The sequence below is a fragment of the Massilia norwichensis genome, assembly GCF_024753245.1.
Classification (GTDB): domain Bacteria; phylum Pseudomonadota; class Gammaproteobacteria; order Burkholderiales; family Burkholderiaceae_D; genus Telluria; species Telluria norwichensis.
The window spans coordinates 112,195-168,300 of the sequence record NZ_JANUGX010000006.1; the positions used below are offsets into that span (position 1 = coordinate 112,195).

A 56,106-nucleotide genomic window follows, 5' to 3' on the forward strand; every position below is an offset into this window, starting at 1 on the left:
GTAGATGACGACGAAGTTGGCGAGCTGCTTGGCCTGGGTCGAGTTGAACACCTTGCCGTCCGCGCCCACCAGGCTGACGACGCCCGGCGTGTAATCCATCGGGCCGCTCAGCATGCGCGTGAACACCAGCTTGGCCTCGTGGTCGACTGGGTTCACCGGATTGCCCCAGGCGTTGTACTCGACGCCGCGCGCGCCTTCGCGCGAGACCCAGTTCGGATAGGTGCGGCGCAGGCCGGTGTCCTTCACCGGTTCGTGGGTGTCGACCGCGATCTTGTAGCGCGCGGCCTCGGTCACGGCTTTCACGAAATGGCGCACGCCTTCCTGCGAATCGTAGTGGCCGTAGTGAAGCTTGCCGTCCGCGCCCTTGAACTGCATGCTGCCTGCTTCGTGCACGTAGCCGGACTTGACGCTGTCCACGCCCAGCTTCGCATACAGCTTATAGGCGGCCGTCATCTGCTTTTCGTAGGCCGGCAGGTTGGCGCCGGTCTCGTGGTGGCCGATCAGGCGCACGCCCTTCTCTTTCGCGTAGGCCGCCAGGACCGGCAGGTCGAAGTCCGGGTACGACTTCGTGAAACTGAAGTCGGCGCCGCCGTGGCCCCAGTCGCTTTCCCAGCCCTGGTTCCAGCCTTCGACCAGCACGCCGCGGAAGCCGTTCTGGGCGGCGAAGTCGATGTACTTCTTGACGTTGGCCGTGTTGGCGCCGTGCTTCGGTCCCGCGTTCCAGCTGGTGTGCTGCAGGTGCATGCTCCACCAGACGCCGACGAACTTCGACGGATGCACCCAGCTCACATCGCCCAGCTTGTTCGGCTCGTTCAGGTTCAGTTCGAGGTCGGACATGTACAAGCCCGCCGCGTCGTCGGCAATGCGCAGCGTGCGCCATGGCGTGGTGAAGGCGCCATGCTTCACCACCGCCGGCCCGATCGACGATGGCGCCAGTTGCGCGCGCAGCTTCTGCCCTTCGACCTTGCGCACCCACATCGAGGCGTAATCGACCAGCGCCGCCTCGTGCAGGGCGACGTGGGTGCCATCCTCCAGGCGGAGGGTCAGCGGCGTATTGGCGGTACCGATTTCCTTCAGCGGTGCCTTCTGGACCAGCTCCTCCAGGCCAGGCAGCTCGCCGGCCGGAATCCACCAGGCGGTGGCCGGCTGGGCGACCGCGAATTCGGTCAGCTCGTCGAGGATGGCGGTGTCACGCAGCTGCGGCTGCGCCGGGAATTCGTAGCGGAAGCCGACGCCGTCGTCGTAGATGCGGAAGACGACGGTCAGCGCGCGACCATTCCGATTTTTCTGTTCGAGATCGACGCGCAGTTCGCGGTAGTGGTTGCGCACATAGCGGCGCTCGCCCCAGGGCTGCTCCCAGGTGTCGTCATGCTCGCTGACCTTCTGCGCGCGCAGGCTGAAACCGCCGTCCAGCTTGGGCGCGTTGGCGAGGTTGAAGCCGAGGCGCGACAGGCCGATGATCTTTTTGCCGCGGCGCTTGATGTCGTAGCCCAGCTTGCCGGCACCGTCGATCTGCAGCTCGACCTGGAGCACGTCCCCCGGCGATGCCGCGCTGGCCACCACGGCCTGCGCCCATGCGGCCTGGCCGGCCAGGCTGGTCGCGGCAATCAAGGCCGCGGCAAACAAACGGAAATCCGGCTTGAAACGGGGACGAACACGCATGCTGACACCTCCATGTAGAGATGTAATTTTACTACAGCTGAGTTCGATATCAGGCGACGTTCAGGCCCATCGCCCGCACCAGCTCCGCCGCCTGGCGCGGCGAGATCGTCGCCCCCGCAAACTGCTTCGCGTTCGACAGTTTGAGTCCGCCTACATCGGCCTCGCGCAGGTCGGCCTGTTCGAAGCGCGTGTCCTTGATGTGGGCGTCGCGCAGGCTGCCGCCTTCGAACACGGCTTCGCGGAAGTCGCAGCCGGCCAGGTCGGCATCGGCGAAGTCCAGGCCGACGAGTTTGGCCTTCCTGAACGACATGCGGCGCAGGTCGGCGCCGACCAGCAGGCAGTCCTCGAAGGACAGGCCGAGCTGGGACACTTCCTCGAAACTGGCGCCGGTCAGCTTGCAGCCGCGGAAGCTGCAGGAGGCCAGTTTGGTGCGGCGCCAGCTTGCGTTGTTCAGGTCGCAGGCTTCGAAGCGGGCGTCGACCAGGTCGGCGGCTTCGAAGTCGGCATGGCCGCCGCGGCAGCGCCGCCAGCGCGTGCGCGCCAGGTTGGCCGCGTAGAACGAGGCTTCGAGCACGGCGCAGTTGGCAAAGCTGCAGTCCTGCAGGTTCAGGCGCGACAGGTCGGCCTGCGTGAAATCGCATTCTTCGAAGGCCAGCAGCGCCTGTTCGGCGAGCAGTTCTTCGATGCGCTCCCGGGTAATGGTTTCGCCGGTGATGGTGATGACAGGTTTTGACATGGCCAACAGCATACCGGCCCGCGCCCAAAAATACAGCCCCGTTTGAAGCGGCCCTCCAATCCGGCGCCGCAGGAATACGCCAGCCTTCCGGAGTTTCAGGCAAGTCCGGCCCGGGCGGCAAACCTAAAATTTGTCTCGTTCCGCCGCAGCTCGTGGCGGCATTCGAGGAGAAAGCAAATGAGTCAGGTATGGTTCATCACCGGCGCCGGCCGCGGTATCGGCGCCCACATCGCCCGCGCTGCGCTGCAGGCCGGTCACCGGGTCGTCGCCACCGGCCGCAAGCTGGCGCCGCTGCGCGAAGCGTATGCCGACGTCGCGCCGGAGAGCATCGCGCTGGTCGAACTGGACGTCGCCAGCGAAGCCCAGGCCGAACAGGCCGTGCAAACGGCCGTCGAACGCTTCGGCCGCATCGACGTCCTGGTGAATAACGCGGGCTACGGCCAGCTCGGCTATTTCGAAGAGATCAGCGCAGACGCCATCGAGCGCCAGTTCGCCACCAATGTGTTCGGCCTGATGCACGTGCTGCGCGCCACCCTGCCCGTGATGCGGCGCCAGCGCGCAGGCCATGTCTTCAATCTGTCGTCGATCGGCGGCGCGCTCGGCTTCGAAGGGTCGTCGGTGTATTGCGCCAGCAAGTTCGCGGTCGAGGGTCTGTCCGCATCGGTCGCGCTGGAAGTCGCCCGCTTCGGCATCAAGGTCACCGTGGTCGAGCCGGGATTCTTCCGCACCGACTTCCTGGACAACAGCTCGATCCGCTACGGCGACCGCGCGCCCGACGGCTATGGCGACGCCGGCCCGTCCCGGGACATCTACGAAGGCTACAACCACCGCCAGGCCGGCGACCCGGCCAAACTGGGCGCCGCCCTGGTGCAGCTCGCGGGCATGGCAGCGCCGCCGAAGCAGTTCCTGGCCGGCAGCGATGCCCTCGCCATCGTCGGCGAAGCGCTGCAGGGGCGCCTGGACGAGATGCGAACCTTCGCCGACTTGTCCCGCTCGACGGACGGGGTGTTCTGAGGCGCGATGGCCAGGATTAGGCAAGGCGACCGGAATCCCGGTATGCTCGCTGCCATGAACGAGCAAGCCTCCCTTTCCACGCCGGTGGCGCCGGGCATCGCGCGCCTGGCCGGCCTGCTGGCCGCCCACACGCCCGGCGACGGCAGCTTTGCGCTGCCGGTGCCGGGCCTGTACGCGATCCGCGCGTCGCGCCCCAGCGCGGAACTGGTGCACGATCTGCAGAAGGCGTCGCTGTGTATCGTCGCCCAGGGTGCCAAGACGGTACTGCTGGGCAGCGAGGCCTACGACTACGACGCCTCGCGCATGCTGATCTTCTCGGTCGACCTGCCGGTGTCGGCCCAGGTCACGCAAGCCAGCCCGTCCTCCCCCTATCTGTGCTTCCGGCTCGACCTCGACCCGCAGCAGGTGGCGGCCCTGCTGATGAAGGTGTATCCGGATGGCGCGCCGCCGGTACGGGAAGGACGCGCGGTGTATCTTGCGCAGGCCGGCGAGGCGATCGTCGATGCCGCCGCGCGCTTGCTGGCGCTGGCCGCGGACCCCACCGACGCCAGCCTGCTGGCGCCGCTCGCGGTGGAAGAAATCCTGGTGCGCCTGCTGCGCAGCCCGGTCGGCGGCAGGGTCGCGCAGATCGGCCGGGTGGATTCGAACCTGCAGAGAATCGCCCGCGCACTGGCCTGGATGCGCGACAACTACGCGCAGCCGATGCGCGTGGAAGACCTGGCGGAGCGGGCCAGCATGAGCCCTTCGACCCTGCACCAGCATTTCAAGTCGCTGACCTCGATGAGCCCACTGCAGTTCCAGAAGGTGTTGCGGCTGCAGGAAGCGCGCCGCCTGATGGCCGGCGGCCTGGCCGCCAGCACCGCCGGCAACCGGGTCGGCTACGTGAGCGCTTCGCAGTTCAGCCGGGAATATGCGCGCCTGTTCGGCAAGGCGCCGAGCCGGGATGTCGGCACGCGCAAGGCCATGCCGCAGTAGCGATTCTTTATTGCGTCTCGACCCGCGCCGAGGGGTGCACCGTGCAGCCGCGGTGCACGTTCTCGAGGAAGCGGATCGCTTCGGCCAGGCGCGCGGTGGCCGGCAGCATGCGGCCCATCGATTCGTCTTCGTTCAACTGGTCGATGCCATAGGCGATGGCGCGCGACACCTCGCGCGCCTCGCGCCCCTCGCTGTTGTAGAGCGCATCGTAGACGCCGATTTCTTCCCACAGCGAGACATAGCCGGGGCCGATCGAGTCCTGGAACGCGACCGACGGCGCCGCATCCTCGTCCTGCGAGATCAAGCGAAACACGAAACTCATGGGCACCTCCGCCATTCGAAAAACATGGGGGGCGATGCTATCACGGCGTGCGTTTTGGCGTCGGACGCGGCGCGGCTTTGGACGGCGCGGGCGGGGCATCGTCGGCAATCATCGCCACCGATCCCAGCGCCTGCAGCTCGGCCTTCGGCGAGGCCGTGGTGGTCAGCATGAACTCCATCTTGCGGCGCGCACCGGGCGGCGCCCAGGTCGACGACACGGTGCGCATCCTGATCTTGTCCAGGCTGAGTTCCTCGCGCACCGGTCCGCGCCTGGCCACCATCGGCTTGGGCGCTTCGGACGTGATGTCGAGGAAGCCCTTCTCGACCGCGGCGGCGTTGGTCCGGTGCGCGTGCAGCAGGCACAGGTTTTTCCCTTCCGGCAGGGCCAGCACGAAGTTCCCCATCTTGCCCTTGTACGGCACCGGCCAGGCATCGCCCTCCATCCCGGACAGGAACAGCTTCGCATGCTCCGGCTTCAGCTTGGGCACCTTGTCGCGCAGCAGGCGCGCGCGGAAGTCGGCCAGGTCGCCGAAGTGGCGCACGCAGATTTCGACGTACAGGTTCAGGAAGCCTTCGACACGCTCGTCGGTGGCGGCCTTCTTCTGCACCTGTTTTGGGGCCGGCTTGTCCGCGGCGCCGGCCAGGCCGGCGGTGGACAAACCGAACGCGGCCAGCAATGCGATGACGCCGCGCCTCATCCGGCCGCCGTCCCGGCCAGGGCGCGGTCGATCAGTTCGATCCAGTGCGTGACAGGCGTCTTCGTTCCCGACTGCAGGTGGCTGATGCAGCCGATGTTGGCGGACACGATTTCCTTCGCGCCGGTCGCTTCGAGATTGCCCAGTTTCCGGTCGCGCAGTTCGTGCGCGATCTCCGGATGCAGCACCGAATAGGTGCCGGCCGAGCCGCAGCACAAATGGCTTTCCGCGGGCAGCACCACGTCGATGCCGGCCGCGCGCAGCACGCCCTCGACCTTGCCGCGGATCTGCTGGCCATGCTGCAGCGTGCATGGCGGGTGAAACGCGATGCGCTCCTTGATACGGCCGGCCATGCGTGCGCCGATCTCGCCTTCGAAGGCTTGCATGACTTCCGACAGGTCCTTGGTCAGCGCGCTGATCCGCTCGGCCTTGGCCGCGTACTGCGGGTCCTGCGCCAGCATGTGGCCGTAGTCCTTGACGGTGACGCCGCAGCCGGAGGCCGTCATCACCAGCGCCTCCACCTGCCCGCTTTCGATATACGGCCACCAGGCGTCGATGTTGCGGCGCATGTCGTCGCGGCCGCCTTCCTGGTCGTTCATGTGGAAGCGCACCGCGCCGCAGCAGCCGGCCTTCGGCGCTTCGAGCAGCTGCACGCCCATGGCATCCAGCACCCGCGCGGTGGCGGCGTTGATGTCGGGCGCCATCGCCGGCTGCACGCAACCGGCCAGCGCCAGCATCTTGCGCGCATGCTCGCGGCGCGGCCAGGGACCGGCCTGGCGCGCCGGTTGCAGCTTGTCGCGCAGTTCGTAGGGCAGCAGCGGACGCGCCAGCTGCCCCGCCTTGAAGGCCGGCTTGAACAGGCCGCCGCGCGGCAGGAATTCCTTCAGCGTGGTCCGCTTGACGCGGTCCTTGAAGGGACGCGGCACGCGCGCCTCGACCACCTTGCGGCCGATGTCGACCAGGCGCCCGTACTTCACGCCGGACGGACAGGTGGTTTCGCAGTTGCGGCAGGTGAGGCAGCGGTCCAGGTGCAGCTGGGTCTTGCGGGTCGGCTCGACGCCTTCCAGCACCTGCTTGATCAGGTAGATGCGGCCGCGCGGGCCATCGAGCTCGTCGCCGAGTACCTGGTAGGTCGGACAGGTGGCGGTGCAGAAGCCGCAGTGGACGCAGGCGCGCAGGATGGCATCGGCTTCTTGGCCTTCGGGCGTGCCCCTGATGAAATCGGCGAGGTTGGTTTGCATTTCGGTTTACTTTGCTCAGTACATCCGGCCGGGGTTGAAGATGTTCGACGGATCGAATCCGGCTTTCAGGCGTTCGTGGATTTTCATGAGCGCCGGCGCCAGCGGCTGGAAGACGCCGATGCTTTTATCGCCGCCGCGGAACAGGGTCGCGTGACCGCCGCAGCCGGCCACCGCGGCGCGGATGCGCTGGGCCGTGGCGGCATCGCCGTCCGCGCGCAGCCAGCGCTGCGCCCCGCCCCATTCGATCAGCTGCGGGCCCAGGTCGAGGGCACCGGCGGTCGAGGGCACCGACAGCCGCCACAAAGGCGCATCGCCGTTGAAGAAGGCATGGCGCTGCTCGCGCAGGTCCGCCCAGAAGCCGGCGCAGTCCGGTGTCAAGCTGCCGCCATGCGCCGTGCCCAGTGCGCGCACCGCGGCATCGACCGCCGCCTGCGCACCCGACAGGCGCAGCGCCAGCACGCCCTCAATCCAGCAACTGCCCGAGAGCGGCAGCGGCTGGCCGCCCCATTCGTTCAGCCTGCGGATGGCGTCGACCTCGTTCATGTCGAAGCGCAGCGTGGCTTCGCGGTAGGCCAGCGGCAGCACCTTGACCGACACTTCGAGCAGCATGCCCAGTGTGCCGAGCGAGCCTGCCAGCAGACGCGAGACGTCGTAGCCGGCCACGTTCTTCATCACCTGGCCGCCAAAGCTCAGGACCTCGCCCTTCCCGTCCAGCAGCTTGGCGCCGAGCACGAAGTCGCGCAGCGCACCGCTGTTGGCGCGGCGCGGGCCGGACAGGCCGGCGGCGATGGTGCCGCCGATGGTCGCGCTCTCACCAAAATGCGGCGGCTCGAAAGCCAGCATCTGTTTGCGCTCGGCCAGCACCGCTTCGATCTCGCTAAGGGGCGTGCCGCAGCGCGCGGTGATCACCAGTTCGGTCGGCTCGTAGTCGACGATGCCGCTGTAGGCGCGGGTGTCGAGGATCTCGCCGTCGAGGCGCTGGCCATACCAGTCCTTGGTGCCGCCGCCGCGGATGCGTAATGGACGCTGGTCCGCTGCGGCGCCGCGCACCTGGTCCTGCAATCGTTCAAGAATCTGCTGCATGTTGGTTCGATCTTTCAAAAACGCGGCAGGTCCGCGAAGGGCAGCGCACCGCCGCTCACCCGCATCCGGCCCATCTCGGCGCAGCGCTGCAGGGTCGGCACCGCCTTGTTCGGGTTCAGCAGCATGCCGGGGTCGAAGGCGCGTTTGACCGTGAAGAAGGCTTCGAGTTCCTTCGAACCGAATTGCACGCACATCGAATCGATCTTCTCGACGCCGACGCCATGCTCGCCGGTGATGGTGCCGCCGACTTCCACGCACAGGGCCAGGATGGCGGCGCCGAATTCTTCGGCGCGCTCCAGTTCGCCCGGCTTGTTGGCGTCGAACATGATCAGCGGGTGCATGTTGCCGTCGCCGGCGTGGAACACGTTCGCGCAGCGCAGGCCGTAGGTCGTCTCCATCTCCTCGATCCGTTGCAGCACGCGGGCCAGGTGCTTGCGCGGAATGGTGCCGTCCATGCAGTAATAGTCGGGCGAAATGCGACCGCAGGCCGGGAAGGCGTTCTTGCGGCCGGACCAGAAGCGCAGGCGCTCGGCCTCGTTCTGCGAGACCGCGATGGCGCTGGCGCCGGCCTGCTGCAGCACTTCCGTCATGCGTTCAATTTCTTCGGCCACCTCCAACGCGGTGCCGTCCGCTTCGCACAGCAGGATCGCGGCCGCATCGAGGTCGTAGCCGGCCTTCACGAAAGGCTCGACCATGCGCGAGGAAGTGCGGTCCATCATCTCCAGGCCGGCGGGGATGATGCCGGCGGCGATCACGCTGGCCACCGCATTGCCGCCGGTGACCACGTCATCGAAGGAAGCCATGATCACCTGCGCCAGCGCCGGTTTCGGCACCAGCCTGACGGTGACTTCGGTAACGATGCCGAGCATGCCTTCCGAGCCGATGAAGACGGCCAGCAGGTCCAGGCCCGGCGCGTCCAGCGACTCGCCGCCGAGTTCGATGACGTCGCCCTCGATCGTGCAGACCCGCACGCGCAGCACGTTGTGCACCGTGAGGCCGTATTTGAGACAGTGCACGCCGCCCGAGTTCTCGGCGACGTTGCCGCCGATGGTGCAGGCGATCTGCGAGGATGGGTCCGGCGCGTAGTACAAGCCGAACGGCGCTGCCGCTTCCGTGACCGCCAGGTTGCGCACGCCGGGCTGGACCACGGCGGTGCGGGCGTAGGGCTCGACGCGCAGGATGCGGTTCAGGCGCGCGGTCGATATCACCACGCCGTCCGCCAGCGGCTGGGCCCCACCCGACAGGCCGGTACCGGCACCGCGCGGCACGATCGGCACCTTCAGGTCGCGGCACACCTTCAGGATCGCCAGCACCTGCTCCTCGTTGTCGGGCAGCGTGACGATCATCGGCATCTGGCGGTAAGCGGCCAGGCCATCGCATTCATAGGGGCGGGTGTCTTCGGGATCGTGCAAGACGCAACGATCGGGGAGGACGGCGCGCAAGGCTGAGGCCACCTGGCGGCGGCGCTCGGGGTCGACGGGGATCGCGGGAATCATAATTCGATTGTAAGCACTATTGCACTTTTTTGGCGTATGCTCCGGCTATCTTTTTTTATAGGCAGGGCATAAGCATGGGCAATCGACTCTCGAAAATCGCAACCCGCACCGGCGACGACGGCAGCACCGGACTCGGCGATGGCAGCCGCACCGGTAAAGACAGCGCACGGATTGCGGCCCTGGGCGACGTCGACGAGCTGAACTCCTTTGTCGGCCTGCTATTGTGCGAGGACATGCCGGACGACCTGCGCGAAGAACTGGTCTCGATCCAGCACGATCTGTTCGACCTCGGCGGCGAGCTGTGCATTCCCGGCTACCAGATGATCAAGGACGAGCACGTCGCGCGCCTCGACGGCCTGCTCGAAAAATACAATGCCACCCTGCCGGTGCTGAAGGAATTCATCCTGCCGGCCGGCTCGCGCGCGGCCTCGCTGTCGCACGTGTGCCGCACCGTGTGCCGCCGTGCCGAGCGCAGCATCGTCGCGCTGTCGAAGGAAGACACGATCAACGCCCAGCCCCGTCAATACGTGAACCGCTTGTCGGACCTGATGTTCGTGCTGGCGCGCGTGCTGAACCGCCACGCCGGCGGCAGCGACGTGCTGTGGAACCACGAACGCAAGCGCGGCTGAGGATGGGCGTGGCGTTGCAGGAAGGCTTGCGGGACGTCGCCATCCGGTTCTACCGGGGCGGTGCGAACTGGCCCTACAATCCTTTCCACTTCCAGGGCGAAGGCCGGCTGACGATCGAGCCCGACTTCCTGATCCTGCGCGGCAGCAGCCACCGCAGCTTCCGCTTTCCGAAGCGCGAGCAGCAGCGCCTGCGCATGGCCGACATCGTCAACGTGCGCACCTCGGGCGAGGACGTGATCTTCGACCTGGCCGGCGTCGACGGCAAGCAGGAGGTCGGCTTTTCCACCGCCGGCCGCGAGGCCGCGGCGCAGATCGCCGCGCTGCTGCCGAGCCGCTGCACGCCCGATTTCGACCCCGCACCCCATGCCGAACGCGAGGTCTTCAACGACCGCATCGATTACTGGAGCCCGTCGACGCCGGTGATTCACACGCTGCTGGTGGCGAACGTCGCGATCTTCGTGCTGATGTGGCTGGAGCGCCAGGGCTTCAGTGCGGGATGGTTCAAGCCGCTGCCCGGCTGGAACTCGGTCGCCGCGCTGCAGGGGCATGTGCAGTTGTGGAAGCAGGGCTTGCTGAACGTGCTGGCGGCGCCGACATGGCAGCTGCCGCTGGCCTCCTTTACCGGTTGGGGCGCCGACGCCTTCCCTTCCCTGCTGCAGGCGCAGCTGGTGCGATGGGGCTCGAACGTGCCGCGCATGACCCTGCTGGCCGGCGAATGGTGGCGCCTGCTGACCTCCGCCTTCCTGCACGGGAACCTGCTGCACCTGGCGATGAACATGTTCGCGCTGTGGCAGGCGGGCCAGCTGGTCGAGCGTATCTTCGGCAGCCTGCGCTTTACCGGCTTGTACCTGCTGGCCGCGCTCGGCGGCAGCCTGGGCAGCCTGCTGTGGGGCCTGCTGACGCACCATCCGGTCAACAGCGTCGGCGCCTCGGGCGCGATCTTCGGCATCATCGGCGGCCTGTTCGCCTTCATCGGCCGCGAACACAGCGGCGTGCCGCCGACGGTGGTGCGCGACCTGCGCAGCTCGGTCGCGCCCTTCCTGCTGTTTAATATCGGCGCCGGTTTCCTGTATCCGCACACCGACAATGCGGCCCACATCGGCGGCCTGATCGGCGGCTGGCTGGCCGGCCACCTGCTGGCGCGTTCGCTGCACGTGCCGGAGCAGCGTGCGGCCTGACCAGCGGCTTTCGCGTATGCTCGGGTTCTTTAGGCCACGGCGATCATGATGGACGACTTCATCGGCATCTACGACAACGCACTGAGCGGCGCGCAGTGCGCCCACATCCGCCAGCGTTTCGACGCCAGCGACAAGGTCGTGCGCGGACGTACCGGCAACGGCGTCGACGTGGAAAAAAAGGACAGCTGGGACCTCACCATCACCCAGCACCAGGACTGGCAGGACGTGGCCGGCCTGCTGGCGACCAGCGTGCGGCGCCACCTGGCGCAGTACGTCGACCGCTACCGCGCACTGGTGCTGGGCGCGCTGGCGCCGATGGTCGCGCATCCCGACACCGGCCAACCGGTCGCGCTGTCGCTGGCCAATTTCGACGAATGCGGCCGCCCCCACATCGACGCGCTGGTGCAGGCGATGTACCGCTGCGGCCCGATCAACCTGCAAAAATACCGGCAAGGCAGCGGCGGCTACCACCACTGGCATTCCGAGATCTACCCGCAGAACGCCAGCTGCGAGACCCTGCACCGGGTGCTGCTGTTCCAGTTCTATCTGAACGACGTGGCCGATGGCGGCGAGACCGAGTTCCTGTACCAGAACCGCAAGGTCGAAGCGCGCGAAGGCCGCCTGATCATCGCGCCGGCCGGCTTCACGCACACCCACAAGGGCCACGTGCCGCACAGCGGCGACAAGCTCGTGGCAACCTCGTGGATCCTGTACCGGCGCGCCGAAGAACTGTTCGGGCAGCGCCCGGGCTGATCACCTGGTCTCGGGCACCAGCGACTTCAGGATCGGCCGCACGAAATCGTCGGTCTTGAAGTCGTACAGCAGGAAGTCGCTCGAGAACTGCCAATAGGCCCAGGCGAAACCGTTCTTCTCGGCGCTGCGCGCGACGGTCGATGTCCACAGCGTGCGGTCTTCCATCGCCGCCTTGTCGTAGGCGCCGAATTCGCCGAGCAACACCGGCCGTCCGCTCGCCTCGCTCCATGCCTTGACCTCGGCGAAGTCCTTCTCGATCTGCGCGATCTCGGCGGCTTTGCCGAAGCGGACGCCTTGCGACGAGCGGATCGGCTCATCGGCCCAGGACGCGCCCTGGTGGGTGAAGGGGAAGGGATCGTAGTAATGGAAGGTCGCGATGATGTGCCTGTCGGCGGCGGGCAGCTGCAGGTCCTTGAGCGTCTCGCGGCTGTTCCAGCGGACCCCGCCGACGATGACGTTACGCGCCGGATTGGTCTGGCGCACGATGGCCAGCAATTCCGCGAAGGTGGCATTCCAGGTCGCCGCGTCGAACTGGCCGTGCGGCTCGTTCAGCAGCTCGAAGACGACCGAGTTCGGCTCGTTGCGGTAGCGCTCCGCCAGCTGGGTCCAGACGGCCTTGAGCTTGGGACGGCAGGCCGCCACGTCCTTCGAGCATTCGTCGAAATCATGTTCGTCGACGATCACGTTCAGGCCGTGTTTTTTGGCCGTCGCCACCACCCAGTCCAGGCGATTCAGCCACTTCGGATCGAGCCGGTTCTGGCGGTCGAGATACGCGAACGAGAACAGCACCACGCGCACGGTGGAAAAGCCGGCCGCCTTGAGCTTCGCGAAGTGCGCTTCCCTATAGTTACCCTTGCTGTCCGCACGCCAGAACGCATCGTAGCCGAGGATGTTCACGCCGCGCCCCAGCTGGCGCACCTGGTCGTGCGCCGACAGCGCGACGAATTGCGAACTGGCCGGCGGCGGATTCGGCGGCGGATCGTCGGCCATCGCCAGGGCCGACGCAAACATGGCGATGCCGGCCATGGCGGTGTGCAGGATCTTCATCGGGCGTCGCCTTTCAGGTAGCCGTGCATGGCCAGCCAGCGTGCGAAGTCGTCGAACCAGCCGGTGCTGGTGGTGGTCTTCTGGTACATGCCGAAGCCGTGGCCGCCCTGCTCGTAGAGGTGGAATTCCACCGGCCGCTTGGCGTTGCGCCAGCTGTCGATGAGGCCGAATCCGCCATTGCCGAACAGCGGGTCGTCCGCGGCCAGGGCGACGAACAAGGGAGGCGCATCCGCCGGCACCGTGACCGGGGCAAGCGGGCCGTAGATGTTGGCGGTGAAGGCCGGCTTCGCATCCTGTCCCTGCAGCGCGGTCGCCATGGTCAGCATCGCGCCTGCCGAGAAGCCGATCATGCCGACGCGGCCGGGGTCGACCCGCCATGCCTTCGCGCGCGAGCGCACCAGCGCGAAGGCGGCGCGCGCATCGGCGATCTGGGGCGCGTAAGCGACCGCGGGGTCCTGCTGCGCGGCGCGTGCCGCGCGGGCGCCATCCGAAAACATCTGGGCCATCGAGCGCGCGAACGCATCCATTTCGCGCGGCGTCTGGGTGAGACGGTACTTCAGCACGAAGGCGGCGACGCCCTTGTCGGCCAGCGCCTTGGCGACATCCCAGCCCTCGTTGTTCATCGACAGCGTGCGAAAGCCGCCGCCGGGCGCGACGATCACCGCGGCGCCGGTCGCCCTGGCCGGATCCGGCAGGAAGGGCGTCAGCGTGGCCACCGTTACGTTGCGCGCGAACACGCTGCCATACTGGCTGTGCCAGGATTCCTGCACGGTGGCGCCCGGCAGCGCGCCGGTGCCCAGCACGATCGCGTCCGGCTGCGCCGGTATCGCGATCGGCGTCATCCTGTCATCCTGCGCCAGCGCCGGCGTGGCCAGGGCACAGCCCAGGACCACGGCTCCCGCGGCAAAGCCGCTGGCCAGCAGGCGGCCCAGCGGCCTGCGAATCCTCATGCTCGATGTCCTCATCATTCGGTCTCCTTGTCGATTTATTGTTCCAATACCGCGGCCCGGCTCAGCACCAGTGCCGCATCCTGCACCGCCACGCCGGTCCCCGGCTGGCCCGATCCGACGCTCAGGCGGTACTGCCCCGGCATCAACTGCCGGACGCCGTCGCGCGTGACGAAGCTCAGGTCGCGCGGCGACAGGCGGAAGCTCACCTGGCGGCGTTCGCCGGCCTTCAGCGAGAGCCGCTGGAAGCCGCGCAGCGCCAGCCGCGGCGCGCCTTCGAAGGGCGGCGGCGCGAGGTAGAGCTGGGCGACCTCGTCGCCGTCGCGCGTGCCGGTGTTGGTGATGTCCGTGGTGACGAGCACGCCGTTCTCAAACGCGCTGCCGACCGCTTCGATCCGCAAAGCTTCGTAGCGGAAGCTTGTGTAACTCAGGCCCGCGCCGAACGGATACACCGGCGTGCCGGCGTAATAGCGGTAGGTGCGGCCCTGCATCGTATAGTCGTCGAAGGGCGGCAGGTCGGCCAGGCCGCGGTAGAAGGTCAAGGGCAGGCGCCCGCCGGCGTCCTGCTTCCCGGTCAGCACATGAGCGACCGCCAGCCCGCCGGACTGTCCCGGATACCAGGCTTCCAGGATCGCGGACGCGTTGTCTTTGGCCCAGGTCAGGTCGATCGCGCTGCCGTTCATCAGCACGACGACCAGCGGCTTGCCCAGCGCCCTGGCGCGGTCGAGCAGGCGGCGCTGGTCGGCCGGCAGTTCCAGCGAGGTCTTGTCGCCACCGGAAAAGCCCTCGGCCTTCACCGCCATCTCTTCCCCTTCCAGGTCCGAGGTCAGGCCGACCACCGCGACGATCACGTCCGCCTCCGCGGTGCCGGCTTTCAGATCGGCGTCGACGTCGGTCGAGATCCGTTTCCAGAACAGGCCGGGCACGCCGGTGCCGCTGGTCTCGGCCTGGAAGCGCAAGGGATAGCGCTGGCCCTTCTCCAGCCGGACCTCGGCGAGTTCCAGCGGCTCCGCCCATTTCGAATACGCGCTGGCGCGCACGACCGGCTTGCCGGCCACCGTCAATTCGCCCTGCACGCCGGAGACGCCGAGGCGGTAGGTACCGGTCTCCGGCGCCAGCAGGTAGCCGGTCCAGACCACCTTGTGCTGGTCGGCGACCGCCTTCATTGCCAGCGCATGCGACACCAGGCCGGGTTCGACGCGGGTCGCGACCGGCCTGGCGTCGTAGCCGGCGTCCTTGCGGTTGAAGTATTCCGCGCGCAGGCCGGGCTTGCCGTCGGGCGTGCGCAGGGCCGTGCCCGGCACCGGGTCGCCATCGGTGACCGAGGCGCCGGCAGGCACCAGGCCGATGCTGGCCTGCGGCAGGACCCGGCGCAGGCCCTCGAGCACCGACACCGGCGGCGCCGATTGCGTCGACGAGTAGTTACCGCGCAGGACGCGGGTGGCGTCGGCCAGCGGGCCGATCACGGCGAGCTTGAGGCCGGGCTTGAGCGGCAGCACGCCATCGTTCTTCAGCAGCACCAGGCTTTTCGCCGCCGCCCGCAGCGCCAGTTCCTGGTGCGCGGCACTGCCGATCGCATCGACTGGCACCGCCGCCCTGCCCTGGCGCTGCGCCAGGCCGGCGAGGTCGCCGCTGCGGTAGCGCGCGGAGAACAGGCGTACCAGCGCGCGGTCGATGTCGTCCATGCCGATCAGGCCGCGCTGGAAGGCTTCCCGGTAGCGCTCGGCCAGGTCGGTCGCATCGCCCAGCGTTCGGGTGTTGCACTCGTTGTCCGTGCCGGCCTTCAGGGCCACGGCAACCGCCGCCGCAGGGTCGGTCGCGTACTTGTGCCGGTCCGCGATGTCGGTCACCGCGTCGCAATCCGACACGACGTAACCCTTGAAGCCCCAGGCGCCGCGCAGATGGTCGTTCAGCAGGAGTTCGCTGCCGCAGGCCGGCTGGCCATTGATGCGGTTATACGCGCACATGATCGATCCGGCACCGGCATCGACGATGGCGGCGCGGAAGGCCGGCAGGTAGGTATCTTCGAGGTCGTGCCGGGACACGAACACGTTCGCCACGTGCCGGGTCGACTCCGGCCCGCTGTGGACCGCGAAGTGCTTGGGGGTCGCGATCACGTCCGGCAGCTCGGGGTCCGGGCCCTGCATGCCCTGGATGAACGCGACGCCCAGCGCCGCCGTCAGGTGCGGGTCTTCGCCGTAGGTTTCCTGGCCCCTGCCCCAGCGCGGATCGCGGAAGATGTTGATGTTCGGCGACCAGGTATCGAGGCCGGTACCGATACGCCCCAGATGCCCGGTCTGGCGTCCCAAGGTATGCAGCGCGCGCACCTCGACGCTGATCGCCGCGGCCACCTGCTGCACCAGCGGCGCGTCGAAGCTGGCCGCCAGGCCGATGGGTTCCGGGAAGTTCGTGGTCGGTACCGGCCCCATCGCCCCATGCAGCGACTCGGTCCACCAGTTGTATGCGGGGATGCCCAGGCGCGGCACGGCCGGCGCCACGTTGAGCAGCTGGCCGATCTTCTCGTCGAAGCGCATCTGCGCGACCAGTGCGCGGGCGCGCGCTTCCGCGTCGGCGCGCGCATCGAGGGCCTGCGCAGCGGCGGGAATCGCCAGGGCCAGGATGAGCGCATGGCGCCAGGTCTTCTTGTTTTTCATGTCACTGCCTTGAAGGAATCGACATCGTTGATGATTGCGCTAACAAATCCACCACAGACGCCATCATACCTCTACAGGCATGCGGAAAATACAAATTTATTCATTCCCATAACATGAATGTCATACGCTCACATATGCGCATGAAAAAAACGCCACCCTGGCCTTGCCGGGGTGGCGCTCTCGGTGCGCGGGCCTGCGCGGCGGGTCAGCCTGCCTGTGCCGGCTCGACTTCGCGCAGCGCCTGCAGCGCCATCGCGTAGATGCCCTCGTAGGATTTGGCGGCGGCGATGAAGCGTCCGTTGTGGCAGAAGCCGGCGTCGGGCACGCCGGTCACGGCAGCCAGGTCGGCATCGCGCAGGCCGGCCCAGGAGGCCGGCAGGTCGGCGCGCGCTTCGAAGGTGTCGGCGGTGGCCGGCACCGTGTGCAGCATGTAGCGCTGCTCGCCCAGGTTGTGGCTGATGACGAACAGGACCTTCGGCATCTCCTTGCGCACCACCGAACTCCAGGGCAGCGCGCTGTTCCGCAGGTACAGCAGGCGTCCGCCTTCCAGCACCTGGGCGCCGCGCACCTGCTCCAGCGCCAGCATGGCGCCGACGCGGTACTTGACGGCGTTCGCCATCACCTCGGCCAGGAAGTCCATCGCGCGGTGGAATTGCTGCAGGCGGAAGGCGTCGGCGGCTTCGCCGTAGCCCAGCCGCTCCTCGTCCATCCAGTTCAGGTTGTAGCCGGACACCACCGCCGACATGCCATAGCCGCCGGGCGCGTTCTTGGCCGCGCCGACGTCCGACAGATCGAGGTATTGCACGATGTCGGCATCGATGGCCCAGGCGATCTGCTGGGCGGTGTCCTCGCTCAGCTGCTGGCCGGTGTGCTGCAGGGCCAGGGCGGCCACGCAGCGGCCGCCGTATTCGCGCCACACCAGGCCGGCGCTGGCGTAGGGCACGCCGCTCTGGCGCGCACCGCTGAAGCCTTTCTGGTGGTGGTCGAAGCGCCCTAGGGCCGGGTCCCAGATGCCGCCGACGTCGATCACGACATCGCCGCGGTCGATGATGGCCTGGTCGCGCGTGCGCACGAGTTCGGCCTCGGGATGCAGGACCTTGATGACGGCGACCGCCCATGCGTCATCCGCATGGAATTTGCCGCCGTGGGTGACGATGAGCATAGGATTCCAGATTAGTAGTTATTTCGAGATGATACCGTTTCTTCGAATCTCGATCACTGCAAATTGAGTTATCTGTAAATCAAACTTAGTAGAAAGAAACGTCTGCGTAAATATCACTCGTTACTTGACGCAGACGCACCCTACCATGAGTTCCCCGATCCGTGAAATATACGCCTGAGAGCTCAAGGGCTTTGGCATCACCTTCACTCACTACTCGGATGTCAAAAATAGTAGTTCCCACATATGGTTGCCAATTAAGGTTTCTTGGAATTGACCTATACACATAATAAATTTTTGACTGCCCACTTTCCACTGCAGGCGTCGTCTCTAAGGAAAGAGACTTTGAAGTTGCCGTATGCATATCGATTTGGGTTTGCAAAAGGGTTTGCCTTACCACAGCTTTTGCCGAAATTTGGTGCCCCTCTGAGGTCGTAATCTCCCCTTCCCAAGTTCCATTCAAATCTGGAAATAAGGATTTATTAAACCATCTGCATATCTTCCAAATTCGACGAGAAACTAATCCGGTGGTAAAAATCTTAGTTATAAAAAAGCTCACCCATGGCGCAATACTCAATATTTTAAGAAGAGGTAAGTCATTATCCCAAAATCGATGAGCTAATTCGTAAGCACATATGCTAAGGATCGTAGTCCAGATTGATGCGTAACGAATCAAAGATAGAAAATCTATTATTCTATACATACTTCTATATATCTTGAAAGTTATGCAACCTATTTTTCCCATCGCTTTTTGCAGACAGGAGAGCTATGTATGCCTCACGTAAATCATTCCCAAGCCCAACAGAAAATGTTATTTCTTTACCACCAATATCACAAATTTTTTCGTACAAAAAACTCTGATCTAACTCGTTCTTTTCCGTATAACCCGCGACACCATCTGCCGCACAAAAAATAACGACAAACCCTTGCGACTCCAAAAACCTGGCAATCAAATTGGTCTTCTCATTAACTATTTCGTTTATTTTCAACAGAGAAGCCAAGTCATTTCTTAAATATGATGATGTTATTTTCTGACCAACATCATCGCCATCAATAGTAATAAATTTCATCTTTGACCTTTGACGATCGGCGACTCGCAGACGTCTCGGACGTTCGCCGAATAAAACCAGAATTAAGAAGACAAATTAAAACGCCATCCAAGCATTGCTCGGATGGCGTTTTGATGAATATCATTCAGTAATTATTAATTGTTATTGACCACCAGGCGCGGCTCGCCGATGCCGAAGCGCTCGCGGATCGATTTGCCGATGCCGTGCGCGTCCAGGCCGACGGAGGCCAGCAGCACGCCCGGGTCGCCCTGGTCGATGAATTTGTCCGGCAGGCCCAGGATCAGCAGCGGCTTGACGATACCCTCGGCAGCCAGGGCTTCCGCCACGGCAGAACCGGCGCCGCCCATGGTGCAGCCCTCTTCCACCGTCACCAGGTAGTCGTGGTCCCTGGCCAGGCGCTTGACCAGCTCGACGTCGAGCGGCTTCACGAAGCGCATGTCGGCCACGCTGGCGTTCAGCTCCTCGGCCGCCTTCAGGCTCGGTGCCACCATCGAGCCGAAGGCCAGGATGGCGACGCCCTTGCCCTGGCGCTTCACCAGGCCCTTGCCGATGTCGATCGACGTCAGTTCCTGCTGCAGGGCCGCGCCGACGCCGGCGCCGCGCGGATAACGCACCGCCGCCGGGCCCGGGTAGTGGTAGGCCGTGGTCAGCATCTGCCGGCACTCGTTCTCGTCGGACGGCGCCATCACGACCATGTTCGGGATGCAGCGCAGGTAGGCCAGGTCGTAGTTGCCTGCGTGGGTCGCACCGTCGGCGCCGACCAGGCCGGCGCGGTCCAGGGCGAAGGTCACGTCCAGGTTCTGCAGCGCCACGTCGTGGATCAGCTGGTCGTAGCCGCGCTGCAGGAAGGTCGAGTAGATCGCCAGCACCGGCTTGACGCCCTCGGTCGCCATGCCGGCGGCGAAGGTGACCGAGTGCTGCTCGGCGATGCCGACGTCGAAGTAGCGGTCCGGGTACTGCTGGTGGAAGCGCACCATGCCCGAACCTTCGCGCATCGCCGGCGTGATGCCGACCAGGCGTTTGTCCTGGGCCGCCATGTCGCACAGCCAGTTGCCGAACACCTCGGTGTAGGTGATCTTGGACGGCGCGGTGGCGGGCTTGATGCCCTCGCTCGGGTTGAACTTGCCGGTGCCGTGGTACAGGATAGGCTCGGCCTCGGCCAGCTTGTAGCCCTGCCCTTTTTTAGTGACCACGTGCAGGAACTGCGGACCCTTCAGCCTGCGGATGTTTTCCAGCGTCGGGATCAGCGACTCGAGGTCGTGGCCATCGATCGGGCCGATGTAGTTGAAGCCGAATTCCTCGAACATCGTGGCCGGGACCACCATGCCCTTCGCGTGCTCTTCCAGCTTTTTCGCCAGTTCCAGCATCGGCGCCGGCAGCACGCTCTTGCCGACGTTCTTGGCGGCGGCGTAGAACTGGCCCGACATCAGGCGCGCCAGGTAGCGGTTCAGCGCGCCCACCGGCGGCGAGATCGACATGTCGTTGTCGTTCAAGACCACCAGCAGGTCGCAGTCTTCTTCGACGCCGGCATTGTTCAGGGCTTCGAAGGCCATGCCGGCCGTCATCGAGCCGTCGCCGATCACGGCGATCGCCTTGCGCTTCTCGCCCTTGATCTTGGCTGCCTGCGCCATGCCCAGCGCCGCCGAGATCGAGGTCGACGAGTGGGCGGTGCCGAAGGTGTCGTATTCGCTTTCGTCGCGCTTCGGGAAGCCGGACAGGCCGTTGTGCTGGCGCAGCGTCGGCATGCGGTCGCGGCGGCCGGTCAGGATCTTGTGCGAATAGGTCTGGTGGCCCACGTCCCAGACGATGCGGTCTTCCGGCGTGTTGAACACGTAGTGCAGCGCGATCGTCAGCTCGACGGTGCCGAGATTGGACGACAGGTGGCCGCCGGTCTTGGACACCGAATCGAGCAGGAACTGGCGCAGTTCGGTGGCCAGCGGGGTCAGCTGGTTGCGCGGCAGCTTGCGCAGGTCCGCCGGGTTGTTGATGGTCTCTAGCAGTTTCATTTAGGCCTTCCGCTGCACGATCAGGTCCGCGAGTTCGCGCAGCCGCAGTGCTTGTTCTCCGAACGGCGCCAGCGCCTGATGCGCCTGCTGCCGCAGTTGTTCGGCCAGTGCCTTCGACGGCGCCAGCCCCAGGATCGATACGTATGTCGGTTTGTTTGCCGCGGCGTCCTTGCCCGCGGTCTTGCCGAGGGTCGCGGAATCCGCGGTTGCGTCCAGCACGTCGTCGACCACCTGGAAAGCCAGGCCGATCGCGCGCGCATAGTCTTTCAATGCTTGCAGTTCCGGCGCCGAGAGCTCACGGCCTGCCAGCGCGCCCAGCAGCACCGACACGCGCAGCATGGCGCCGGTCTTCAGCTGGTGCATGCGTTCGAGTTCTTCCAGGCTCAGGCTGATGCCGACGCTGTCGAGGTCGATCGCCTGGCCGCCGCACATGCCCTTGGTCCCGGCCGCTTCGGCGAGCAGGCGCAGCATCTGCACCAGACGGGCCGGAGCGACCTCTTCGCTGCCGGCCAGGACCTCGAAGGCCTGGGCCTGCAGCGCATCGCCGACCAGCAGCGCGGTCGCTTCGTCGTAGGCCACGTGCACGGTCGGCTTGCCGCGGCGCAGGGCGTCATCGTCCATGCAGGGCATGTCATCGTGCACCAGCGAATAGACGTGGATCATCTCGACCGCGCAGGCGGCGCGCGCCACGGCGTCATCAAGAGCGCCGAACAGCTCGCCGGCGGCATAGGCCAGCAGCGGGCGCACGCGCTTGCCGCCGCCCAGCGTGGTGTAGCGCATCGCTTCGTGCAGCTTGGCCGGCACGCTGGCGGCGTCCGGCAGGAAGCGGCCGAGGGCATCCTCGGTGCGCGCCTGCACGCCCTCCATCCAGGTCCGGAAATCCGGCTGCGCGCTCATGCTCGCGCTCATTCGGCGTCCTCGCCGTCGGTGCTGAAGGGCTTGAGCATCTCGCCTTCAAGCACCTTGACCTGCGATTCGACCTTCTCGAGCTGGGCCGCGCAATAGCGCACCAGTTCGGAGCCGCGCGCATAGGCGGCAACCGATGCTTCCAGTGGCAATTGCCCGCCTTCCATCTGGGTGACGAGCTGGGCCAGCTCGGCCATCGCCTGCTCGAAGGACTCGGGGGCGGCCGGTGCTACGGCGCTCTCCGCGCTTGTTTTATTTGGCATAATGACTTTGATCGGTTCAGAGGTCGTATTGTAAACAATCCTACCCCTGCATGACGCCGTGAGTGCTGTCGGCATCTTGTAAGAAAAGAGACACATTTTATCGCAAAGCGCCCGGCCACTCATGAAAACGATGCCTTGCAGGCAATTTTTAAGCGTCCATGCACCACAACCCCGTGCGGGACCGAGCCCGAGTCAGCCTTTACAGGCTATAATCTCCGGTTCTGTCTCCGAAATACCGTATTTTTTCTTTAACGAGTCGAGAAAAACCGTAGCGAGCGGAAGCAGTCGTGGCCGAGAAGCGCAGCCGTACTTGAGTACGGCGAGCATCGCAGGCCGCGAATGCGACGCGCAGTAGGTTTTTCGACGGCTCGAATACTGGTTCTCGGATTCTTTCTCTTCTTTGGCTGAAATCTGTAAAGGGGGGTTGGGATGTCCGATCTGGCTACCCACGCCAAGCTGGCGCGCTCGTGCGCGCAGCTTCCGGTAAATGTCTACTTCGACCAAGCGCTGTTGCAGCGCGAAATGCAGCACCTGTTTCTGAAGGGCCCACGCTACGTCGGGCATGAATTGATGGTGCCCGAACAGGGCGATTTTGCGACCCTGAAATCGGAGAACGAGGGTCGCATGCTGGTGCGCAATGCGCAGGGCATCGAACTCCTGTCCAACGTCTGCCGTCACCGCCAGGCGCTGATGTTCAATGGCCGCGGCAATGCCAAGAACATCGTCTGCCCGCTGCACCGCTGGACCTACGACCTGAAGGGCGAACTGATCGGCGCGCCGCATTTTGCCGACACGCCCTGCCTGAACCTCTCGAAGACGCCGCTGCAGAACTGGAACGGCCTGCTGTTCGAGCAGAACGGCTACAACGTGATGGACAAGCTCAAGCAGCTGTCGGTGACCAAGGACCTCGATTTTTCGGGCTACATGTTCGACCACGTCGAAGTGCACGAGTGCGACTACAACTGGAAGACCTTCATCGAGGTCTACCTGGAGGATTACCACGTCGAGCCCTTCCACCCGGGCCTGGGCAACTTCGTCAGCTGCGACGACCTGCGCTGGGAATTCGGCACCGACTACAGCGTCCAGACCGTCGGCGTGCACCGCGGCCTGCAGAAGTCGGGCTCGCCGGCTTATAAAAAATGGCAGGAACAGGTCCTGAAGTTCAACAATGGCCAGGCGCCGAAGTACGGCGCGATCTGGCTGACCCTGTATCCGAACATCATGGTCGAGTGGTACCCGAACGTGCTGGTGGTGTCGACCCTGTGGCCGATGGGACCGCAGAAGACCCGCAACGTGGTCGAGTTCTACTACCCGGAAGAGTTCGTGCTGTTCGAGCGCGGCTTTGTCGAAGCCGAGCGCGCGGCCTACATGGAAACCTGCGTCGAGGACGACGAGATCGCCCTGCGCATGGATGCCGGCCGCAAGATCCTGCTCGACCGCGGCGTCAGCGAGGTAGGACCGTATCAGTCGCCGATGGAAGACGGCATGCAGCACTTCCATGAGTGGTACCGCAGCAGACTGGAAAACATCCCGCCGGGAATTTGATGCCTTCACTCTGGATGCTGTTCGCCAGCTTCGCGTTTGCCGCCATGGGCGCGGGCGTGAAGCTGGTCTCCCCGTTTTACTCCACTTCCGAAATCGTGATGTACAGGGGCCTGGTCGGCACCCTGCTGCTGTTCCTCACGATCCGCCTGCAGGGCGGCACCCTCAAGACCCTGTTCCCCCGCGAGCACCTGACGCGCAGCCTGGTCGGCGTGATCTCGCTGTGGATGTGGTTCTACGCGATCGGCAAGCTGCCGCTGGCCACCGCCGTCACCCTCAACTACATGGCGCCGATCTGGCTCGCGACCTGGATGTTCTTCATCGGCTGGTGGCATGCGAAGGGCCAGACCGAATGGCCGCTGGTGCTGGCGATCGGCATGAGCTTCGTCGGCGTGACCCTGGTGCTGCGTCCGGCGGTCGAGACCAACCAGTGGCTGGGCGGCTTCATCGGCGTGCTGTCCTCGATCGTCTCGGCGATGGCCTATATGCAGGTGCGAAACCTGGGCCAGAAGGGCGAGCCCGAATACCGCGTGGTCTTCTATTTTTCGCTGACCACCACCGTGGCCGGCTTCTTCGGCACCCTGTTCGAAAATGGCGTCGCCGCGCCCTTCCACGCGCACAGCTGGCACAGCGGCTTGCTGCTGCTGGCGATCGGCATCCCTGCCCTGCTGGCCCAGATGGCGATGACGCGCGCCTACCGCCTCGGCAAGGTGCTGGTGGTGGCCAACCTGCAGTACACCGGCATCATCTTCTCCAGCCTGTGGGGCATGCTGCTGTGGGGCGACGTGTTCGACTGGCACGTGTGGCTGGGGATGGGCGTGATCCTGGCCTCCGGCATCGCCGCGACGTTCTACAATACGAAGCGCACGGCGCGCGGCGCCGTCGTCAAGGATACCGACCCCATCGCCAGCGAACTATAAGGAGACCCGCTTCATGAGCACGTCCAAGTACACGACCCTGATCGATGCCGCCAGCCTGGCCGCCCATGTCGATGACGCTGACTGGGTGATCGTCGACTGCCGCCACGACCTGGTGAACCTGGCCGCCGGACGCGAAGCCTATGCCGCCGGCCACCTGCCGAACGCGCTGTTCGCCGACATGGAGCGCGAACTGTCGGGCGCCAAGCGCGATGCGGACGGCGCCTTCCGCGGCCGCCATCCGCTGCCGGAAAAGGACGCCTTCATCGAGCTGCTGCGCAGCTGGGGCGTGAACGGGGACACGCAGCTCGTGGCCTACGACGCCCACGGCGGCATGTTCGCGGCGCGCCTGTGGTGGATGCTGCGCTGGGTCGGCCACGAAGCGGTGGCGGTGCTGGATGGCGGCGTGCCGGCCTGGCAGTCGGCCGGACTGCCGCTGTCGACGGCCGCCCCGGCCCCGCGCGCGCGCGGCACGATCGCGGCGCGCGCGCCGCTGGTCACGACAGTGGATGTGAACACGGTGCTGCAGAATGTGGCGCATGGCGGCCGCCAGGTGGTCGACGCGCGCGCGCCGGACCGCTTCCGCGGCGAGAACGAAACCATCGACCCGGTCGGCGGCCATATCCCCGGTGCGAAGAACCGCTTCTTCAAGGACAACCTGCAGGCGGATGGGCGCTTCAAGGCGCCGGATCAGCTGAAGACGGAACTGGGAACGGTGGTGGGCGATCCGCAGAAGGCCATCATGCAGTGCGGTTCGGGCGTCACGGCCTGCCACAACCTGCTGGCGCTGGAAGTCGCGGGCTTGCCTGGCGCAGCCTTGTATCCGGGATCGTGGAGCGAGTGGAGCGCAGATGCTGCGCGGCCGGTTGCAACCGGCGACAAATAATTCGTAGGGTGGGCACTCCCGTGCCCACGACGCGCTATCAGTGGCTCATATCGTAGGGCGCCGGCAAAAAGTCCGCCAGCGTAAATACAACCACCGACAGCACCAGGATACCCAGCACATAGCCGAACCGCGAAGGTTTCTCGCGCAGTGCCACAACCACTTGATGGACCAGCCTTGCCATTGCTTCCCCCACATAGGTAACGACTCAGCATAGGCCGGTTCGAATTCCCATGTCAACATCAAGGTGCAATAAACCTCGGTGGCCTCAGTGTCCGTGTGTCAGGAACAGCACGATCACCACACCCAATCCGATCAAGAGCACCTGCGGGATCGATTCGCGCACCGTGGCACGGCGCTGCATCTGCGGCATCAGGTCGCTCACCGCGATGTAGATGAAGCCCGAGGACGCGAACACCAGCACATAGGGAATCAGGCCGCTGGCTTTATCCAGTGTGTAGTAGCCGAGCAGGCCGCCGACCACCGCGAGCAGGCTGCACAGCAGATTGAAGACATAGGCGCGCACGCGCGAGAAGCCGGCGTTCAGCAGCACGATGAAGTCGCCGATCTCCTGCGGGATCTCGTGGGCGATGATGGCGACGCCGGTCACGATGCCCAGCTGCGGATTGGCGAGGAAAGCAGCCGCGATCAGGATGCCGTCCGTGAAGTTATGCATGCCGTCGCCGATCAGGATCATCCACCCCGCCTTGCCCGCCTGCTGCGCGTCGTGGCCGTGGTGATGATGATGGCCGTCGTGCTCGTGATGGTGCGAATGGCGCAGCAGCGCCACCTTCTCCAGCAGGAAGAAGGCCAGCAGGCCGCCCAGCAGGGTCGCGAACAGGCCGCGCGGGTCGACACCCGACTCGAATGCCTCCGGCAGCGCGTGCAGCAGCGAGGTCGCGAGCATGATGCCGACCGACAGGCTGACCATGCGTTCGACAACCTTCGACAGCAAAGTGAAGGAGAACACTGCGGCAGCCGTGATGCTGACGACGCCCGCCAGGCCGGTGGCGAGCAAAATGGAGATGAGTACGGGGTCGATCGTGAAGCCTCTTATTCTTCTTGGTCCGCGCGTACGAAACGCAAGCCGGGCATTTTACCGTGCCCGGCCGTCGCACGTGCGAATCAGGCGACACCGTGGATCTTGAACCAGCTTAGCGCGCGGGTCCAGCCGTCCTTCGCATCCTTCTCGTCGTAGCTCGGGCGGTAGTCGGCATAGAAGGCATGGCCGGCGTCCGGGTACACCACGAACTCGGACTTGCTCGATCCCTTGGCCAGCGCCGCCTTCATGTTCTCGACGGTGTCGAGCGGGATGCCGGTGTCCTTGGCGCCGTACAGGCCGAGCACCGGCACGCTCAGGGTGGGCGCGATGTCGACCGGGTGCTTGGGGGTGTTGGCGGTGGCATCGCCCTGCAGGCGGCCGTACCAGGCCACACCGGCTTTCACGTTCGGATTGTGGCTCGAATACATCCAGGTGATGCGGCCGCCCCAGCAGAAGCCGGTGATGCCGAGTCGATCGACGTTGCCGCCGTTTTTCGCGGCCCAGGCCACGCAGGCATCGAGGTCGCCCATCACCTGCGCGTCCGGGGTCTGCGAGATGATGTCCTTCATCAGGGTGGCGATGTCCGCGATCTTGCCCGCGTCGCCCTGGCGCACGAACAGTTCCGGCGCCAGCGCCAGGTAGCCCTGCTTGGCGAAGCGGCGCGCGACGTCGGCGATGTGCTCGTGCACGCCGAAGATCTCGGAAATCACCAGGATCACCGGCAGGTTCGATTTGCCTTCGGGCTGGGCGCGGTAGACCGGCACGGTCTGGCCGTTGACGTTCAGGTTGACGGTGCCGGCGGTGAGACCGGCGGTATCGGTCTTGATCACGGACTGCGCCGCGACCGGCAGCGTGGCGGCGGCAAAGCTGGTGCCCAGTGCCACCTTCAGGAAGTCGCGGCGGTCGACGCCTTCCCCGAACGGGGAATCGGCTACCAGGCTGTCGCCGTCTTGTACGAGATCTTTCATGGGCAATCCTCCGGTCGGGTTAGCAAAGGATGGCTATCTTATCAGTCAGCAGCGCCGTTCGCTTGGCAGTCCAAAAGCCGTGCCGCAGTGCATGCATCGGGAATATTGACATTCAATAAACACCCTATCTGCTTCATCCCTTACATTGCCACCTCCTCATTTACCTGGATTACCTGGAGAAGACATGAAGATGAAGCGCACGCTGATGTCCGCCATGCTCGCGGCCCTGCCCCTGGGCGCTGCGACGCCGGCCCTGGCGCAGCAGGCCGCAGGCGTCACGCTCAGCCAGCCGGTTTACCGACTGGTCGACCTGGCGCCGGACGACGGCATCGCGCCCTCGCTGGGCTGGAGCGGCAATGCGGCGCTGGCCTACGCCAGCGTCTACGATCAGGAAGGGAATGAGATCGCGAATTCCGCCGTCGACGGTTTTGGCGCGGCCGGATTCGACAACGCCTATGCCGCCGCGCGGGCAAATACGGACGGCAACTCGGCCAGCGTGCTGCTGGCGCTGTACAGCGGCTATGGTTACGCCAGCGCCAACCGCAGCTTCAACTTCACGCTGTCTCCGCATACCCAGGTCATCTTCAATGTCGATGCCGGCTTGTGGGCGAGCCCCGAAGCGCCCGGACAATCCGGGCTGACGGCGCTGGCGGAACTCTATGGCTCGCTGCACGGGGTCGGCAACGGCGACTGGACGTTCGCCACGCGCGCCCAGCTCGATCAAGGCAGCCAGCAGGGCACGCTGTCGGTTTCGGCGATCTCCGGGGACGCCTGGATCGACGGTTATCTGGCCTTCAATGCCTATGCGGTCGCGGAATCGCATGCGCTGCCGGTGCCGGAGCCGGCGACGTCCCTGATGCTGCTGGCCGGGATCGGGTTGATCGGCCTTGTACGGCGGCGGTAGCGTGGGCACGGGGTGCCCACCCTACGCTTGGTGGCGCATTCTTTAATGTGCCTCCTCCCAGTTCATCCCAACCCCGGTTTCGGCCACCAGCGGCACCTTCAACGTGGCGACGCCCGCCATCAGTTCCGGCAGCTTCTGCTTGACCAATTCCAGTTCGGCTTCCGGCACGTCCAGCACCAGTTCGTCGTGCACCTGCATGATCATGCGGGTGCCGAGCTTTTCCTGCTCGATCCAGTCCTGCACCGCGATCATGGCCAGCTTGATCAGGTCTGCCGCCGTGCCCTGCATCGGCGCATTGATCGCCGCGCGTTCGGCGCCGGCGCGGCGTGGGCCGTTCGGTGAATTGATCTCCGGGAGCCACAGGCGGCGGCCGAACACGGTCTCGACGTAGCCGCGGGCCTTCGCCTGCAGGCGGGTCTCGTCCATGTACTGCTTGACCCCGGCGAAGCGCTGGAAGTAGCGCTCGATGTAGTTGCTGGCGGCGCTGCGTTCAATCCCTAAATTCTGCGCCAGGCCGAACGCGCTCATGCCGTAGATCAGGCCGAAGTTGATGACCTTCGCATAGCGGCGCTGCTCACTCTCGACCTCTTCCGGTGCGATGCCGAAGATCTCGGCGGCGGTGGCGCGGTGGATGTCCTCGCCCTGGGCGAACGCGCGCAGCATCGCTTCGTCGCCCGAGATGTGGGCCATGATGCGCAGCTCGATCTGCGAGTAGTCGGCCGAGACCAGCACGCTGCCCGGGTTGGGGATGAAGGCTTCGCGGATGCGGCGGCCTTCGGCATTCCGCACCGGGATGTTCTGCAGGTTCGGATCGTTCGAGGCCAGGCGGCCGGTGATCGCCACCGCCTGCGCATAGTTGGTGTGCACGCGGCCGGTGTTCGGGTTGACCATCTTCGGCAGCTTGTCGGTATAGGTCGACTTCAGCTTCGACAGGCCGCGGTGCTCGAGCAGGATCTTCGGCAGCGGGTAGTCCTCGGCCAGCTTCTGCAGCACTTCTTCGTCGGTGGACGGCGCGCCGGTGGCGGTCTTCTTGATCACCGGAAGCTGGAGCTTGCCGAAGAAGATCTCGCCGATCTGCTTGGGCGAACCGAGATTGAACGGGCCGCCGGCCAGTTCATAAGCCTGCTGCTCGAGTTCGGCGATGCGCACGGCCAGCTCGTTCGACTGCGCGGCCAGCTTGTCGGCGTCGATCAGCACGCCGTTGCGCTCGATCTTCTGCAGCACCACGGAGGTCGGCAGCTCGATCTTGCGGTAGATGAAGTTCAGGCCCTCGTCGCTTTCGACGTGGCCGATCATGGTCTGGTGCAGGCGCAGCGTGATGTCGGAATCCTCGGCCGCGTATTCGGTCGCGCGTCCGAGCTCGACCTGGTCGAAGCAGATCTGGCTGGCGCCCTTGCCGCACACGTCGACGAAGGGAATCGTGGTGTAGCCCAGGTGGCGCATGGCCATGGTGTCCATGTCGTGCGGCTTGTGCGACTCGAACACGTAGGACTGCAGCAGCGTATCGTGGACGATGCCGCGCAGTTTGATGCCGTGGTTCTCGAAGATGTGGCTGTCGTACTTCAGGTTCTGGCCCAGCTTCGGCTTGTCCGGATTTTCCAGCCAAGGCTGCATGCGCGCCAATACTTCTTCGCGGTTCAGCTGCTCGGGCACCCCGGCGTAGCGGTGCGCCAGCGGGATGTAGGCGCCCTTGCCTGCTTCGACCGACAGCGAAATGCCGACCATCTCGGCCGTCATCGGGTCGAGCGAGGTCGTTTCGGTGTCGACCGAGGTCAGCTCGGCCTTGTCGATCAGGGCCAGCCAGCGTTCCAGCTGTTCCTGCGTGGTGACGGTCTCGTATTCGCCCTTGATGATGGGCATATCGGGCTGGGTGGCGCCTACCGCACCTTCCGGCGAATTGAACAGCGGAGCCTGGGCCGGCTGGGTGCCGGGCGTGACGAAGCGGCCCGGGTTGCCGCTGTTCGGTCCCAGTTCGCGCAGCATGGTCTTGAAGCCGTAGCGCTGGAAGAAGTCGCGCAGCGCGTCCTTGTCTTCCGGACGGCCGACCAGCGATTCCTCGATCGACACCAGGTGGTTCGTCAGGTCGCAGTCGGTCTTCACGGTGATCAGTTCGCGGCCCTTCGGCAGCCATTCGAGGGCTGCCTTCAGGTTGGCGCCGACCGCGCCGCCGATAGTGTGGGCGTTCTCGATCACGCCGTCGAGCGAGCCGTGCAGGGTCAGCCATTTGACGGCCGTCTTCGGGCCGCATTTGCTCACGCCGGGGACGTTGTCGACGGTGTCGCCGATCAGGGTCAGGTAGTCGATGATGCGATTCGGCGGCACGCCGAACTTGGCGAGCACGCCGGCTTCGTCGAGCTTCTCGTTGCTCATCGTATTGATCAGCATGACCTTGTCGTTGACCAGCTGGGCCAGGTCCTTGTCGCCGGTCGAAACCACGGTGTTCATGCCGCGCGCGGTGGCCTGGGCTGCCAGGGTGCCGATCACGTCGTCGGCCTCGACGCCTTCGACCATCAGGATCGGCCAGCCCATGTGGCGCACCACTTCGTGGATCGGCTCGATCTGCTTGCCCAGGTCTTCCGGCATCGAGGCGCGGGTGGCCTTGTATTCGGGGTAGAGATCGTCGCGGAAGGTCTTGCCCTTGGCGTCGAACACGCAGGCGATGTAGGCGGCCGGGAAGTCGGCGCGCAGGCGGCGCAGCATGTTGACCATGCCGTGCATCGCACCGGTCGGGTGGCCGTCGGGGCTGCGCAGGTCGGGCAGCGCGTGGAAGGCGCGGTACAGGTAGCTGGAGCCGTCAACGAGAAGCAGGGTATTGTCCATGTAGGGTCGCAAAAAGCAAAAGTGGGGCCATGCCGGGCATGGCGAATCGTCGTCATTATCGCAGAATCGGGAGTGCTCCCTATATGAGGCCGCTTCGCACTTTTCACACGCTTTTTACTGGTGGGCAGCGCTGTTTGTTACAATGAACTAAACGACAAAGGTGACCACCATGCCCCGCATTACCTCCCGCCTGCCCCTCCTTGCTGTGCTCCTGGCCGCGCTGGCCGGATTTGCGTCGGCCCAGCAGTCGACCCCGCAATCGAACCAGAACCAGGCACCGCCCAAGCTCGAGCGCGTGGAACCGGGCAGTGACGTCCCTGCCACCAACATCCCCTCGCGCACCCGCACCCAGATCAAGGAAACGCGCGACGGCGGCCAGGTGACCGAGGTCGAAGTCAACAGCAGCGGCAGCCATTACTACATGAAGCCGAACACGCCGCCGGGCAATGCCGTACCGGGCAGCGCCACCGGCAACTCGATCCGCGCGCCGCAATGGAAGGTGGGCGAGTTCGACCTGTCGGGCAAGCGCAAGGCCGCCAGCGAAAACGGGACCAACGCCCCGGCCGCGGCGGACGTACCGCCGCCGCCGGCACTGCCGCCCGGCACCCCCGACAAAAAATAAGACCGAACAAGACCGGCCGCCCGCTATCGGCGCGGCCGTAACCGCGACCAAAACATTCCTGAACGATGGCAGTTTTCACCTCGGTCACACTGGACGACCTGAGCCAGTGGATCAAGCAGTTTCCTCTCGGTAAAGCGCTGGCGCTCAAAGGCATCGCCAGCGGCATCGAAAACAGCAACTTTTTCCTCACGACCGAGCGCGGCGAATTCGTCCTGACGATTTTCGAGAACCTCGGTTTCGAACAACTGCCCTTCTATGTCCAGCTGATGCGCCACCTGGCCGAGCGCGATGTGCCGGTGCCGGCGCCGGTGCCGACGCACGCGGGCGAACTGGTGGTGGCGCTGGCCGGCAAGCCGGCCATCATCGTCAGCAAGCTCGACGGCAGTTCGCAGATGGATCCCCAGCCCGTGCATTGCGCCGAAGTCGGCAGCATGCTGGCCAGGATGCACCTGGCGGGCCGGGATTTTCCGCTGCACCAGCCGAATCTGCGCGGTCTGGCCTGGTGGGTCGAGACCGTGCCCAAGGTCCTGCCCTTCCTCGATGCCGATAAGGCCGCGCTGCTGGCATCGGAACTCGCCTTCCAGCGCGACTTCGCCGCCGGCCCTGTCTACGCCCAGCTGGCGCAGGGTCCGGTGCACGCCGACCTGTTCCGCAACAACGTGATGTTCGTCGGCGAGCGCCTGAGCGGCTGCTTCGACTTTTATTTTGCCGGCTGGGACAGCTGGCTGTTCGACGTCGCCGTCACCGTCAACGACTGGTGCATCGACCTCGACAGCGGCCGTCTCGACCAGGACCGCGTGCTGGCGCTGACCCGCGCCTACCACGCGGCCCGTCCGTTCACCGCGGCCGAAGCCGAGGCCTGGCAGACGATGCTGCGCGCCGCGGCCTTGCGCTTCTGGCTGTCGCGCCTGTACGATTTCTACTGTCCGCGCGAAGCCGAAATGCTGACGCCGCACGACCCGACCCACTTCGAACGCGTGCTGCGCGAGCGCATCGCGGTTCCCGCGCCTGGTATCCAAGCATGAATAACCTGCCCGCCCGTACTGGCTGGGATTGGCTGAAGCAAGGCACCAGCCTGTTTCGCAAGCAGCCGGCCGCCCTCACCACCATCCTGTTTGCCAGCATCGTGTGCAGCATCGGCCTGTCGATCCTGCCCATCATCGGCACCGTGCTGAGCCCGCTCCTGATCCCCTCGTTCTCGATGGCCTTCATGCAGGCCTGCCTGATGATCGAAAACGGCGACCGCGTGACGCCCGGCGTACTGCTGACGGGCTTCAGGCGACCGGCGCTGGGCGCGCTGTGCAAGGTCGGCACGATCTACCTGGTCGTCGGCCTGGTCGAGATGCTGGTCGTGGTGATGATGCTGGGGCCGGAATTCTTCGAAAAGGTCGCCGAACGGCAGGCCAATCCGAACGATGCGGCGGCCCTGCTGTCGACGGAGATCGGGGTCTTCATGCTGATCGCGCTGATCAACCTGGTGATGCTGGTGACGCTGTACTTTGCGGCGCCGCTGACCTACTGGAAGCACATGAAGACCGGCAAGGCCGTGTTCTACAGCTTCTTCGCGGTGGTGCGCTCGGCACGCGTGTTCCTGGTCCTGCTGCTGGCCTGGTTTGCCGCCTTCTTCGTGATCGCCTCGCTGATGAGCATCGTGTTCGGACCAGGCACGCTCGGCCGCATCCTGCTGACCTGGCTGGTGTTCCTGTTCATGCTGCTGCTGCAGTGCTCGATGTACGCGGGTTATCGCACCATTTTCGGCAAGCCGAACGACAAGGAACCAGCGGCAGCGTAAGTGGGTGCGTGGGCACGGGGTGCCCACCCTACACGTTCCGCCATCCGTAGGGTGGGCACCCCGTGCCCACGCCAAGCTTACCTTGCCACCTTCTCCAGCTTGGCCACCGACAGGTCCAGCATCTTCATCCCCGCCCCGCCAAAGTTGATCAGCGCACGCGGGCTGCCGGCACCACCCTCGATGTTGACGATCACGCCCTCACCGAAGCGCGCGTGTGACACCTGCTCGCCGATGCGCCAGCCGATGCCCTTGTCGCTGGAAGACTTCTGCGCGATCTGCTTGGCGATCTGATTGTCGCTGCCGCCGTCGCGGAAGTTGGCGTCGTCCCAGGCGGTGGTCGACTTGCGGCCGGCAAACCAGTTGGTCTGCACACGCGGCGACAGCCACTTCAGCGACTCTTCCGGCAGCTCGTCGAAGAAGCGCGACTTCATGTTGAAGCGGGTCTGGCCATGCAGCATGCGCTGCTGCGTAAAGCTCATGTACAGGCGCTTGCGCGCACGTGTGATCGCCACGTACATCAGGCGCCGCTCTTCGTCCACGCCATCCAGTTCGCGCGAGCTGCTCTCGTGCGGGAACAGGCCTTCTTCGAGGCCGGTGATGAACACGGCGTCGAATTCCAGGCCCTTGGCCGAGTGCACCGTCATCAGCTGCATGGCGTCCTGCCCGGCCTGGGCCTGGGCGTCGCCGGCTTCCAGCGAGGCGTGGGCCAGGAAGGCCGACAGCGGCGACATCACGGTCGCCAGCGGCGCGTCGGCGTCCAGCACCTCGATGCCGTCGACATTGACGATGGCCTGGCCGCTGCTGGCCTGCGCCTGCGGGCCGAGGTGGGCCGGCGTGTGCGTGCCGAAGCCCTCTTCCTGCACGAAGTGGGTGGCGGCGCTGACCATCTGCTCCAAGTTCTCGATGCGCTCCGCGCCTTCCTTTTCCTTCTCGTAGTAGGCCAGCAGCGTACTGCGCTCGATGACTACTTTCACCATTTCCGGCAGCGGCAGCTGCTGGGTCTCGAAGCGTGCGCTTTCGATCAGCTTGACGAAATTGGCCAGCGCGCTGCCGGCCTTGCCGGTCATGTGCGGCACCGCCGCGTACAGCGACACGCCATAGCTGTCGGCCGCCATCTGCAGCTGCTCGATCGAGCGCGCGCCGATGCCGCGGGTCGGGAAGTTCACCACGCGCAGGAAGGCCGAGTCGTTGTGCGGGTTGTCCATCAGCTGCAGGTAGGCGATCGCGTGCTTGACCTCGGCGCGCTGGAAGTAGCGCAGGCCGCCGTACACGGTGTACGGAATGCCGGCCGCGAACAGCGCGTGCTCGATCACGCGGCTCTGCGCGTTCGAGCGGTACAGGATCGCGATTTCGCTGCGCGGCATGCCCTCGCCCATCAGGCTCTTGGCTTCTTCGATGATCCACTGCGCCTCTTCCAGGTCGGACGAGGCTTCGTAGATGCGGACCGGTTCGCCCTGGCCGGCATCGGTGCGCAGGTTCTTGCCCAGGCGCTGCTTGTTGTTGGCGATCAGGAAGTTGGCGGTATCGAGGATGTGGCCGTGCGAGCGGTAGTTCTGCTCCAGCTTGATCAGGTTCTTCACCTCGAAATCGCGCTCGAAAGCCTGCATGTTGCCGACATTGGCGCCGCGGAAGGCGTAGATGCTCTGGTCGTCGTCGCCCACCGCGAAGATCGCGCCGCCGGCCGGCTCGTTGTGCCCGGCCAGCAGCTTCAGCAGGTTGTACTGCAGGTCGTTCGTATCCTGGAACTCGTCGACCAGGATGTGGCGGAAACGCATCTGGTAATGCTGGCGCAGCGGGTGATTGCGCTGCAGCAGCTCGTAGGCGCGCAGCAGCAGCTCGGCGAAGTCGACCACGCCCTCGCGCTGGCACTGCTGGTCGTAGGCGTCGTAGAGCTCGACCATGCGTCGCTGCACGTGGTCGTAGGCCTCGCAATCGGCGGCGCGGCGGCCGTTGTCCTTGGCGTTGTTGATGAAGTACATCAGGTCTTTGGCCGGGTACTTCTCGTCATCGACATTCAGCGCCTTCAGCATGCGCTTGATCATCGACAGCTGGTCCTGCGAATCCAGGATCTGGAAGGTCTGCGGCAGCGCGGCGTCGCGGTGGTGGGTCCGCAACAGGCGGTTGCACAGGCCGTGGAAGGTACCGATCCACATGCCGCGCGTGTTGATCGGCAACATCGACGACAGACGCGTCAGCATTTCCTTCGCCGCCTTGTTCGTAAACGTCACCGCCATGATGCCGGCCGGCGAGACCTGGCTGGTCTGGATCAACCAGGCGATCCGGGTGGTCAGCACGCGGGTCTTGCCCGAGCCGGCGCCGGCCAGGATCAGGGCGCTCTGGGCAGGCAAGGTGACGGCGGCGAGCTGTTCGGGATTCAGATTGTCGAGGAGATTCATGCGGGCATTATAAACGGCGCGATGCACCGAAGGCGGCTTTCGACCGCAAATTTACTGGTTATATATACAGTATCACAACAGTTGCCCCACGGCTCGCGAGCGCCATGCAAACCGTACTTATCGTAAGTTGAACGCAGATGTGTTCTCAAGGCGGCCGATCGCCCTGTGGCATTGCCGCGGGTACGGGCCGGATTTTTCTATGTCGCAATGGAGTTCTACTTGTAATAAGGAGGCAACAATGCTGAATCGCGTCGTTACTGTGGCCGCACTTGCGGTCGGCGGCATGATGCTGTCGAAAAAAATGAAGAACCGTGCGTCGGGCATGGATTCGTCGATCGTCGAAACCATCGAGATCAACGTGCCGGTCCGCACCGCTTACAACCAGTGGACCCAGTTCGAAGACTTCCCGCAGTTCATGGCCAGCGTCAAAGAAATCCGCCAGCTGGACGACAAGCACCTGCACTGGAAAGCCAATGTCGCCGGTGAAGACAAAGAGTGGGACGTCGAGATCACCGAGCAGATCCCCGACAAGCGCATCGCCTGGCAAAGCACGACCGGCGTGCCGAACGGCGGCGTCGCGACCTTCCACAAGATCTCCGACAACGTCTGCCGCGTGACCGTCCAGATGGATTACCAGCCGGAAGGCGCGCTGGAACAGCTGGGCGACGCCTTCGGCGCCGTGCGCATGGAACTGCGCGGCAACCTGCAGAAGTTCAAGGAAATGCTGGAATCGCGCGGCAAGGAAAGCGGCGGCTGGCGCGGTAGTATTGCCCAGCACTGATTTCACTCGGTGTGCGTGAAGAGCCCAGAAGTTGGCATCCAACTTCTGGGTTCAGCTTAAAGAAACTACTTTTTCAACAGCTTCCACCTGAATGTGGCTCGCCCGTTTTCAAGTTGAAGCCAAGGAAGCACATATACCCATCGCTGGGCATATACGAACACCAGACTTCGCCTTTACTTCTCATCCTTTCGCCTTCTTCCAGACTACAGCTTACCCCTTTCACATCCGGTCCAATCGACTCGAATATTTCTTTTGCAGCTTGCCCCCTGATTGCAATTGCAAGCTTCCTATCCAGATTCGTAGGCGGTCCACGATCCCCTGACTCTCCAGAATAGATAAGATAAGTTGCATCTTTCAGTGGCTTGCTCCGTCCCGTCCACTTGCTATTTTCTTCTGCACCCACTGCCGATGCCAGAAGTAGGATAACCCAAAAAAGGCGTTTCATTCAACCTCCGGGCTTGATAGCAACGTAAAAATGGTCATCATGCCTATCCCAGTGACGTACGCCGGGAATACGAGCATCGTTGAACAAGACTTGTTTGACAAACGGATGGGTGAAGAAGATTTCGATGAGTTTAGCGGTGGCTTCGCCATCGTATTCGATCTGCTTCCACGTGACGGGCAGATGAAGACCATCTTTCCGGAGAGGTCTGACGTCTACCTGAAGACCATTGATATGCGAACGGTGGTCCATATTGGAGATAAGGACATTTTCTAACTCTACTTCGTAGTATTTGATCGGTTTGCCATCCCCGTCTGCGCGCATAAATTCCAGCTTTGCTTTAGGAATTGTTTTCCCCATCGAACAATACTGCATAAGAAGAGGCGACGCGAGATCGACCAGTTTTGTCAGGGCGATGGTTTTGTGCTCACATCGTTCTGCGGTATGTCCACCGGCAGTCGAGGCTGTGGCGCTTTTTGGCTGTTTCACACCCATCGAAGCCGAACTGACTTCTATCCAACCTGGATGCCCCGAGTCCTGAGATTCGCCTTTGATACCGTCAATTTGAAGATAAACGTCGATAGCCATGGCAGTACTCCGCTTGTGAAAAATGCTGAAGTCTTGCACGCTTATTGCACGAGCCAATTAATAATCGTCAACAAACAACTTCACAACAAATAGCGGGCAAAGCAGAAGATTTCGGTGTACGCCTGGTGTCGTATTTATTAAAAATTTCCGCGCCTAAACGGATCGGACCCTCTGCCTTGCCAGGAGTAGCATGGCATTCCTTTTCAGGAGGAACCATCATGGATAATGCCGACGATCCGATCGCGGCCCTGGTGCGCGACCACGACATGGTGCGCAAGCTGGCCGACAAATATCTCAACAGCAGCGACATGGAAGTCAAGAAACAGGCGGCGACCCAGCTGCTGCAAGCCATTCACACCCACTCGCGGCTGGAAGAATCGATCTTCTATCCGAACGTGCGCTGCCTGGACGACAACCTGGTACGCCATTTCGAGCAGGACCATTTGAAAGTCGACGATCTGCTGGCCACGCTGCAGGGCATGGAAGCGGACGAACCGCGCGCCGAGCAGATGATGCGCGACATGCTCAACGCGGTGCTGAGCCATATCGAGGAGGAGGAACAACAGCTGTTCCCGCGGCTGCGGCAATCGAACGTCGATATGTCCGACATCGGGCTGCAGATGCAGTCGTTCGAGGCGAACCTGGTGCATATGCAGGCGCAGGCGAGCGACCAGGGTTCGCGGCGGAGATAGCTGCGCTAGAGCTACCGTCGTTCCCGCGCAGGCGGGAACCCAAGTTCTGCAAGCGTCACGTTAGCGCACGCAAACTTGGATTCCCGCCTGCGCGGGAAGTCACGCTGGGCAATGCTCAGCGTGACAAACTAACTTACCAGACGCGGCAGCGCTTTTCCTTCACCATCGGCTGCCCCGGCTTGCACTGGAAAGCCTGCTGGAACTGCGGCATGTTCACCACCAGGCCGTTCACGCGGAAGCGGCCCGGCGAGTGCGGGTCGGTCAGGGCTTTCACGCGCAGGTTTTCCGGGCGGTCGTTTTCGCAGGCCCATTGCGCATTACCGACGAAGAAGCGCTGTTCCGGCGTCAGGCCATCGCGCAACTGCTGCGGCTGCGCCTGCTGCGGCATGCTGGCCATCTCTTCCTTCCACGCCATCCAGCCCAGGATCAGGCCGCCCAGGTCGGCGATGTCCTCACCCAGGGTCAGCTTGCTGTTGATCTTGATGTCGTCCACCACCGTGTACTGCGCGTACTGGTCGACGATGCACTGGGCGCGCTCTTCGTATTCCTTCGCGTCCTTCTTGGTCCACCAATCCTTGAGGTTACCCTTGGCGTCGAACTGGCGGCCTTCGTCGTCGAAGGCGTGGGTCAGTTCGTGGCCGATGGTGCCGCCGGTGTTGCCGTAGTTCGGCGCGTCGTCCATCTTCGGATCGAACAGCGGCGGCTGCAGCACGCCGGCCGGGAAGTTGATGTCGTTCATCTGCGGATTGAAATAGGCGTTCACCGTCGGCGGCGTCATGCCCCATTCGCCGCGGTCGAGCGGCTTGCCGATCTTGGCCAGGTCGCGGCGCGTCTCGAACACATTGCCGCGCTGGACGTTGCCGGCAAAGTCGCCCGGCTTCACCTCATATGCGCTGTAGTCGCGCCACTTGTCCGGATAGCCGATCTTGTTGACGATCGCGGCGAGCTTTTCCTGGGCGCGCTTCTTGGTTTCAAGGCTCATCCAGTCGAGCGATTCGATGTCCTTCTTCATCGCCTCTTCGACCTGGCGGGTCATGTGCAGCGACTTTTCCTTCAGCGCCGGCGAGAACGCGCGGCTGACGAATTCCTGGCCCAGCGCTTCGCCCAGCTGGCGGTCGACCAGTCCTACGCAGCGCTTCCAGCGCGGCTGCTGTTGCTGCACGCCGCGCAAGGTCTTGCTGAAGAAGTCGAAGTGCTCCTGGTCGAAACTGGATGCCAGCGCCGGCGACATGTTGCGCGCCACGTGCCAACGCAAATAGGTACGGGTCGATTCGATGTCGGAAGTCTTCCACATCCTGGCCAGCGCCTTGAAGAAGGCCGGCTCGGTGACGTTGAAGGTGGTCTGCCTGGCCTGGCCGATTTCGTTCAGGTAGGCATTCCAGTTGAAGCCTGGGGTCAGCGCCTGCAGACCTTTCGCATCGACCTTGTGGAACAGCTTGTACGGATCGCGCTTGTCGACGCGCGACAGCGAGGCCGTGGCGAGCTCGGTTTCCATTGCCATCACGCGCTCGGCCTGGCGCTGCGCCTGTTCGGGGCTGTCGCCGAGCAGCTTGAAGGTGTTGGCGATGTGGGCGACGTATTTCGCGCGCACGTCCTTCGATTTGGCGTCCGTCTTCAGGTAGGAATCGCGGTCCGGCAGGCCCAGGCCGCCGGCGGTGGCGAAGGCGATCACGCGGGTCGAATCGCCGAAGTCCTGGCTCGAGCCGAAGCCGAAGAACAGGCCCTGGTCGGCCAGCGCCAGGTGCAGTTGCGCCAGCACGCGCGGCAAATCCTTGTTGCTGCGCAGGGTCGCGATCTGGTCGAAGAACGGCTTCAGGGGCGCCGCGCCGCGCGTCTCGATGGTGCGCTCGTCCATGCAGGCGCCGAAGTAGTCGCCGATCTTCTGCTGGTTGGCGTTGCGGCCGTCCTGGCGTTTGGACAGGTCTTCGAGGATGCCCCACAGGAAGCGCTGGTTGTCCTGGGCCAGCTTGCCGTACACCGACCAGCGCGCCTGGTCGGCGGGGATCGGGTTGTTCTTCATCCAGCCGCCGCAGGCGTACTGGTAGAAGTCGACGCAGGGGTCGGCGCTGCGGTCCATTGAGCTCGGGTCCAGGCCCGGTGTGTAGGGGAATTCCGTTGCGGGGCGCTCGGCCTTGGTGGTCGGTGCCGCCGATGCGGCCGGCGCGGCGGCCGGCGCAGTCTGGGCATGCGCCAGCGCAGCGGCGCCGGCAAGGGACAAGAGGACAGCTAAGCGGGCTGGGCGCATAAGTCGAGCTTTATAAAAAGATTAACCCGCTTATGCTGCCACACGGGCGCCCGCCCGGCAATCCTTACGCCCGCTCAGCCACGCCGATCAGCCCTGCCCCGGCGCCTGCTGCGCCAGGCCGCGCGCCATCGCATCGCGGATCAGCTCGCGCATGGTCCTGTCGGCGGCCTTGCTTTCCTGGTCCATCTGCTTGCCGAGCACGTCCATCTTCTTGCCGAGTGCATCCATCGGCTGGCCGGCCTCCTTCATGCGCCGGCCGACGTCCCGCATGTCGGCATGGGCCTGGCGACGCTGCATGTCGCTTTCGGTGGCAGCGCGGATCTGCTCGCCCAGCGCATTCATCTGCTTTTCCAGGCTTGCCATCTCGGCTTCGAGACGCCCGCGCTCGCTGTCCGAAGCGCTGCCGAGCTTTTCGCCCACACGGCCCATCTTGCGCCCTACCTCGTCCATGTTGCGCTGCACTTCGCGTAACCGGCGCTGGTCCGGTTGCATGCCGGCGGCCGCCTGCTCCATTTCCTTGCCGAGCGCATCCATTACCTTGCCATGCCGTTCCATCTCCTTGCCGTAGACGTTCATCTGTTCGCCCAGCCGGTTGACCGGTGCCCAGGCTGTGCGTGCCTTCGCCAGGGTGTCCGGATCCTGCACGATCCAGGACTTGCCGCCGTCGCGGAACCACAGGAACTCGCCCTTGACGTTGCGCCTGAGCTGTTTGATGGCGTCCCAGTCGGCGCTGCTGCCGGTCATGGCCGCCCCTTTCTCGCCATCGCCGACCAGGGCATAGCCGTCTTCACGGCCAGGCCGCAGCGTGATGTGATGAAACCCAGGCTTCGGCTGAGCCGAAGGCACCGACGTGTCCGGCGTCGTGCCGGCATGGGCGTGGATCGCAGCCGTCAGGGCCAGGCAGAGTGCCGGCAGCGGGAGCTTCCAGCCTGCCGATGAACTGAAGGGTTCCGTTTGCGGGCGAACCAGGCGTTTGATGCGAGACATGAGCTTTCCTCCTCCATGTGCCCCAAGGCCAAGTTGCTGGGATGAGAGCTGGAACAGGTCCAGCTCGGATAATGCAAGCGCGAGACGCCGCGGTTCGCCCAATGCGCTTGCAGCCAAATCGTCGGCGATCAGTTCCCGCTCGACCCGGATGCGGTGCGACAGCCACCACACCGCCGGGTGATAGAACAGCAGGATCTCGATCGCGCTCTGTACCAGATTCACCAAATAATCGTGACGCCGCACATGGGCCAATTCGTGCGCCAGCAGCGCTTCGAGCAGCTGGGGCGCCATCCCGGTTGTCAGCGAAGCCGGCACCAGCACCAGCGGACGCCAGCAGCCGGCCGTGACCGGGCTGGCAAGATCGTTCACCAGTCCCAGCACGACTTTGCGGCCCAGCCCCATGCGCTCGCCCAGGCGGTCCAGCACGGCCTGCCAGGCCGGGTCCAGGCGGTAGGCCCCCGAACGGCTGCGGCGCCTTACCCAGGCCAGGCCCAGCAACAGCCGCAGGGCCATCAGGGCGGCACCTGCCGACCAGCACAGGATCACCAGCGGCAGGCGCGGCGCCAGCAGTTCGCGCCAGCCGGCCAGGTGCCACAGCGCCGGCACCGCCGCGCCATCGCCGAGCGCTTGCGCGGCCGTGGCAGGCAATCCCTGCAGCAGGGCCGACCTCAGCACGCCCCCGGTTTCGAAACCGCCCTGCCCCATCACGCGCACCAGCAGGCCGGCCACCGGCAGCGCCGCGCACGACAGCAGTGCGATGCAGGCGACCAGGTAGCGCCACTGCGGCCGCGCCCTGCCCATCGATCCCAGCAGCACGGCGGCGATACAGCCGGCCAGCATGCCCTGCCAGACGAAGTCCAGCAGTGCCCAGGCCAGGCCCGACATCCAGGCTGCGGTATTCATGCGATCTCCTTTCGATGAACAGGTTAAGCCGACTAGAAAATTTTGTCTAGAACTTTTTTTCTATATTTGGGCGAGCAAACGATGAAGGCAGGATAGGGATGAACGGGGATGGGGGCCAGCTTTGTGCGACAGGCGGCAGGTTTGGTGGCCTGGACGGAAAAAAGCCGGCATTGCGCCGGCTATTCGGGCCCCCGACAAGGCGGCCGGCCAGGTCGGGGGCGACGTTTCATCGTGGCTGGTATCAGTACACGACCACGGAGCGGATCGACTCGCCCCGCTTCATCAGCTCGAAACCTTCGTTGATCTGGTCCAGGCGCAGGTGATGCGTGATCAGATCGTCGATGTTGATCTTGTTTTCCATGTACCAGTCGACGATGCGCGGCACGTCGGTACGGCCGCGGGCACCGCCGAAGGCCGAGCCTTTCCATTCGCGGCCGGTAACCAGCTGGAACGGACGGGTCGAGATTTCCGCACCCGCTTCGGCCACGCCGATGATGATCGACTGGCCCCAGCCCTTGTGGCAGCATTCCAGCGCCTGGCGCATCGTGGTCGTGTTGCCGATGCACTCGAAGGAGTAGTCGGCACCGCCGTCGGTCAGCTGGACGATGGCGTCGACCACGTTCTCGACATTCTTCGGATTGACGAAGTGGGTCATGCCGAACTTGCGCGCCATCTCTTCGCGGCCCGGGTTGATGTCCACGCCGATGATCTTGTCGGCGCCGACCATCTTCGCTGCCTGGATCACGTTCAGGCCGATGCCGCCCAGGCCGAACACGACCACGTTGGCGCCCGCCTCCACCTTGGCCGTGAAGATCACGGCGCCGATGCCGGTGGTGACGCCGCAGCCGATGTAGCAGACCTTGTCGAAAGGCGCATCCGAGCGGATCTTGGCCAGCGCGATCTCCGGTACCACGATGTAGTTCGAGAAGGTCGAGGTGCCCATGTAGTGGAAGATGGGCTTGCCGTCCAGCGAGAAGCGGCTGGTCGCATCCGGCATCAGGCCGCGGCCCTGCGTCGAGCGGATGGCCTGGCAAAGATTGGTCTTCTGCGACAGGCAGAATTTGCACTGGCGGCATTCCGGGGTGTACAGCGGGATGACGTGGTCATCTTTTTTCAGGCTCGTCACGCCGGGGCCGACGTCCACCACCACGCCCGCGCCTTCATGGCCGAGAATGGCGGGGAACAGGCCCTCGGGGTCGGCGCCCGACAGCGTGTACCAGTCCGTGTGGCAGATGCCGGTGGCCTTGACCTCGACCAGCACCTCGCCCGCTTTCGGGCCTTCGAGCTCGACTTCCTCGATGGTCAGCGGCTTACCCGCCTGCCATGCAATCGCTGCCTTGGTTTTCATGTGAATCTTCCTCTGCTTGATAAACGGTTTGCCATGATACCAAGCAGAAGCGGAACGCGTATCACTTGGCCCGCAGGCGCGCGGCGAAGGCCCCGTGCAGGCTGCCCAGCAGCTCCTCGGCCGCGACGATCTGCTCGGCCACCTCGTTGATCTTGCGGCGGTTCGAGCGCGCGTGGTCGCGCAGCACCTCGAAGGCGGTGTTGCGGTCGGTCTGGTAGCGCGCCATCAGCACGCCGACGGCCAGGCTGGTCTCGCGCCCGGCGGCCAGGGCCGCGTTCAGGTTGACTTCGGTGCGGCGCAGCTGGCGGATCTCGTCGGCGCGCGCCAGGGCGGCTTCGAAGGCCGGCAGCAGGCGGCTCGCATCGACCGGCTTGACCACGAAGCCGACCGCGCCATGGCTGGCGGCCTGGCGCGCGGTCTCGGCATCGTCCACCGACGACAGGAACATGAAGGGCACCGCGGTGTGCTCCCTCAGGCGCTGCGCCAGTTCGAGACCGGACATGCCGGGCATCGTGATGTCGAGCAGGGCCAGGGCGATGTCCGCTTCGCGCTCCTGCACGCGCTGCACCGCTTCGGGCGCGGAGCCGGCTTTGACGGTGTCGTAGCCGGCATGCTGCAGCACGGTGGCGATGAAATCGAGCAGGAGGGGGTCGTCGTCGACCAGCAGGATCAGACGGCGGGAAGAAGCGGGCGCGCTCATTGTTACCTGTTCTTACAAGAGGGGGGAATACCGCTTGTCGAAATTAATGAAAACTTCACATTTCCAACTTTGGCGGGCCAAAAATATAGCATGCACATTTGTGACAAACGTGGATTTTCGTCAATTGAATCATACGCACAAACGATCGCGCAACAACTCCCGCGCACGATTGAAAATCAATTGCGTATGTATAAGTTACCTCCATAAACTGGCTCGGCTGTTTACGCAGAGGGCTGGGCCCGGCCCGCTGCGGCAACAGCGATGTATCGGTCGTTACAGCAGCAACACCAATAAGCATGCGGACCACGATGTCCGCGTCGATAACAAGTAACTTACGGAGAAAACACCGATGAATCAGAAACACAATCGCGCAGCAAAGTTCGTCCCCGCCCTCGGCTTGTGCGCCGCGGCACTGGCAGTCGCCTTCGCGGGCAACGCCTCGGCCGCCGCGCCGGACACCACCCGCGTGATCGTCGCCTTCAAACCGGGCGCGAAAGCGGCCATGAAGTCGGTGGTCGCCGCGGCCAAAGGCTCGGTCAAGCATGAAATCTTCGGCATGAACGCCATGGCCATCGAAGTGCCGGCCGTCGCCCTGAAAGGCCTGGAAAACAACCCGAACGTCGAGTACATCGAAGAGGACGTGCTCCGCAAACCGCTGGCGCTGACCTCGCCCTCGACCGGCACCCCCTACACCGCCGGCCAGCTGGTCCCCTACGGCATCAAGCTGGTGCAGGCCGACCAGCTGCCCGACACCAACGCCGGCAACCGCAAGGTCTGCATCATCGACTCGGGCGTCGACTTCCAGCATGAAGACCTGTCCGCCAACGGCGCCAACGTCACCGGCGAATACGACGCCGGCACCGGCAACTGGAACACCGACGAGAACCACCACGGCACCCACGTGTTCGGCACCATCGCCGGCGTCAACAACGGCACCGGCGTGGTCGGCGTGAACCCGAACAAGAACCTCAAACTGCACATCGTGAAGGTGTTCGGCAAGGATGGCTGGGCGTATTCCTCGACCCTGTCCTCGGCCGCCAACAAGTGCGCCGCGGCCGGCGCCAACGTGATCAGCATGTCGCTGGGCGGCGGCGCCAAGAGCATGACCGAGCAGAAGACCTTCGACAGCCTGCAGACCAAGGGCATCCTCAGCATCGCTGCCGCCGGCAACGACGCCAACACCACCATCTCCTACCCGGCCGGCTATTCGAGCGTGATGTCGGTGGCGGCCGTGGACGAGAACAAGGCCTGGGCCAGCTTCTCGCAGTACAACAGCGACGTCGAAATCGCCGGCCCGGGCGTCTCGGTGCTGTCGACCGTGCCGATGGGCACCGGCCAGGATCCGGTCCTGAGCGTCGGCGCAAGCACCTACGCGCCCACCGCCATGGAAGGTTCGCCGGTCAAGACCGCGACCGCCCCGCTGGCCGACTTCGGCATCGGCGACAGCGTCAACACCGCCGTCTCCGGCAAGGTCTGCCTGATCCAGCGCGGCACCGTCGACTTCGCGACCAAGGTCCTCAACTGCCAGAACAGCGGCGGCGTCGGCGCGGTCGTGTACAACAACGTGGCCGGCCCGGTGGCGGGCACGCTGGGCACGACGGTGACCAGCATCCCGTCGGTCGGCGCCTCCGACACCGAGGGCGCGGCGATGAAAGGCCAGCTGGGCCAGAGCGCCACCGTCGGCATCAAGGCGTCGAACTACGCCTACTTCGACGGCACTTCGATGGCAACCCCGCACGTGTCGGCCGTCGCGGCGCTGGTGTGGAGCTACTTCCCGACCTGCACCGGCTCGCAGATCCGCACCTCGCTGGACAACAGCGCGCTGGACCTGGGCACCGCCGGCCGCGACACCAAGTACGGCTACGGCCTGGTCCAGGCCAAGGCTGCCTACGACCGCATCAAGTCGCTGGGCTGCGGCAAATAAACAGGCGTTCGCGCCTTTCGTAGGGTGGGCACCACGTGCCCACGCGTGACGTTTGTGGCATCTTTACGTTACGCGTGGGCACGGTGTGCCCACCCTGCTTTTTTTTTCGACGAACGGACAACATGGACACCGAGATCATCGACTCCTGGAACAAGAACGCCGCGCCGTGGGTGACGGCCGTGCGCGACGGCGAGATCGAAAGCCGCCTGCTCGTCACCAACCGCGCCATCGTCGAGGCCGTACGCAGCCGCGCGCCGGCAAGCGGCATCGACATCGGCTGCGGCGAGGGCTGGCTGGTCCGTGCGCTCGACGGCATCGCCATGACCGGCGTCGACGTCGTGCCCGGGCTGGTCGATGCCGCGCGCGCGGCCGGCGGCGGCGAGTTTCTCACCATGTCCTACGAGGCGATCGCGCAGGGCGGCCTGCAGCTGGCGCTCGACGTCGCCGTCTGCAATTTTTCGCTGCTGGGCGACGAATCCGTCGCGGGCATTTTCCGTGCCGCCCCGACTTTCCTGCGGCCGGGCGGCGCGCTGATCGTGCAGACCATGCACCCGGTCGTGGCCTGCGGCGACGCCCCCTACCGCGACGGCTGGCGGACCGGCAGCTGGGCCGGCTTCAATGCCGGCTTCACCGATCCGCCGCCATGGTACTTCCGCACGCTGGGCAGCTGGGTCCGCCTGTATGCCGAGCACGGCCTGCAGCTGCAGGAATTGCGCGAACCCGTGCATCCGAAGACCGGAAAGCCGGCATCGCTGATCCTGATCGGCCAGTTGCCCTTGCGTCATCTATAATGGACCCTTTCGAAATTTCACACGCCAACACAGCCATCATGGAATTAGCCAAGTCTTTCGAGCCAGCCGACATCGAACAATTCTGGCGTAACGAATGGGAACAGCGCGGTTACTTTGCCGCCACCATGGACGCCGACAAGCCTTCGTTCAGCATCCAGCTGCCGCCGCCGAACGTGACGGGCACCCTGCACATGGGCCACGCCTTCAACCAGACCGTCATGGATGGCCTGACCCGCTACTACCGCATGCGTGGCTTTAACACGGCCTGGATCCCGGGCACCGACCACGCCGGCATCGCGACCCAGATCGTGGTCGAGCGCCAGCTGGACGCCCAGAAAATCTCGCGCCACGACCTCGGCCGCGACGCCTTCGTCGAGAAGGTCTGGGAGTGGAAGGAAAAGTCGGGCAGCACCATCACCGGCCAGATGCGCCGCCTGGGCGCCTCCGCCGACTGGCAGCGCGAATACTTCACGATGGACGAGCCGCGCTCGAAAACCGTGGCCGAAGTCTTCGTGCGCCTGTACGAGCAGGGCCTGATCTACCGCGGCAAGCGCCTGGTCAACTGGGACCCGGTGCTGGGCACCGCCGTGTCCGACCTCGAAGTCGTGTCGGAAGAAGAAGACGGCTCGATGTGGTACATCCAGTACCCGCTGGCGGACGGCAGCGGCCACCTGACGGTCGCCACCACGCGTCCGGAAACCATGCTGGGCGACGTCGCCGTCGCGGTCGATCCGACCGACGAGCGCTACACCCACCTGCACGGCAAGATGCTGAAGCTGCCGCTGGTCGGCCGCGAGATCCCGATCATCGCCGACGAGTACGTCGACAAGGCCTTCGGCACCGGCTGCGTGAAGATCACCCCGGCCCACGACCTCAACGACTACGCGGTCGGCCAGCGCCATAAGCTGCCGATGCTGTCGATCATGACGCTCGAAGCGAAGATCGTCGACGACGCGCCGGAAGCCTACCGCGGCCTGGACCGCTTCGAAGCGCGCAAGAAGATCGTCGCCGACCTCGAAGCGCAGGGCCTGCTGGAACAGGTCAAGCCGCACAAGCTGATGGTGCCGCGCGGCGACCGCACCGGCGTCATCATCGAGCCGATGCTGACCGACCAGTGGTTCGTCGCCATGAGCAAGCCGGCGCCGGAAGGTACCTTCAATCCGGGCAAGTCGATCGCCGAAGTGGCGCTGGAAAAGGTCGCCAGCGGCGAGATCCAGTTCGTGCCCGAGAACTGGACCACCACCTACAACCAGTGGCTGGGCAACATCCAGGACTGGTGCATCTCGCGCCAGCTGTGGTGGGGCCACCGCATTCCGGCCTGGTACGGCCCGAACGGCGAGATCGTTGTCGCCCGCAGCGAAGAAGAAGCGCAGGCGAAAGCGAAAGAACAAGGCATCGCAGGTGAACTCAAGCGCGACGACGACGTGCTCGACACCTGGTTCTCGTCGGCCCTGGTGCCCTTCTCGACCATGGGCTGGCCGGAAAATACCCGCGACATGGACCTGTTCCTGCCCTCCTCCGTGCTGGTGACCGGCTTCGACATCATCTTCTTCTGGGTCGCGCGCATGGTCATGATGACCGCGCACTTCACCAACAAGGTGCCGTTCAAGACCGTCTACGTGCACGGCCTGGTGCGCGATTCGTCCGGCCAGAAGATGTCCAAGTCGAAGGGCAATACCCTGGACCCGATCGACCTGATCGACGGTATCGACGTCGAGTCGCTGGTTGCCAAGCGCACCACCGGCCTGATGAACCCGAAGGCCGCCGAGAAGATCGCCAAAGCCACGCGCAAGGAGTTCCCGGAAGGGATCCCGGCCTTCGGCACCGACGCCGTGCGCTTCACGATGGCCAGCTACGCCTCGCTGGGCCGCAACATCAACTTCGACCTCGGCCGCTGCGAAGGCTACCGCAACTTCTGCAACAAGCTGTGGAACGCGACCCGCTTCGTGCTGATGAACACCGAAGGCAAGGACTGCGGGAAACCGGAAGCCGCCGACCTGTCGCAGGCCGACCGCTGGATCATCTCGCTGATGAACCGCGTCGAGCAGGACGTCGCGAAAGGCTTCGCCGACTACCGCTTCGACAACATCGCCTCCAGCATCTACAGCTTCGTCTGGGACGAGTACTGCGACTGGTACCTGGAACTGGCCAAGGTGCAAGTCCAGCAAGGCACCGAGGCGCAGCAGCGCGCCACCCGCCACACCCTGCTGCGCGTGCTGGAAGTGATCCTGCGCCTGGCGCACCCGATCATCCCGTTCGTGACCGAGCAGCTGTGGCACGCGGTCGCGCCGCTGGCCGGCAAGACTGGCGACACCATCATGCTGCAGCCCTACCCGATCGCCGACGAATCGCTGATCGACGCCGGTGCGGAAGCCTGGATGGACCAGTTCAAGAAAGTGACCGACGCCACCCGCAACCTGCGCGGCGAGATGAAGCTGTCGCCGTCGGTGCGCGTGCCGCTGATCGTCGAGCCGGGTTCGGAAGCCGACCGCGCCGCCGCGCAGAGCTTCGCGCCTTACGTGCAGCTGCTGGGCAAGCTGTCGGAAGTGCAGATCGTCGATGCCCTGCCGGAATCGCCGGCCGCAGTGTCCATCGTCGGCACCACCAAGCTGATGCTGAAGGTCGAGATCGACGTCGCCGCCGAGCGCGAGCGTCTGTCCAAGGAGATCACACGCCTGCAGGGCGAGATCGCCAAGGCCAACGGCAAGCTGTCCAGCGAAAGCTTCGTAGCCCGCGCCCCGGCCGCCGTGGTGGCCCAGGAACGCGAGCGCGTCGAGAACTTCAGCGCCACGCTGGCCAAGATGCAGGAGCAACTGGGCAAGCTGCCGCCGGCTTGACCGGCTGATCGGCCCATGTGAAAAGCCGCGTCCGGGTTCTGCCCGGCGCGGCTTTTTTACGTCAGGAGCGCCGCCGGCGTGCGACCAGCAGCATGCACGCCAGGCCCAGACCCAACATCGCCGTCTGCCCCGGTTCCGGCACCGGCGAGATGTTCATGACGACATTGTCGATCTGGCCCCACTGCGGGTCGGGCGAGCTCAGGTCGCCGGGATTCGGCATGAACCAGTCGATGTAGCTCACGTTCTGGAAGTCCGACGGCAGGGTGAAGGTGGCCAGCGGCTGGTCGCCGAGGATGGTGAAGGTGGCGCCGGAATCGCTGACGAAGACCGAGTCGCCGCCGAAGTAATCGAAAGCGACGAAACCGAAGTTGCTGCCATCGATGCGCTGGAAGCGGTAGGGTTGCGAACCTTCGCGGCTGTGCAGCAGCAGTGCGTCCGTCGCGGAGTGCAGGTGCCCGCCGTTCGGCTCGAGCGAGGTGACGCTGAAGCCCGATTCGGTCCATGATTCGGGATAGGGCCCGAGATCCTGGATGTTGTCGAAGGTGAGCGTGACGGTCTGGGCCGAAGCGCAGGCCATGCCCAGGGCGCAGCCGAGCGCCACGATGCAGTGCTTGATCCAGCGTGATGGTGTCATGATGATCCCCCTGTAAAGGTTAGATGCGGTTAAGGCGACAGCCGCCTACCCTCACAGCATAAGGATGAGATGCTGGAGTATATTGATCAAAGCCAGCCCGCACTCCTCGCCATCCGGTATGCCTCGATCCGGTTGCCCGCGTTCAGCTTGCTGATCGCTTCCGACAGGTAATTGCGCACCGTCCCTTCGGACAAGTGCACCAGCTTCGCGATCTCGCCGCTGGTCTTGCCCTCGCCGGCCAGGCGCAGCACCTGGCGTTCGCGGTCGGACAGCGGATCCTGGCCCGCGCTCCAGCTTTCCAGCGCCAGCTCGGGCGCGATCGCCCGGCCGCCCTTGTGCACGGCGCGGATCGCCGCCGCCAGATTCTCGGCCGGCGCATCCTTCAACAGGTAGCCGCGCACCCCGGCCTCCATCGCGCGCCGCAGGTAGCCGCTGCGCGCGAAGGTCGTGACGATCACCACCCTGGCCGGCAGGCCAAGTTCCTGCAACTGCGCCGCCAGTTCGAGTCCGGTCATCTGCGGCATCTCGACGTCGGTGAGCACGATGTCGGGCCGCAGCTCGCGGCACAGCGCCAGGGCATCCTTGCCGTTGCCGGCCGTGCCGACCACGTCGAGGTCGTCTTCGAGCTTCAACAATGCCGCCAGCGCGCCCAGCAGCAGCGCCTGGTCTTCGGCGATCACGATCCTGATCATGCGGTTTCTCCTTCCCTGTCCTTTACCGGCAGGCGCAATTCCAGGCGCAAGCCATTCTCCACGCTGACCACGAGCCGGCCGCCGGCCGACACGGCGCGTTCGCGCATCCCGGTCAGGCCGTTGCCGACACGGACTTCGTCGCCGGCGCGCAGGCGGTCGCCATCGTCTGTCACGCGCAACACCGCGCTGCCCTCTTCCAGCGCCAGCCTGAGCGTGCAGCGGGACGCGCCGGCATGGCGCACGACATTGGTCACGGCTTCGCGCAGCGTCAGCGCCAGCACGTGTTCGAGCGCCGGCGGGAGGACGTTTTGTTGAAACTGCGGCTGCACCTCTTCATGCAGCGCGACGCCGGCCGCCGCCAGGCTGGCGCGGGCACTGGCCAGGGCGCCGGGCAGGCCGCTGTCGCGGTAGCCGGTCACCGCCGTCCTCACCTCGGCCAGGGCGCGGCGCGCGCTCGCTTCGATATCGGCGATCTCGCGCTTGCAGGCGTCGACGTCGCGGCCAGCCAGCTTGCCCGCCAGCTCAGCCTTCAACGCGATCAGCGACAGCGAGTGGCCCAGCAGATCGTGCAGGTCGCGCGAGATCCGTTCGCGCTCGGCGATGCGGGCGATGTGCTCGACTTCTTCCTGCTTGCGCAGCAGCTGCTTGCGCGAAGCACGCAGGCCGCCTTCCATGATCGAGGCCACGCCCACCGACAGGCCGACCGCCCAGGGTGCCAGCAGGAAGGACGGGCCGTTCTCGGCCAGCAGGTAGCCGGTCGCCGTCGCCAGTCCCAGCACCAGTATCAACATGCGAGGGGCGTTGCGGCCCGGCGCCAGGCGTCCGCACATGCCGGCGGCGAAGATGAAGAAGGTACCGGCACCGTTGTTATGCGGCGCCCACAGCATGCCGAACACGCAGGCACCGAGGATGCACAGGACGGCGTTGCGGCCGCCGGTCCAGAAGCTGACCAAATAAAGCGGCAGGAACAGCGCCACGCTCAGGCCCAGCATGGCCAGTTCGAGCGCGCTGACCTCGCTGTAGAAGTACTTAAACAGCAGGAAGGCCAGGGACGTCGCCCACAGGTAGGGCAGCTTGCCCATATCGGCCGGGACCCAGGGCCCGGCCAGCACGCGCTTGAATCGTTCCATCGCTCGTCGTTTTTATGTGTGATCAGCGGTCGGCCAGGCGAACGTCGGCGATCTCGAAACGGTAGTCGCCGGGTTGCGGTCCAGCGTTAAATCCTATCATGGTCACCGCCGTCGGATCGACCCCGGCAAAGGCGCTGAAGGGAATCGCCACTTCCTTCCACTCGGCACCGGTCTCGAAGGGCACACTGCGCGGGATGGTCATGCCGCTCGAGGCCATCGTCAGCATGACCGGGTGGCCGTCGCCGCGTACACGGAAGCGCAAGACCTTGGCTGCGCTCAGGTCGGCGCCCAGCATCGGCTGCGTGCCCGGCATGAAGGCCGCGCCGGCCCACGGGTAGGCGAAGCCCGGCTTGACCTGCGCCTCGATCGCGATCCTTGCGCCACCCTCCCGCGCGGCCTGGGCATCGAGGTTGACGGTCGAGACGCCACCCGCGAATTTGTCGGTGGACGGGAACCAGCCGGTGCCGAAGGGGCTGGCCAGCTTGCCTTCCTTCAGCAGCGAGATTCGGCCGTTGGCCGGCAGCGCCAGCGGCTGCGTGGCTTTGGCCGCGTTTTCCTGCGCCACGTGCTTGCGCTGGGCTTCGCGCAGCGCCGTCGTGCTCTCGCCATCCTTCCACACCTCGACGATGCGGCGGGTGGCGCCGATGTCCTGCAGCGGATTGCCCTCGACCAGTACCAGGTCGGCTTTATAGCCTTTGGCGATCTGCCCGCGCTGGCCCAGGCGGAAGGCCTTGGCCGGCGCGCTGGTGGCGGCCACCAGGGCTTCGCGCGGAGTGAGGCCCGCGTCGACCAGCGCCGCCAGTTCATGGTGCAGGCTGGCGCCGTACTGGGTGCCGGCGTTGCCGGCGTCGGTACCGGCCAGCAGCGGCACGCCGGCGCGGCGCAAGGCGCTGGTGACCATCTTGGGCGCCGCCAGGATGCCTGGCCGCGGCGTCGGGCCGTAGCCGGTCTGCAGGGCGCCGCGCTCTTCGCGGTCGAGCAGGCCGGCCACCTGCGGATCGTCGAGCAGGTCGCGCGGCTTGATCCCGGCGATGCTTTCCAGGACCGAGAAAGTCGGCACCACGAAGGCGCCCTTCGCCTGCGCCAGCTTCGCCAGACTGTCCGCTTCCTCCTGCGACATCTGCGCGGCGACGAACAAATGGGCCAGGCCGTCGGCCCCGGCTTCCAGCGCGGCGCGCGCGTTCTCCAGGTTGCTGATATGGACCACGGCCAGCTTGCCGCGCTTGTGGGCGGCATCGATCACGGCCTTCACGGTGGCGCGGTCGAGGCTCTTGAAGTGGTGATCGCCGAAGCCGTCTTCCATCACGACCTTGATGAAGTGCGAGCCTTCGGCGATGCGGGCGTCAACGAAGGCCTGGGCGTCGCCGCCGTTTTCCAGGGTCGGGATCTTGACCGGGTATTCGGTGCCGTGGCCGCCGGGCGCGGTGACCAGGGTGCCGGCCGAGAACACGTCGGCCTCGCCGCCGTTGCGGCCTTCGTTCATCTGCTTTTTGATGCGCTGCATGACCTCGACGCCGGTGAACATGTCGACCTGGGTCGTCACGCCGAACACCAGCGGCAGCTCGAAATGCTGCCAGGTGTGGACGTGGGCGTCGATCAGGCCCGGCAGCAGTGTGCGTCCTTTGCCGTCGACGATGCGGGCGTCGGCCGGCACCTTGCCGCGGTAGTCGGCATCGGCGATCGCGCCGTCGCGCACCAGTACGGAACGGTGTTCGTGCGCGCTCCTGCCGTCGAAGACGCGCACGTCCCGCACCAGGGTAGTGCCGGCGAAGGCGGTGGAGGTGGAAGCGCAGGCCAGGCCGGCGGCCAGCAGCAGCGAAGTCAGGATGGTCGGTTTCATGGTGTTCCCCTTGTCGTTGTTGGTTGTCGATGGGGTCAGTATCCGGAAAGGGCGGCTGCCGCGGCAGAAGCGGGTGCCATCAGTTTGGGGTGACAAATGTCATGTGAAAGATTTCCGCAAGGCGGTTTACCGAACGACCGTACTGTTTGCTACACTCCAATTGCCTAACACAAAAACTGGAGACCTCATGCGCACCCTCATCAACGCTACCCTGATTGCCGCCGTCCTTGCCGCCCCGCTCGCCTGGGCACAGGATGGTTCGCCGGTCGGCCTGTGGAAGACCATCGACGACAGCTCGGGCAAGCCGAGCGCACTGATCCGCATCACCGAGAACAAGGGCGAATTGACCGGCAAGATCGAGAAGCTGTTCCGCGCCCCCGACGAAGACCAGAACCCGAAATGCCAGCTGTGCACCGATGCGCGCAAGGACCAGCCGATCATCGGCATGACCATCGTCTCGGGCCTGAAGAAGACCGGCGACGAATACACCGGCGGCGAGATCCTCGATCCGAAGAACGGCAAGGTCTACAAGAGCAAGCTGACGGTGCGCGAAGGCGGCAAGAAGGTCGAAGTGCGCGGCTTCATCGGCATGCCGATGTTCGGCCGTTCGCAGGTCTGGCTGCGCCAGGAGTAAGCCGCAGGCGCGCAGCGTCAAACGTGCGCGCCAGAAATTATCTTAATGATAATCTCGGTTCACAACATCATCGACTGATCGTATGCATCCTGTGAACCGACTACCCGCTGCCCGTGCGGCCTTGCGCACTGAAGAGGCAGCGTCATGATCATCCTGCGTCTGCTTGCCCTGCTTGCAGGGGGGCTCGTGTTCGTCCTGCCGCCGATGGTATTGGCAGGAAATAGCCATCCCGGCCTGCCGACCTGGGTCGCCGTCGGCGGCCTGGCCGGGCTGGCGCTGGTGGCGCTGAGTTACCTGTATATCGCCGTGCTCGGCGACCGCATGCGCCGCTCCAGCCATCTGCGCATGCTGGGCGGCCTGCTGCTGATGATTCCGGCCATCGGCGGCATCACCATGCTGGCCACGCGCACCGATCCGCCCCTGCTCTGGGCCAGCGGCCTGCTGGTGTCCTTCACGATGCTGCTGTTCCTGAGTTTCGTCTACCCGGCCGCGCCGGACCGCCGCCAGCGCCCGATGCGCCGGCGCGAGCGCACCGAACCGGCGCTGGTACTGATCCAGCGCCATCCTTCGGCCGAGCGCCGCGGTTCGCGCTTCTGATCAGTTTTGTGCGCTGGGCGGACGGCGCCGTGCCAGGTGCCGGTCCAGCGCGTTGGCAAACTGCTGGCGGTCGGCTTGGCTGAATGCGCTGGGGCCGCCGGTGTCGACGCCGCTGCTGCGCAACTCTTCCATGAAAGCCCGCATCGTCAGCTGCTGGGCGATATTGTCCCTGGTGTAGAACTCACCGCGCGGGTTCAGCGCATCGCCACCCTTCTCGAGCACGCGTGCCGCCAGCGGAATGTCGCCGGTGATCACCAGGTCGCCCGGCGCCAGGCGCTCGACGATCTCGGTGTCGGCCACGTCCGGACCGCTCGGCACCTGGATCGCGCGGATGAAACGCGAGCCCGGCACCCGGATCAACTGGTTCGCGATCAGGGTCACCTGCAACTGCAGGCGCTCGGCCACACGAAACAGGATGTCCTTGATCACGCCCGGACAGGCATCGGCATCGACCCAGATTTCCATCGTCGGCTCCTGCCAGCGCTCAGGCCAGCGGCAGGTTGTCCCACAAATCGCCGGTCGGGCTGATGCGGGGTGCGGCGACGCCGAAGTGTTTATACGCCAGCGGCGTCGCGATGCGGCCGCGCGGCGTGCGCTGCAGATAGCCCTGCTGGATCAGG

At 64.9% G+C, this 56,106-nt stretch carries 52 protein-coding genes (2 of these 52 cut by a window edge); 19 read left to right on the forward strand and 33 right to left on the reverse strand.

Features of this window, described 5'->3' with window-relative positions; genetic code table 11:
• Positions 1–1,662 carry the 5' portion of a glycoside hydrolase family 97 protein gene (locus tag NX782_RS07350; protein ID WP_258844783.1) on the reverse strand. The gene continues 402 nt to the left of window position 1, outside the view, so 1,662 of the gene's 2,064 nt are visible here — the first part of the coding sequence; its start codon is at positions 1,660–1,662; its stop codon lies off the left edge, out of view.
• A gap of 49 nt (positions 1,663–1,711) precedes the next feature.
• On the reverse strand, positions 1,712–2,398 hold the full coding sequence (locus NX782_RS07355) for a pentapeptide repeat-containing protein (RefSeq protein WP_258844784.1): 687 nt from the start codon (positions 2,396–2,398) through the stop codon (positions 1,712–1,714).
• 177 nt (positions 2,399–2,575) lie between these two features.
• Between NX782_RS07355 and NX782_RS07360 the strand changes: the two genes are divergently transcribed.
• Both NX782_RS07360 and NX782_RS07365 read left to right on the forward strand, forming a co-directional pair.
• Complete coding sequence (locus NX782_RS07360; protein WP_258844785.1) at positions 2,576–3,412, forward strand: SDR family NAD(P)-dependent oxidoreductase; 837 nt, start codon at positions 2,576–2,578, stop codon at positions 3,410–3,412.
• Between the two features lie 54 nt (positions 3,413–3,466).
• Positions 3,467–4,387, forward strand: coding sequence for an AraC family transcriptional regulator (locus tag NX782_RS07365; protein ID WP_258844786.1), 921 nt, complete (start codon positions 3,467–3,469; stop codon positions 4,385–4,387).
• A gap of 7 nt (positions 4,388–4,394) precedes the next feature.
• Here NX782_RS07365 and NX782_RS07370 read toward each other — a convergent pair whose 3' ends face one another.
• The 5 genes from NX782_RS07370 to NX782_RS07390 are packed head-to-tail and all read right to left on the reverse strand — an operon-like array spanning position 4,395 to position 9,223.
• Positions 4,395–4,709: a hypothetical protein gene (locus NX782_RS07370; protein ID WP_258844787.1), complete on the reverse strand. Its 315-nt coding sequence runs from the start codon at positions 4,707–4,709 to the stop codon at positions 4,395–4,397.
• Between the two features lie 40 nt (positions 4,710–4,749).
• Positions 4,750–5,406 (reverse strand): NMCC_0638 family (lipo)protein, encoded by a 657-nt coding sequence (locus NX782_RS07375; protein ID WP_258844788.1) that lies wholly within the window; start codon positions 5,404–5,406, stop codon positions 4,750–4,752.
• On the reverse strand, positions 5,403–6,644 hold the full coding sequence (glcF, locus tag NX782_RS07380) for a glycolate oxidase subunit GlcF (protein WP_258844789.1): 1,242 nt from the start codon (positions 6,642–6,644) through the stop codon (positions 5,403–5,405). Before glcF ends, NX782_RS07375 begins: the two co-directional genes overlap by 4 nt.
• A 15-nt stretch (positions 6,645–6,659) precedes the next feature.
• Positions 6,660–7,727, reverse strand: coding sequence for a glycolate oxidase subunit GlcE (gene glcE / locus NX782_RS07385; RefSeq protein ID WP_258844790.1), 1,068 nt, complete (start codon positions 7,725–7,727; stop codon positions 6,660–6,662).
• A gap of 14 nt (positions 7,728–7,741) precedes the next feature.
• Entirely contained in the window at positions 7,742–9,223 is a 1,482-nt protein-coding gene (locus NX782_RS07390; protein WP_258844791.1) for an FAD-linked oxidase C-terminal domain-containing protein, read from the reverse strand.
• Between the two features lie 74 nt (positions 9,224–9,297).
• On the opposite strand from NX782_RS07390, the gene NX782_RS07395 reads away from it, so the two are divergent.
• The 3 genes from NX782_RS07395 to NX782_RS07405 are packed head-to-tail and all read left to right on the forward strand — an operon-like array spanning position 9,298 to position 11,783.
• The gene (locus tag NX782_RS07395; RefSeq protein WP_258844792.1) at positions 9,298–9,852 is read left to right on the forward strand and encodes a cob(I)yrinic acid a,c-diamide adenosyltransferase; all 555 of its coding nucleotides are present in this window, start codon (positions 9,298–9,300) and stop codon (positions 9,850–9,852) included.
• A gap of 8 nt (positions 9,853–9,860) precedes the next feature.
• The gene (locus NX782_RS07400) at positions 9,861–11,030 is read left to right on the forward strand and encodes a rhomboid family intramembrane serine protease (protein WP_258844793.1); all 1,170 of its coding nucleotides are present in this window, start codon (positions 9,861–9,863) and stop codon (positions 11,028–11,030) included.
• A 45-nt stretch (positions 11,031–11,075) separates the two neighbouring features.
• Entirely contained in the window at positions 11,076–11,783 is a 708-nt protein-coding gene (locus tag NX782_RS07405) for a 2OG-Fe(II) oxygenase (RefSeq protein WP_258844794.1), read from the forward strand.
• Here the strand turns inward: NX782_RS07405 and NX782_RS07410 are convergent, their stop codons facing one another.
• The 9 genes from NX782_RS07410 to NX782_RS07445 form a co-directional block, all read right to left on the reverse strand.
• Complete coding sequence (locus NX782_RS07410; RefSeq protein WP_258844795.1) at positions 11,784–12,830, reverse strand: glycoside hydrolase family 5 protein; 1,047 nt, start codon at positions 12,828–12,830, stop codon at positions 11,784–11,786. It abuts the gene before it with no gap.
• Positions 12,827–13,780, reverse strand: coding sequence for an alpha/beta hydrolase (locus tag NX782_RS07415; protein ID WP_258844796.1), 954 nt, complete (start codon positions 13,778–13,780; stop codon positions 12,827–12,829). The genes NX782_RS07410 and NX782_RS07415 overlap by 4 nt, the downstream gene beginning before the upstream one ends.
• A gap of 35 nt (positions 13,781–13,815) precedes the next feature.
• Positions 13,816–16,431, reverse strand: a complete 2,616-nt coding sequence (locus NX782_RS07420) for a glycoside hydrolase family 3 C-terminal domain-containing protein (protein ID WP_258844797.1) — start codon at positions 16,429–16,431, stop codon at positions 13,816–13,818.
• 205 nt (positions 16,432–16,636) lie between these two features.
• Positions 16,637–17,593, reverse strand: coding sequence for an MYG1 family protein (locus NX782_RS07425; protein WP_258844798.1), 957 nt, complete (start codon positions 17,591–17,593; stop codon positions 16,637–16,639).
• 85 nt (positions 17,594–17,678) lie between these two features.
• A complete protein-coding gene (locus NX782_RS26515; protein ID WP_370661770.1) occupies positions 17,679–18,335 on the reverse strand; it encodes a Cap15 family cyclic dinucleotide receptor domain-containing protein in 657 nt (218 codons plus the stop codon).
• Positions 18,298–18,660: a mCpol domain-containing protein gene (locus NX782_RS07430; protein ID WP_258844799.1), complete on the reverse strand. Its 363-nt coding sequence runs from the start codon at positions 18,658–18,660 to the stop codon at positions 18,298–18,300. Before NX782_RS07430 ends, NX782_RS26515 begins: the two co-directional genes overlap by 38 nt.
• A gap of 134 nt (positions 18,661–18,794) precedes the next feature.
• The gene (gene dxs, locus NX782_RS07435; RefSeq protein ID WP_258844800.1) at positions 18,795–20,666 is read right to left on the reverse strand and encodes a 1-deoxy-D-xylulose-5-phosphate synthase; all 1,872 of its coding nucleotides are present in this window, start codon (positions 20,664–20,666) and stop codon (positions 18,795–18,797) included.
• On the reverse strand, positions 20,667–21,575 hold the full coding sequence (locus NX782_RS07440) for a polyprenyl synthetase family protein (protein WP_370661771.1): 909 nt from the start codon (positions 21,573–21,575) through the stop codon (positions 20,667–20,669). It abuts the gene before it with no gap.
• Entirely contained in the window at positions 21,572–21,835 is a 264-nt protein-coding gene (locus NX782_RS07445) for an exodeoxyribonuclease VII small subunit (protein ID WP_258844801.1), read from the reverse strand. Before NX782_RS07445 ends, NX782_RS07440 begins: the two co-directional genes overlap by 4 nt.
• A 429-nt stretch (positions 21,836–22,264) precedes the next feature.
• On the opposite strand from NX782_RS07445, the gene NX782_RS07450 reads away from it, so the two are divergent.
• Genes NX782_RS07450 through NX782_RS07460 form a run of 3 tightly spaced genes read left to right on the forward strand, consistent with a single transcriptional unit; the run spans position 22,265 to position 25,180 of the window.
• The gene (locus NX782_RS07450; RefSeq protein ID WP_258844802.1) at positions 22,265–23,380 is read left to right on the forward strand and encodes an aromatic ring-hydroxylating oxygenase subunit alpha; all 1,116 of its coding nucleotides are present in this window, start codon (positions 22,265–22,267) and stop codon (positions 23,378–23,380) included.
• Positions 23,380–24,297, forward strand: a complete 918-nt coding sequence (locus NX782_RS07455) for a DMT family transporter (RefSeq protein WP_258844803.1) — start codon at positions 23,380–23,382, stop codon at positions 24,295–24,297. The genes NX782_RS07450 and NX782_RS07455 overlap by 1 nt, the downstream gene beginning before the upstream one ends.
• A gap of 13 nt (positions 24,298–24,310) precedes the next feature.
• The gene (locus NX782_RS07460; protein WP_258844804.1) at positions 24,311–25,180 is read left to right on the forward strand and encodes a sulfurtransferase; all 870 of its coding nucleotides are present in this window, start codon (positions 24,311–24,313) and stop codon (positions 25,178–25,180) included.
• A 37-nt stretch (positions 25,181–25,217) separates the two neighbouring features.
• Here the strand turns inward: NX782_RS07460 and NX782_RS07465 are convergent, their stop codons facing one another.
• The 3 genes from NX782_RS07465 to NX782_RS07475 form a co-directional block, all read right to left on the reverse strand.
• Positions 25,218–25,361 carry a hypothetical protein gene (locus NX782_RS07465; protein WP_258844805.1) on the reverse strand — a complete coding sequence of 48 codons (144 nt, stop codon included), beginning with the start codon at positions 25,359–25,361 and terminating at the stop codon, positions 25,218–25,220.
• Positions 25,362–25,445: 84 nt separating this feature from the next.
• Entirely contained in the window at positions 25,446–26,195 is a 750-nt protein-coding gene (locus NX782_RS07470) for a ZIP family metal transporter (RefSeq protein WP_258844806.1), read from the reverse strand.
• A 107-nt stretch (positions 26,196–26,302) separates the two neighbouring features.
• Positions 26,303–27,187: a dienelactone hydrolase family protein gene (locus tag NX782_RS07475; protein WP_258844807.1), complete on the reverse strand. Its 885-nt coding sequence runs from the start codon at positions 27,185–27,187 to the stop codon at positions 26,303–26,305.
• 205 nt (positions 27,188–27,392) lie between these two features.
• Between NX782_RS07475 and NX782_RS07480 the strand changes: the two genes are divergently transcribed.
• Entirely contained in the window at positions 27,393–28,091 is a 699-nt protein-coding gene (locus NX782_RS07480; RefSeq protein WP_258844808.1) for a PEP-CTERM sorting domain-containing protein, read from the forward strand.
• A gap of 42 nt (positions 28,092–28,133) precedes the next feature.
• On the opposite strand, the gene polA is transcribed toward NX782_RS07480, so the two are convergent.
• Positions 28,134–30,911, reverse strand: a complete 2,778-nt coding sequence (gene polA, locus NX782_RS07485) for a DNA polymerase I (protein ID WP_258844809.1) — start codon at positions 30,909–30,911, stop codon at positions 28,134–28,136.
• Positions 30,912–31,080: 169 nt separating this feature from the next.
• Here polA and NX782_RS07490 point away from each other — a divergent pair, with 169 nt between their 5' ends.
• The 3 genes from NX782_RS07490 (at position 31,081) to NX782_RS07500 (ending at position 33,325) form a co-directional block, all read left to right on the forward strand.
• Positions 31,081–31,533 (forward strand): hypothetical protein, encoded by a 453-nt coding sequence (locus NX782_RS07490; RefSeq protein WP_258844811.1) that lies wholly within the window; start codon positions 31,081–31,083, stop codon positions 31,531–31,533.
• A 65-nt stretch (positions 31,534–31,598) separates the two neighbouring features.
• Positions 31,599–32,558, forward strand: a complete 960-nt coding sequence (locus NX782_RS07495; protein WP_258844812.1) for a homoserine kinase — start codon at positions 31,599–31,601, stop codon at positions 32,556–32,558.
• Complete coding sequence (locus tag NX782_RS07500) at positions 32,555–33,325, forward strand: BPSS1780 family membrane protein (RefSeq protein ID WP_258844813.1); 771 nt, start codon at positions 32,555–32,557, stop codon at positions 33,323–33,325. Before NX782_RS07495 ends, NX782_RS07500 begins: the two co-directional genes overlap by 4 nt.
• A 77-nt stretch (positions 33,326–33,402) precedes the next feature.
• Here the strand turns inward: NX782_RS07500 and NX782_RS07505 are convergent, their stop codons facing one another.
• Entirely contained in the window at positions 33,403–35,721 is a 2,319-nt protein-coding gene (locus NX782_RS07505; RefSeq protein ID WP_258844815.1) for a UvrD-helicase domain-containing protein, read from the reverse strand.
• A gap of 238 nt (positions 35,722–35,959) precedes the next feature.
• Here NX782_RS07505 and NX782_RS07510 point away from each other — a divergent pair, with 238 nt between their 5' ends.
• On the forward strand, positions 35,960–36,502 hold the full coding sequence (locus NX782_RS07510; RefSeq protein ID WP_258844817.1) for an SRPBCC family protein: 543 nt from the start codon (positions 35,960–35,962) through the stop codon (positions 36,500–36,502).
• Positions 36,503–36,575: 73 nt separating this feature from the next.
• On the opposite strand, the gene NX782_RS07515 is transcribed toward NX782_RS07510, so the two are convergent.
• Complete coding sequence (locus tag NX782_RS07515; RefSeq protein ID WP_258844818.1) at positions 36,576–36,947, reverse strand: hypothetical protein; 372 nt, start codon at positions 36,945–36,947, stop codon at positions 36,576–36,578.
• A complete protein-coding gene (locus NX782_RS07520) occupies positions 36,948–37,532 on the reverse strand; it encodes a type VI secretion system tube protein TssD (protein ID WP_258844819.1) in 585 nt (194 codons plus the stop codon).
• A 218-nt stretch (positions 37,533–37,750) separates the two neighbouring features.
• On the opposite strand from NX782_RS07520, the gene NX782_RS07525 reads away from it, so the two are divergent.
• Complete coding sequence (locus tag NX782_RS07525) at positions 37,751–38,224, forward strand: hemerythrin domain-containing protein (protein ID WP_258844820.1); 474 nt, start codon at positions 37,751–37,753, stop codon at positions 38,222–38,224.
• A gap of 133 nt (positions 38,225–38,357) precedes the next feature.
• On the opposite strand, the gene NX782_RS07530 is transcribed toward NX782_RS07525, so the two are convergent.
• From NX782_RS07530 to NX782_RS07545, 4 genes are all read right to left on the reverse strand, one after another.
• Positions 38,358–40,442 (reverse strand): M13 family metallopeptidase, encoded by a 2,085-nt coding sequence (locus tag NX782_RS07530; RefSeq protein ID WP_258844821.1) that lies wholly within the window; start codon positions 40,440–40,442, stop codon positions 38,358–38,360.
• Positions 40,443–40,556: 114 nt separating this feature from the next.
• A complete protein-coding gene (locus tag NX782_RS07535; protein WP_258844823.1) occupies positions 40,557–42,359 on the reverse strand; it encodes a M56 family metallopeptidase in 1,803 nt (600 codons plus the stop codon).
• 241 nt (positions 42,360–42,600) lie between these two features.
• Entirely contained in the window at positions 42,601–43,707 is a 1,107-nt protein-coding gene (locus tag NX782_RS07540) for an S-(hydroxymethyl)glutathione dehydrogenase/class III alcohol dehydrogenase (RefSeq protein ID WP_258844825.1), read from the reverse strand.
• Positions 43,708–43,768: 61 nt separating this feature from the next.
• Positions 43,769–44,407, reverse strand: coding sequence for an ANTAR domain-containing response regulator (locus NX782_RS07545; protein ID WP_258844826.1), 639 nt, complete (start codon positions 44,405–44,407; stop codon positions 43,769–43,771).
• Between the two features lie 349 nt (positions 44,408–44,756).
• Between NX782_RS07545 and NX782_RS07550 the strand changes: the two genes are divergently transcribed.
• The 3 genes from NX782_RS07550 to NX782_RS07560 all read left to right on the forward strand — a co-directional run bounded on the left by NX782_RS07550 (position 44,757) and on the right by NX782_RS07560 (position 49,959).
• Positions 44,757–46,331 (forward strand): S8 family serine peptidase, encoded by a 1,575-nt coding sequence (locus NX782_RS07550; protein ID WP_258844827.1) that lies wholly within the window; start codon positions 44,757–44,759, stop codon positions 46,329–46,331.
• A 122-nt stretch (positions 46,332–46,453) separates the two neighbouring features.
• A complete protein-coding gene (locus NX782_RS07555) occupies positions 46,454–47,122 on the forward strand; it encodes a class I SAM-dependent methyltransferase (RefSeq protein WP_258844828.1) in 669 nt (222 codons plus the stop codon).
• Between the two features lie 38 nt (positions 47,123–47,160).
• Positions 47,161–49,959, forward strand: coding sequence for a valine--tRNA ligase (locus NX782_RS07560; RefSeq protein WP_258844829.1), 2,799 nt, complete (start codon positions 47,161–47,163; stop codon positions 49,957–49,959).
• Between the two features lie 61 nt (positions 49,960–50,020).
• Here NX782_RS07560 and NX782_RS07565 read toward each other — a convergent pair whose 3' ends face one another.
• From NX782_RS07565 to NX782_RS07580, 4 genes are all read right to left on the reverse strand, one after another.
• A complete protein-coding gene (locus NX782_RS07565; protein ID WP_258844830.1) occupies positions 50,021–50,593 on the reverse strand; it encodes a PEP-CTERM sorting domain-containing protein in 573 nt (190 codons plus the stop codon).
• 86 nt (positions 50,594–50,679) lie between these two features.
• A complete protein-coding gene (locus tag NX782_RS07570; RefSeq protein ID WP_258844831.1) occupies positions 50,680–51,285 on the reverse strand; it encodes a response regulator transcription factor in 606 nt (201 codons plus the stop codon).
• Positions 51,282–52,415, reverse strand: a complete 1,134-nt coding sequence (locus tag NX782_RS07575; protein ID WP_258844832.1) for a sensor histidine kinase — start codon at positions 52,413–52,415, stop codon at positions 51,282–51,284. The genes NX782_RS07570 and NX782_RS07575 overlap by 4 nt, the downstream gene beginning before the upstream one ends.
• A 22-nt stretch (positions 52,416–52,437) precedes the next feature.
• The gene (locus NX782_RS07580; protein ID WP_258844833.1) at positions 52,438–54,255 is read right to left on the reverse strand and encodes a CIA30 family protein; all 1,818 of its coding nucleotides are present in this window, start codon (positions 54,253–54,255) and stop codon (positions 52,438–52,440) included.
• A 187-nt stretch (positions 54,256–54,442) separates the two neighbouring features.
• On the opposite strand from NX782_RS07580, the gene NX782_RS07585 reads away from it, so the two are divergent.
• Together NX782_RS07585 and NX782_RS07590 are read left to right on the forward strand one after the other, a co-directional pair.
• Entirely contained in the window at positions 54,443–54,889 is a 447-nt protein-coding gene (locus tag NX782_RS07585) for a DUF2147 domain-containing protein (protein ID WP_258844834.1), read from the forward strand.
• Between the two features lie 144 nt (positions 54,890–55,033).
• Positions 55,034–55,486: a hypothetical protein gene (locus NX782_RS07590; RefSeq protein ID WP_258844835.1), complete on the forward strand. Its 453-nt coding sequence runs from the start codon at positions 55,034–55,036 to the stop codon at positions 55,484–55,486.
• On the opposite strand, the gene NX782_RS07595 is transcribed toward NX782_RS07590, so the two are convergent.
• Both NX782_RS07595 and ruvB read right to left on the reverse strand, forming a co-directional pair.
• Positions 55,487–55,951 (reverse strand): YaiI/YqxD family protein, encoded by a 465-nt coding sequence (locus tag NX782_RS07595; protein WP_258844836.1) that lies wholly within the window; start codon positions 55,949–55,951, stop codon positions 55,487–55,489.
• 19 nt (positions 55,952–55,970) lie between these two features.
• Positions 55,971–56,106, reverse strand: partial view of a Holliday junction branch migration DNA helicase RuvB gene (ruvB, locus tag NX782_RS07600; RefSeq protein WP_258844837.1) — the end only. It continues 932 nt past the right edge of the window; the window shows 136 of its 1,068 coding nt (coding positions 933–1,068); the start codon falls outside the window, past its right edge; the stop codon is at positions 55,971–55,973.

Bases quoted from the DNA above. Each gene is read 5' to 3' on its own strand.
- NX782_RS07540 (WP_258844825.1), bottom strand. From the start codon at position 43,707: ATGAAAACCAAGGCAGCGATTGCATGGCAGGCGGGTAAGCCGCTGACC.
- NX782_RS07570 (WP_258844831.1), bottom strand. From the start codon at position 51,285: ATGATCAGGATCGTGATCGCCGAAGACCAGGCGCTGCTGCTGGGCGCG.
- NX782_RS07585 (WP_258844834.1), top strand. From the start codon at position 54,443: ATGCGCACCCTCATCAACGCTACCCTGATTGCCGCCGTCCTTGCCGCC.
- NX782_RS07525 (WP_258844820.1), top strand. From the start codon at position 37,751: ATGGATAATGCCGACGATCCGATCGCGGCCCTGGTGCGCGACCACGAC.
- NX782_RS07595 (WP_258844836.1), bottom strand. From the start codon at position 55,951: ATGGAAATCTGGGTCGATGCCGATGCCTGTCCGGGCGTGATCAAGGAC.
- NX782_RS07390 (WP_258844791.1), bottom strand. From the start codon at position 9,223: ATGATTCCCGCGATCCCCGTCGACCCCGAGCGCCGCCGCCAGGTGGCC.
- NX782_RS07490 (WP_258844811.1), top strand. From the start codon at position 31,081: ATGCCCCGCATTACCTCCCGCCTGCCCCTCCTTGCTGTGCTCCTGGCC.
- NX782_RS07395 (WP_258844792.1), top strand. From the start codon at position 9,298: ATGGGCAATCGACTCTCGAAAATCGCAACCCGCACCGGCGACGACGGC.
- NX782_RS07505 (WP_258844815.1), bottom strand. From the start codon at position 35,721: ATGAATCTCCTCGACAATCTGAATCCCGAACAGCTCGCCGCCGTCACC.
- NX782_RS26515 (WP_370661770.1), bottom strand. From the start codon at position 18,335: ATGGGAAAAATAGGTTGCATAACTTTCAAGATATATAGAAGTATGTAT.
- NX782_RS07565 (WP_258844830.1), bottom strand. From the start codon at position 50,593: ATGACACCATCACGCTGGATCAAGCACTGCATCGTGGCGCTCGGCTGC.
- NX782_RS07460 (WP_258844804.1), top strand. From the start codon at position 24,311: ATGAGCACGTCCAAGTACACGACCCTGATCGATGCCGCCAGCCTGGCC.
- NX782_RS07440 (WP_370661771.1), bottom strand. From the start codon at position 21,575: ATGAGCGCGAGCATGAGCGCGCAGCCGGATTTCCGGACCTGGATGGAG.
- NX782_RS07370 (WP_258844787.1), bottom strand. From the start codon at position 4,709: ATGAGTTTCGTGTTTCGCTTGATCTCGCAGGACGAGGATGCGGCGCCG.
- NX782_RS07495 (WP_258844812.1), top strand. From the start codon at position 31,599: ATGGCAGTTTTCACCTCGGTCACACTGGACGACCTGAGCCAGTGGATC.
- NX782_RS07580 (WP_258844833.1), bottom strand. From the start codon at position 54,255: ATGAAACCGACCATCCTGACTTCGCTGCTGCTGGCCGCCGGCCTGGCC.
- NX782_RS07590 (WP_258844835.1), top strand. From the start codon at position 55,034: ATGATCATCCTGCGTCTGCTTGCCCTGCTTGCAGGGGGGCTCGTGTTC.
- NX782_RS07365 (WP_258844786.1), top strand. From the start codon at position 3,467: ATGAACGAGCAAGCCTCCCTTTCCACGCCGGTGGCGCCGGGCATCGCG.
- NX782_RS07430 (WP_258844799.1), bottom strand. From the start codon at position 18,660: ATGAAATTTATTACTATTGATGGCGATGATGTTGGTCAGAAAATAACA.
- NX782_RS07555 (WP_258844828.1), top strand. From the start codon at position 46,454: ATGGACACCGAGATCATCGACTCCTGGAACAAGAACGCCGCGCCGTGG.
- NX782_RS07445 (WP_258844801.1), bottom strand. From the start codon at position 21,835: ATGCCAAATAAAACAAGCGCGGAGAGCGCCGTAGCACCGGCCGCCCCC.
- NX782_RS07480 (WP_258844808.1), top strand. From the start codon at position 27,393: ATGTCCGCCATGCTCGCGGCCCTGCCCCTGGGCGCTGCGACGCCGGCC.
- NX782_RS07560 (WP_258844829.1), top strand. From the start codon at position 47,161: ATGGAATTAGCCAAGTCTTTCGAGCCAGCCGACATCGAACAATTCTGG.
- NX782_RS07450 (WP_258844802.1), top strand. From the start codon at position 22,265: ATGTCCGATCTGGCTACCCACGCCAAGCTGGCGCGCTCGTGCGCGCAG.
- NX782_RS07535 (WP_258844823.1), bottom strand. From the start codon at position 42,359: ATGAATACCGCAGCCTGGATGTCGGGCCTGGCCTGGGCACTGCTGGAC.
- NX782_RS07545 (WP_258844826.1), bottom strand. From the start codon at position 44,407: ATGAGCGCGCCCGCTTCTTCCCGCCGTCTGATCCTGCTGGTCGACGAC.
- NX782_RS07510 (WP_258844817.1), top strand. From the start codon at position 35,960: ATGCTGAATCGCGTCGTTACTGTGGCCGCACTTGCGGTCGGCGGCATG.
- NX782_RS07375 (WP_258844788.1), bottom strand. From the start codon at position 5,406: ATGAGGCGCGGCGTCATCGCATTGCTGGCCGCGTTCGGTTTGTCCACC.
- NX782_RS07515 (WP_258844818.1), bottom strand. From the start codon at position 36,947: ATGAAACGCCTTTTTTGGGTTATCCTACTTCTGGCATCGGCAGTGGGT.
- glcE (WP_258844790.1), bottom strand. From the start codon at position 7,727: ATGCAGCAGATTCTTGAACGATTGCAGGACCAGGTGCGCGGCGCCGCA.
- NX782_RS07360 (WP_258844785.1), top strand. From the start codon at position 2,576: ATGAGTCAGGTATGGTTCATCACCGGCGCCGGCCGCGGTATCGGCGCC.
- polA (WP_258844809.1), bottom strand. From the start codon at position 30,911: ATGGACAATACCCTGCTTCTCGTTGACGGCTCCAGCTACCTGTACCGC.
- NX782_RS07420 (WP_258844797.1), bottom strand. From the start codon at position 16,431: ATGAAAAACAAGAAGACCTGGCGCCATGCGCTCATCCTGGCCCTGGCG.
- NX782_RS07410 (WP_258844795.1), bottom strand. From the start codon at position 12,830: ATGAAGATCCTGCACACCGCCATGGCCGGCATCGCCATGTTTGCGTCG.
- NX782_RS07520 (WP_258844819.1), bottom strand. From the start codon at position 37,532: ATGGCTATCGACGTTTATCTTCAAATTGACGGTATCAAAGGCGAATCT.
- NX782_RS07465 (WP_258844805.1), bottom strand. From the start codon at position 25,361: ATGGCAAGGCTGGTCCATCAAGTGGTTGTGGCACTGCGCGAGAAACCT.
- NX782_RS07415 (WP_258844796.1), bottom strand. From the start codon at position 13,780: ATGAGGATTCGCAGGCCGCTGGGCCGCCTGCTGGCCAGCGGCTTTGCC.
- NX782_RS07355 (WP_258844784.1), bottom strand. From the start codon at position 2,398: ATGTCAAAACCTGTCATCACCATCACCGGCGAAACCATTACCCGGGAG.
- NX782_RS07500 (WP_258844813.1), top strand. From the start codon at position 32,555: ATGAATAACCTGCCCGCCCGTACTGGCTGGGATTGGCTGAAGCAAGGC.
- NX782_RS07425 (WP_258844798.1), bottom strand. From the start codon at position 17,593: ATGCTCATCGTCACCCACGGCGGCAAATTCCATGCGGATGACGCATGG.
- NX782_RS07455 (WP_258844803.1), top strand. From the start codon at position 23,380: ATGCCTTCACTCTGGATGCTGTTCGCCAGCTTCGCGTTTGCCGCCATG.
- NX782_RS07475 (WP_258844807.1), bottom strand. From the start codon at position 27,187: ATGAAAGATCTCGTACAAGACGGCGACAGCCTGGTAGCCGATTCCCCG.
- glcF (WP_258844789.1), bottom strand. From the start codon at position 6,644: ATGCAAACCAACCTCGCCGATTTCATCAGGGGCACGCCCGAAGGCCAA.
- NX782_RS07550 (WP_258844827.1), top strand. From the start codon at position 44,757: ATGAATCAGAAACACAATCGCGCAGCAAAGTTCGTCCCCGCCCTCGGC.
- NX782_RS07575 (WP_258844832.1), bottom strand. From the start codon at position 52,415: ATGGAACGATTCAAGCGCGTGCTGGCCGGGCCCTGGGTCCCGGCCGAT.
- NX782_RS07405 (WP_258844794.1), top strand. From the start codon at position 11,076: ATGATGGACGACTTCATCGGCATCTACGACAACGCACTGAGCGGCGCG.
- dxs (WP_258844800.1), bottom strand. From the start codon at position 20,666: ATGAAACTGCTAGAGACCATCAACAACCCGGCGGACCTGCGCAAGCTG.